Source organism: Bacillus spongiae (assembly GCF_037120725.1).
GTDB classification, from domain to species: domain Bacteria; phylum Bacillota; class Bacilli; order Bacillales; family Bacillaceae_K; genus Bacillus_CI; species Bacillus_CI spongiae.
This window is the reverse complement of sequence record NZ_JBBAXC010000012.1, coordinates 115,344-173,014: the sequence shown is the minus strand read 5'-3', so window position 1 is coordinate 173,014 and position 57,671 is coordinate 115,344. Positions and strand designations below refer to the sequence as shown.

Below are 57,671 nucleotides of genomic sequence, written 5' to 3'. Positions count from 1 at the left end.
TTCAAAGTTCAATCAATGTCGTTTTAGCGACTTTAATAATATACCACAATTCCTTTTATATAGTCAATGTTTTTTATTAACTTTTTTAAAAGAAAATTATGAGCTGTTTTTAAACAACAAAAAATATTATACATAAATTTTCTTCACTATGCAACACAAATCTACACTAATAATACAGCCAACTCTATTCAATAAAGGAGCTGGCTATATTTATTATGAAATAACACTTTCTATATATACATCTCTCATTTTCGTCAGGTCAATGATTTGGCCACTCTTCAAAGTTTGGATAAGGGGTCTAGTCATCTCCTCTTTCTTAGTAAATAACACTTCGCCTTCTTGTCCGTCAGATAAACGTACGTTCGTTCCCTTTGGTAAATTTGCTAATAGCTGTATTGCTGAATCGACTACCACACTATTAAGTTTGCCAAAGCTGTCTTCTCTTATCATTTCTAACACTTTAAAAGAGGATTGTTTGCTTCGATAGTTTTTTTCTGAAGTCATTGCATGATAAATATCTGCAATAGCTATAATTTGTGAATACGGATGAATTTTGTCCTTTCTCTCAGCCCGAGGATATCCACTGCCATCTAACCGTTCATGATGTTGATAAATAGCTAATTTTGCCTCTGTTTTTAAAAAGGGGGTGTTTTTAACCATTTGGTAACTATTTGTAGTATGTAATTTAATTTCATTAAATTCCATCGCAGTAAGGGGCGTCCTTTTAAATAATATAGCAGGGGAGACTCTCGCCATTCCACAATCCGATAGTACTCCTGCTAATGCTACTTGTATACAACTTCCTTGGTCATACTTGAGCTTCTTAGCTATCATTCCACTTAGAAGTCCAACAGCGATGCCGTGATGGTATACATACTCATTTTTTGATGAGTGATGAGTTAAAAAATATAAGGCATGTTGTTCTTTCTCTAAATCTTGAAAGAGGGGAAGGAAGAGATTTCTTATTTTAGCAATATTAATAGCGGAGCCAGATTGCCAAGATATAAATTCTTTTTTGTATTCTTGAACGACTTTAAAATAGTGTTGAATAAATGTTAACTTTTCCTTACCATTCATTTGCGTTACTTGCGTTTTAGTAACTGGACTTTGATAAAAAACCGTTCCGTCTATTTTAACACTTTCAACATGTACATCCTCAATGGAGAATGCCTGTAAAACCTCAATATGTTGTTCTGTTAAAATCGTGCTTTTAGGAAGTAAGGGATAGGAACTAAGGCCCATTACATCCTTTGCTAAAATGCAACCTGTCTCCAAATTCGCTACCGCCGCTTTCATGCATCATCCCTCGTTTATATTTTTCCTTTATTGTAACAAAAAAAGAAAGGAGCACCTATAATCTTTTAGGTACTCCTTCCTATTTTATTCTTCTTCTGATTCTATTTGCTCTGTTTCTACATTTATTTCATCTTCTTGTTTTTCTTCTTCTTTTTGCACCTTAGCAACGGTAGAAACATACTCACTTTCTTTTAAACTGATTAGCTTAACACCTTGAGTATTTCTACCAGTTGTAGAAATATCTTTGACGTCCATACGAATCAGAACACCATGAACGGTTATTAACATTAGATCCTCTTCACCAGTTACTGTTTTAACAGAGGCAAGTTCTCCATTCTTTTCGGTAATGTTACATGTAATTAATCCTTTTCCACCTCGAGTTTGAATACGATATTCAGATGCAGGGGTTCGTTTTCCATAACCATTTTTCGTGACAACTAATACATCATTATCTTCTTCAAGTATTTCCATTCCAACGACTTCGTCATCCTTATCCAACGATATTCCTTTTACTCCAGTTGCAGTTCGTCCCATGGAACGAACATCCCCTTCCATAAAGCGAATAAGCATCCCTTTTCTAGTTCCAATAATTATATGCTTTGATCCATCAGTAAGCTTAACAGAAATCAGTTCGTCTTCGTCTCGAAGATTTAAAGCAATTAGCCCATTCGTTCTAATGTTTGCGAAATCAGATAATGGAGTTCGTTTTGTAAGTCCTTGACGAGTAGTAAAGGTTAAATACCAGTTTGCATCAAATTCTTCTACCTTAATAATCGTTTTAATCCATTCATCCTTTTCAATTCCGAGCAAATTAATAATAGGTATTCCCTTTGCTGTACGGTTAAACTCAGGAATTTCATAGCCTTTTGCTCGATATACTTTTCCTTTATTCGTAAAGAAAAGGATTGTGTCATGAGTAGAGGTTGTCAGTAAATGTTCAACAAAATCATCTTCATTCGTTCCCATTCCTTGAACACCGCGTCCTCCACGTTTTTGACTTCGATAGGTTGAAACGGGTAATCGCTTAATATAGCCTTTATTCGTTAGCGTTACAACAATATTTTCTTGTGGGATTAAGTCTTCATCCTCAATTTGTTCAATTCCACCTGCAATAATCTCTGTACGGCGGACATCATTAAAACGCTCTTTAATTTCCACTAATTCCTCACGAATAATTTCTAGCACTTTTTCTTCATCTGCTAAAATAGCTTTCAATTCAGCAATTAATTGAAGAAGTTGTTGGTACTCATCTTCAATTTTTTCACGTTCTAAACCAGTTAAGCGTTGTAGTCGCATATCAAGAATTGCTTGTGCTTGTTTTTCAGAAAGGGAAAAGTTCTCCATTAACCCTTGGCGCGCAATATCGGTTGTTTGCGATCCACGAATAAGCGCAATAATTTCGTCGATATGATCTAATGCAATTCGTAGTCCCTCAAGTATATGAGCTCTAGCCTCCGCTTTTCTTAACTCAAATTGAGTTCTACGACGAATCACTACTTTTTGATGTTCTAAATAATACTTTAAAGCCTGCTTAAGATTAAGAACTTTAGGCTGTCCATCTACTAATGCTAATAAATTGATACCGAAGCTCGTTTGAAGAGCGGTTTGCTTGTATAAATTATTTAACAAAACGTTAGCGTTTGCATCTCTGCGAACTTCAATGACGATACGCATACCTTTTCGATCGGATTCATCACGTAGATCCGTGATACCATCGATTTTCTTATCACGTACCAAATCAGCAATTTTCTCTATTAATTTTGCTTTATTTACTTGATAAGGAATTTCTCGAACAATAATCGTTTCTTTTCCGTTCGATTTTTGTTCGATATCTACCTTAGCACGAAGAATAATTGAACCTCTTCCTGTCTCATAGGCACGGCGAATCCCACTTCTTCCAACAATTAAACCTGCAGTTGGGAAGTCTGGTCCAGGAATATAGTCCATAAGTTCTTGGATCGTAATCTCTTCATCCTTACTTAAAGCCAAGATTCCATCTATAACTTCACCTAATTGATGTGGAGGGATATTCGTGGCCATTCCAACAGCAATCCCTGATGCACCATTCACAAGTAAGTTTGGAAAACGGGAAGGGAGAACAGCGGGTTCCTTTTCCTGTCCGTCATAATTATCTTTATAATCAATTGTATCTTTATTAATGTCACGTATTAATTCCATAGAAATCTTAGACATTCTTGCTTCAGTGTATCGCATGGCAGCAGCAGCATCTCCATCGACAGAACCGAAATTCCCGTGTCCATCAACAAGCATATAGCGATAGTTAAAATCCTGAGCCATTCTGACCATGGTATCGTATACAGCTGAATCACCATGAGGGTGATACTTACCAATAACTTCTCCCACAATACGTGCTGATTTTTTATAGGCTTTATCTGCTGTCATTCCAAGATCATTCATTGCGTACAAAATTCGACGGTGAACAGGTTTCAAGCCATCTCGAACATCTGGTAACGCCCTTGAGACGATAACGCTCATTGCATAATCTAAAAATGATGTTTTCATTTCCTGACTTATATTAATCTCTTTCACTCTTGGGTTTGGCGTATCTGACATAAAGTGAACCTCCTTCTAGTAAAGCTTTAGATCATATGAATCCAATATTTAAAGACAGGATAGACCTGCCATCTACCCTGTTAGCCTTTAAATATCTAGGTTTTTCACATAAATAGCATTTTCCTCTATAAAATTACGACGCGGCTCTACTTTATCACCCATCAATATCTCAAACGTTTCATCCGCTTCAATTGCATCTTCTAAACTAACTTGAAGCAACGTTCTAGTTTCAGGATTCATCGTCGTTTCCCATAACTGCTCTGGATTCATTTCCCCTAAACCTTTGTATCGTTGAATTCCTGGCTTAGGCTGCTTTGGAAGAGAAGCGAGTGATTCTTCTAATTGCTTTTCATTATATGCATACTCTACTTTTTTTCCTTGCTGAACCTTATATAGTGGTGGTTGAGCAATATAAATATAGCCAGCTTCTATAATTTGTCTCATATAACGGTAGAAAAATGTCAATAATAAAGTACGAATATGAGATCCATCGACATCGGCATCTGTCATGATCACTATTTTGTGATACCTTGCCTTCGAAATATCGAATTCGTCTCCAATTCCCGTTCCTAAAGCTGTAATAATCGCTCTAACTTCGTTATTAGACAATATTTTGTCTAATCGAGCCTTTTCCACATTTATTATTTTCCCTCTTAAGGGAAGAATTGCCTGGAAATGGCGGTCCCGACCTTGTTTTGCTGACCCTCCGGCTGAATCACCCTCTACCACATATAGTTCACTTACTTTAGGATCACGAGATGAACAATCTGCAAGTTTTCCTGGTAAGCTAGAGATCTCTAATGCGCTCTTTCTTCTAGTAAGCTCTCTTGCCTTTTTCGCAGCCATTCGAGCTCGAGCAGCCATTAATCCTTTATCGACTATTTTTCTTGCAACAACAGGTGTCTCTAATAAAAACTTCTCAAAATGATCGGAGAACAATGAATCCGTAATGGTACGCGCTTCAGAATTTCCTAATTTTGTTTTTGTTTGACCTTCAAATTGGGGATCAGGATGTTTGATAGAAATAATCGCTGTTAACCCCTCACGAACATCTTCCCCTGATAAATTACTATCGTTTTCTTTAAAAATATTATTTTTACGCGCATAATCATTGATTACTCTTGTTAAGGCCGTTTTAAAGCCAGACTCGTGAGTTCCACCTTCATAAGTGTGAATATTATTTGCAAAGGAGTATAAATTACTAGCAAAGCCGTCGTTATATTGAAGTGAAATTTCAACAGCAATCCCTTCACGTTCAGCTTCTATGTAAATAGGCTCCTCGTGAATGACTTCCTTAGTACGATTTAAGTGTTCTACATATGATTTAATACCGCCTTCATAATAAAACTCTTTTTGCTTATTTTCTTCACGTTTATCTTCGATGGAAATTTTAATGCCTCTATTTAAAAAAGCAAGTTCGCGAATACGATTGGCTAGTATATCGTATTCGTAAGTAATCGTTTCAGTAAATATTTCCGGATCTGGTTGAAAGTGAATGATTGTGCCAGTAATATCTGTTTGATCGATTACCTTTAAATCAAAACTTGGTACACCTTTTTCAAACTTTTGATAGTGTACTTTTCCTTCACGGTGAACAAATACTTCAAGTTCTGTCGAGAGCGCGTTCACAACCGAAGCTCCTACACCGTGAAGACCACCTGAAACTTTATATCCACCACCGCCAAATTTTCCACCAGCATGAAGGACTGTCATGATTACTTCAACAGCTGGTCGGCCCATTTTTTCATGAATACCAACTGGAATTCCTCGACCATTATCTTGAACAGTGATGCTATTATCTTTTTCAATCGTAATCTTTATTTCATCACAGAACCCCGCTAATGCTTCATCAATACTATTATCAACAATTTCCCAAACTAGGTGATGAAGACCTTTTCCTGATGTTGAGCCTATATACATACCAGGTCGTTTTCGAACCGCTTCTAATCCTTCTAAAACTTGAATCTGATTTTCATCATACGCCTGCTTATTATCTTGTTTATTTTCCATAGTCAAATGGGTTCACCTACACTTTCTAAACATGACTATTCATTTTATCCTAAAAATTCTCTTTTCTTTATCAATAAAGAAATATGGAGTGTTCATGTATTTTTGAGGTAAAATCCTAAATATTACCTGGTACAGCTCGCTTTTTTAAAGTACCTGAGGCTAAAGGGGAGAGGTAGATCCCATTATAGGTGACGACTAATGATTTATAAGGTCCTTTCCCTAACTCCTGAAGTTGATTTTTTTGTTTCCTTAAAAATAATTGCATTTCTTCAGAAGATTGGACAGTTGCTTTATCAATAACCGCAATAATTTCGTTCGTTCGAACCATCACATCTTCCCCAACGTGTATGTACACGAAAGCACCTCATTTCAATTTAGACATTTTTCCTGTTTCAACAATATACGTAGCCGCTTCTCTTAACGTTTGGTGATCAATTCCTTCTACACTCGTTGTTGTGACAAAGGTTTGAACCTTCCCTTGAATCGTGTTAAGAAGGTGTGATTGTCGATAATCATCTAACTCAGATAGGACATCGTCCAATAAAAGAATCGGATATTCTCCAATTTCTGAATGAATTAGCTCAATTTCAGCTAACTTAACAGATAATGCTGTCGTTCGTTGTTGGCCTTGAGATCCATATGTTTGAACATCACGATCATTCACTAAAAACTGAAGATCATCTCGATGTGGTCCAACTAACGTTACACCACGATCAATTTCTCGTTCACGTAGTTGAGTGAATTTTTGTTCAAATATCTCTATCATTTTCGACCAATCTTGCTCTTCTGATACATCAATTGATGGTTTATATATAATTTTTAATGCCTCTAGCTCTCGAGAGATACCTGAATGTATAGGCTTGGCCCAACCTTCTAACATTCGAATAAATTCGAATCGTCTCCGAACAATTTTTACTGCCATTTGTATATATTGTTCCGTTAGAACATCAAGCATTGTTTGATCGCTTTGTTTTTTTAATTGTAGCTGTTTTAAATACGAGTTTCGCTGCTGTAATATTTTATTATATTGATTACTATCATGAAGATAAACAGGGGAGACTTGTCCAATTTCCATATCAATGAAACGACGTCTTACTTGTGGGCTCCCTTTAACTAAATGAAGATCTTCTGGTGCAAACATCACAACATTCATATTGCCAACATAGTGACTCAGCTTAGGTTGTTCAATATGATTAAACTTCGCTTTTTTCCCTTTTTTTCCTATTGATAATTCTAAAGGAACTGACCCGTTTCGTTTATTAATTCTCCCTTTTATTTTAGCATATTCATCATCCCAGCGGATTAATTCTTTATCTTTTGATGTCCGGTGAGACTTTGCCATCGCTAAAACATATATCGATTCCATAACATTCGTTTTCCCTTGAGCGTTCTCTCCTAAAATGACATTGACCTTATTTTCAAACGATACCTCTAAGGATTCATAGTTTCGATAGTTTTCTAACTGTAGCCCCTCAATATACATGAGTTAACATTCCTTTATTCAAAGTTCCGCTTTAATAACAAAAAGACCGACTTCTTCGATTTCTACTCTATCATTTGGGTAAAGCTTTCTGCCTCTGCGCTGGTCTTCTTCATTGTTTACATAGACCTTGTATTCGCTAAGAAACCATTTTGCCATACCACCAGATTGAATTAAATCTGCCATTTTTAATAATTGACCTAACGTTATATATTCCGTATTAATCTGGATTTCAGTTTCCACGATTGTTCACTACTTTCCGATTTAGTCTCTAATAATTCATTTTACTAAATTTTAGTCCTAGAAACAAAGAAAACTAAAATAAAAAAATCCCATCTAAAAAGATAGGATTTTAAACCGTCTTAATATGTTCTGACAGGAAGAATGAGTTGCAAGATAGAATCATCATGCATTGGTCGAATGACAAACGGTCTCATTGCTCCAGTAAATTGAATATGAATTTCGGAACCTTCAAGTGCTTTTAATGCATCCATCATGTACTTTGCACTAAAAGAAATCTTCAAATCTTCTCCCTCAATATTACCACTTTGAACTTGCTCAATAACATTACCAATTTCAGGAGAATTCGATGAAACTTCTACTATACCACTTTCTAGTGTAGAGAGCTTGACTACATTATTTCTTCCCTCTCTTGCTAATAAAGAAGCACGGTCAATCGATTGTAAAAAGTCTTTTGTTGTAAGCTGCAATTCCGTTTTTGTATCTGTCGGAATTAAGCGTGTCGTATCAGGATAGTTCCCCTCTAATAATCTTGAAAAGAACAACAAGTGTTTTGTTTTAAACAGTATTTGATTTTCAGTAATAACAATATCCACGGCCTCTGAAGAATCATCTAAAATTTTACTTAATTCACTTAAGCTTTTTCCTGGAATAACAACATTGTAGTGGGCAGTAGATTCACTTTCAATAGCTGCTGTTCTCATAGCTAAGCGGTGACTATCTGTTGCAGTACAGATTAACTTCCCATCCTCCACTCGCCAGTTTACACCTGTCAATATCGGGCGTGTTTCTGAGGTGGACACTGCAAAAAATGTTTGCCGTATCATCGTTTTTAATAAATCAGTTGGTATTTTAAAGACATTTTCTTCTTCAATTTGAGGAAGATGAGGATATTCTTCAGGATCTAAGCCATTTAGTTTAAATTCTGCTTTTCCTGAACGAATGACCGTTTGAAAAGAATTTACGACTTCAATTTCAATTGTTTCAGACGGCAATTTCTTTACAATTTCGCTAAAAAATTTAGCTTGAAGTACGACTCCACCTTGTTGGTGAATGTCTACAACACTCTTCCCATCTTCTTCTACTGGAATTAATGATTCAATTGAAATATCAGAATCACTTCCTGTTAAGGTAACGCCCTTTTCCGTTGTAATAATTTTTATTCCCGTTAATATCGGAATAGTTGTTCTTGATGTTACTGCTTTCATGACATCTTGAACGCTTCTGACTAAATAATCACGTTGAATAGCAAATTTCATCAATAATTCCTCCAATTTGTGTACATATTTTTTATTGGAAAGCATATATTAATATGTTTTAAAAAAATAGTAGTAATAATAGTAGGGCGTGTGAATATGTGGATAACTGCTTTTCCAAGCGTAAGCACAGCCTATCCACATGTGGACAGACTGTGCTTAAATAATAAAAAGTTATACACAACATTTCCTGTAAGTGGGGATAGATAATTACCCTTTTAATGTTGTTTGAATTTCTTTAAGTTGTTGCTGAAGTAAAGGATCAGTACTCAATAACTTAGAAATTTTTTCATGAGCGTGAATGACAGTTGTATGGTCACGACCACCGAATTCCTCTCCAATTTTAGGCAATGAAAAATCGGTTAATTCTCTTGATAAATACATAGCAATTTGACGAGGAAAAGCAATCGATTTGGTCCTTTTTTTCGCTTTGAAGTCTTCAAGCCTAACATTAAATTGTTCGCCAACGACTCTTTGGATTTCTGCAATCGTCACAACTTTTGGTTTTGAACTAGGAATAATATCTTTCAGTGCTTCAGCTGCTAGGTCAGCATTAATATCCTTATTAATTAAAGAAGAATAAGCAACCACACGAATAAGCGCGCCTTCTAGTTCACGAATGTTAGAATCAATTTGGTTGGCAATATATAACATGGCTTCATTAGGAATATCTAGTCGTTCAGCTTTCGCTTTTTTACGTAAAATAGCAATCCTAGTTTCTAAATCAGGTGGCGTAATGTCTGTAATCAGTCCCCATTCGAAGCGAGATCGTAAACGGTCTTCAAGGGTGGGGATTTCTTTTGGTGGACGATCACTCGAAATGACAATTTGTTTACTTTCTTCGTGAAGTGTATTAAAAGTATGGAAAAACTCTTCTTGAGTTTGTTCTTTTCCTGCTAAAAATTGAATATCATCGATTAAGAGAACATCCACATTTCGATATTTATTACGAAAATCGACAGCTTTATTATCTCGGATTGAGTTAATAAATTCATTGGTGAATTTTTCAGATGATAGGTACACAACTTTAGCAGAAGGATTTTGGTCAAGAACATAATGACCAATAGCGTGCATTAAATGCGTTTTTCCAAGTCCAACGCCCCCATATATAAATAAGGGATTATAAGCTTTAGCTGGTGCTTCAGCTACAGCTAAACTAGCAGCATGAGCAAAACGGTTTCCAGATCCAATGACAAAAGTATCAAAAGTATATTTTGAGTTAAGCATGTTTTGTAAAAGATCTTGCGATTCTCCATTTTTACCTAATTTTTTAGGTGGATTAGGAATGTCAAACTCTTCAGGCTCTTGATTTTGTGGGATAATAAATTTAATCCCTAGCTCTTCCCCAGTAATATCATAAATAACACTAGCGATTAGTTGTGAATACCGTCCTTCCAACCAATCTCTAGCAAATTCGTTAGGAGCGGTAATAATTAAAGTATCTCCTTGTAAAGTATGTGCTTTAGTTGACTTTAACCATGTATCATAGCTAGGTTTACTTATTTTTTTTTCAATTTCTAATAATGCTTTATCCCATAGGCCCGCAATATTCTCCAATACGCTCCCTCCTTCGCTTCAGTATTGTTATCTATATTCATAACGAGATGTGTCAAAATAAATTCGTTCATCAAATAGTATTTTCTCCTTAGAAATCTAAGACAATTGAAAGAGGAATGATCTTAAACATAACAAAACAGGATCTTTGACGAGCTTTGTCAAATATCCAAACATGTTGAGTTATTTCATCCGTCAGATTCTTTTTTGTATATTTCTTGTATGTTTTTTCATACTAAATAGTAATGGTTTTATAAAATCCAAAAGACTGAATGTGTAAAACCATATAATAAGGAAAGTAGTGGTTTTTCGACACTATCCACGAGCTGTGGACAAGGTTCTACACGGCTTGTGTTTTTATTATCCACACACTATCCACATTTTGTGGATAAAGTTAAATAGATAATAGGATATTCAGAGTGAAAACACAATAATCATATCAGAATAAGCCTTTTGTTGCAATGGCTTTTCTTTTTTATCCACATATAAGTGTTGTGTGAATAAATACTTTTCCACAGCGTGTTAGGTTGTGAAAAAGATGTCAATATGTGCTGTGGATAGTGAAGGGAGAGGTTTTTATTTATCCACAAGCACTTATCGTGTAGGGAGTGAACGAAAACAATGGAAGGTGGTATTGACATTTTAAGGCCATCGTCTATATAATTAGAAAGACTGTCTAACAATATTTTTATTTTTACATCCTCAGGGAGGTGTTATACATGAAAAGAACGTTTCAACCAAATAGACGTAAAAGAAGTAAGGTTCACGGTTTCCGTGCACGCATGAGCTCAAAAAACGGACGTAGAGTAATAGCTGCTCGTCGTCGTAAAGGAAGAAAAGTATTAACTGCGTAGGCCACTGATTTATCTCAGTGGTCTTTTTTCTAGTAGTAAGTAAGAACAAAGATTACTGAGATTCTTATTGTAAATAATTGTTTCATTCCTTATTGAAGTATGAGGAAGAAATGGCTTGTGCATTAAGATATAAAACGCAAACTACAGGTGGGTTTAATAAATGAAAAAAGAATATAGGTTAAAAAAGAATAGGGAGTTCCAAGAGGTTTTTAATAAAGGAACGTCATTTGCTAACCGCCAATACGTTGTGTATGTGTTACCAAAGAAGGAGCAAGATGTTTTTCGAGTGGGGCTTTCAGTTAGCAAGAAAATTGGAAAGGCAGTCACTAGGAATCAAATCAAACGTTATATCAGGCAAGTCTTTTTAGAATTGAAGGATGAGGTAGAAAAGGGAAATGATTATATTATTATCGCCAGAAAACCGGCGGCCGATATGAATTTTCATGAGACGAAAAAAAGTCTCATTCATGTATTATCCAGATCAAAAGTATTGAAAAGAAAAAAGAATGCCAATACTGAAAAGTAATATTGAGTAACAATCAGTTTTTTCTATTTAAAAGTGATACAATACAGTTGATACGCGTTTTTATAAAAATAAAACGCATTATACAATATGTAAATTGGAAGAGTAGGGAGGAAATTCAAGGTGTCTAAGAAATTATTAACCTTGATCGCACTAATTGGTGTTATGACGCTGTTAGCTGGTTGTACCGAATATAATCAGCCGATTACACCTGAGAGTAAAGGGATTTGGAATGAGTTTTTTGTATATCCACTTTCTTGGCTTATAACGACTTTTGCTGACATTTTTAGCGGAAGTTATGGTTGGGCAATTGTAGTGGTAACGATTATTATTCGTTTAGTGATTTTGCCACTTATGATTAAGCAAACGAAAAACGCGAAAGCGATGCAGGCTTTAAACCCTGAAATGCAAAAGCTTAGAGAGAAATTCAGTTCAAAAGATGCACAAACTCAGCAAAAATTGCAGCAGGAAACGATGGCTTTATTCCAAAAGCATGGTGTAAACCCACTTGCTGGTTGTTTACCGCTAATTGTGCAAATGCCAATTTTAATTGCTTTTTATCATGCCATTGTTCGTACAGAAATGATTTCTGAAGATACCTTTTTATGGTTTGACTTAGGACAACCGGATCCGATTTATGTCTTACCGCTAATTGCTGGTTTGACAACATTTATTCAACAAAAAATGATGAGTGCTGGAACGGCCAATCAGAATCCACAAATGGCTATGTTAATTTGGATTATGCCGATTATGATCATTATTTTCGCCATTAATTTCCCAGCAGCGTTATCTCTTTATTGGGTAGTTGGTAATATTTTCATGATTGTTTCTACTTATTTTATTAAAGGTCCTGAATTACGCAAGGGAGCTGAAGCAACTTCACCGGGAGGTTCGAAAAAGTGAAACAAGTAACGGCTACTGGACAGTCTGTTCGTGAGGCAGTCGAGTCAGCTTTAGCCCAGTTACACATCACAGAAGAACAAGCAGATATATCGATACTCGATAAAGGGAAAAAAGCGATACTCGGCTTATTTGGTGGAAAACCAGCTACAGTTTTAGTGAAGAAGAAGCAAAATGTAAAAGAAGAAGTAGTAAATTATTTACAAAATATTGCAAAAGAAATGGGCATTTTCCCTAAGATAAATGTAAAACAAGAAGGGAAAACATACTATTTTCAATTATTTGATGAAAAGATTGCGTTAATTATTGGGAAGAGAGGGCAAACATTAAATGCCCTTCAATATTTAGCCCAATTAGTAGCGAATCAAGCAAGTGAACAATATGTAACGGTTATTATTGACGCAGAAAATTATCGAGAAAAGCGAAAAGAAACACTTGTTCAACTTGCTCATCGATTAGCACAAAAAGTACATATGACCAAGAGATCTGTAAAACTAGAACCAATGCCGTCATATGAAAGAAAGATTATTCATTCTTCTTTGTTGGATAATCCTAATGTAAAAACAATTTCTGAAGGAAATGAACCTCATCGATACGTGGTTATTAAGCCGGAGAAATAATGAGAAGCCTTTAAGTTCTTAACTTAAAGGCTTTTTTTAATCCTATTTAATTAGCAATTGAAAAGTGGAGTGAAGGTGAATAGGCAATAAATTGTAAACGTCTTGCCTGCTTAATTAAGGGAAACTTTATAATGAATAAAATAGCCCACTCGGCAGTTTTATTGTTATTCACATGTGGATAAGTTAAAATATAGGGAGCGAAAAAGGTCTTGTGGATAAAGGTTACCTATACGCATCAATTATAGTGTGGTATTCTAATCTTTTGATCAAAATATCATACGAATTTTACTATAGATATATACAGATGAAAGAGGTGATTTGAATGGAATTTGATACAATCGCAGCAATATCTACTCCGATGGGAGAAGGAGCCATTGCGATAGTACGCTTAAGTGGTGAAGAAGCATTTGAGATTGCGGATAAAATTTTTAAAAAACCAAACGGTGATAAATTAACTTCACTTCCTTCCCACACCATTCATTATGGCCATATAGTAGATCCAACAGAAAATAAAATTATAGAAGAAGTTATGGTTTCCATTATGAGGGGTCCTAAGACTTTTACGCGAGAGGATGTAGTGGAAATTAATTGCCACGGGGGAATGGTTTCCGTCAATCGTGTATTACAAGTGATTCTGACAAATGGAGCTAGACTAGCTGAGCCAGGTGAGTTTACAAAAAGGGCCTTTCTGAATGGTCGAATTGATTTATCGCAAGCGGAAGCTGTTATGGATCTAATCCGAGCAAAAACTGACCGAGCAATGAATGTAGCCATTAATCAAATGGAAGGTAGACTTTCCCGATTAATTCAAAAGCTTCGTCAAGATATATTAGAGACTCTTGCTCATGTTGAAGTCAATATCGATTATCCTGAGTACGATGATGTTGAGGAAATGACTCACACCATTCTACTTCAAAAATCTCGATTGGTTAAAGAGGAAATCGAAAGACTCCTTCGCACATCTGAGCAAGGTAAAATATTAAGGGAAGGTCTTTCAACAGTCATTATTGGACGACCAAATGTAGGAAAATCTTCCTTGTTAAATAGTCTCGTACAAGAAAATAAAGCCATTGTTACAGATATTCCTGGGACAACACGAGATGTGATTGAGGAATATGTGAATGTTAGAGGAGTACCACTTCGGCTTGTCGATACAGCAGGTATTCGGGAAACAGAGGATATTGTTGAAAAAATTGGTGTTGAACGATCTCGCCAAGTGTTAAAGGAAGCTGATTTGATTCTTCTCGTATTGAATTATGCCGATGAGCTTACAGAAGAGGATGAAAATCTATTCAAAGCAGTGGAAGGCATGGATGTAATCGTTATAATCAATAAAACGGATTTACCGCAGAAAATTAATCTGGATAAAGTAGAAAAGCTTGCTAGTCAGCATAAGCTTGTCACCACTTCTTTATTACAGGATAAAGGCGTAGATGAGCTTGAAGAAAGTATCGCTTCTTTATTCTTTAAAGGTAAACTCGATGCAAGTGATATTACGTATGTATCAAACAGCCGTCATATTTCTTTGCTTCATCAAGCAAAGAAATCAATAGAAGACGCTATAAACAATGTTGAGATGGGAATCCCTATTGACATTGCTCAAATAGACTTAACAAGAACATGGGAATTATTAGGTGAAATTATTGGGGAAAGCGTTCATGAAAGTCTAATTGATCAACTGTTTTCCCAGTTTTGTCTAGGGAAATAATGATGAAATGTCATCAGCTAGAAATTCGCAGAATAATGTCGATTTAATAGGGTAGATGACATTACCCCTTTCCATGTATGAAATCAATATAAAATGTGAAGTAATAGGAGGATACAAAATGCAGCAGTATGAAGCGGGTAGCTTTGATGTCATTGTTGTAGGAGCTGGACATGCTGGAGTAGAAGCAGGACTGGCATCTGCAAGGGTCGGAGCCAAAACGCTTATGATTACGATTAATTTAGATATGGTTGCCTTTATGCCTTGTAATCCGTCTGTCGGAGGCCCAGCAAAGGGGATTGTCGTACGAGAAATAGATGCATTAGGTGGAGAAATGGGTCGTAATATCGATAAGACCTATATCCAAATGCGTATGTTAAACACCGGAAAGGGTCCTGCAGTTCGAGCTTTACGTGCTCAAGCAGATAAATTCGCTTATCAACATGAAATGAAAAAAACACTTGAGGAAGAAGAAAACCTTACACTCCTGCAGGGGATGGTTGAACATTTAATTGTAGAAGATGGAAAATGTACAGGAGTTGTTACTCAAACAGGTGCTATTTACCGAGCTTCATCTGTAGTTATTACAACTGGAACGTTTTTGAGAGGAGAAATTATTTTAGGGGAACTGAAATATTCAAGTGGCCCGAATAATCAACAACCGTCCATTCATCTATCAGAACATCTAGAGGAGTTAGGGTTTGATTTAGTTCGCTTTAAAACAGGCACGCCACCACGTGTGAATAGTGCATCAATTGATTACACTAAAACAGAAATTCAACCAGGTGATGTTGTTCCAAGAGCCTTTAGTTTTGAAACAACAAAATACATTACAGATCAGCTCCCGTGCTGGTTAACCTATACAAATGAACGGACACATCAGTTGATTGATGATAATTTACATCGTTCACCAATGTATTCTGGAATGATTAAAGGGACAGGACCTCGTTATTGTCCTTCCATTGAAGATAAAGTGGTTCGCTTTAACGATAAGCCTCGTCACCAAATTTTCTTAGAGCCAGAAGGGAAAAATACGCAGGAAGTGTATGTTCAAGGCCTTTCCACTAGCCTACCAGAAGATGTACAACAAAGAATATTAAAAACGATTCCAGGTTTGGAAAATGTGCAAATGATGCGAGCAGGGTACGCAATTGAATATGATGCTATCGTCCCAACTCAATTATGGCCAACACTCGAAACAAAAAAAGTCGCAGGTTTGTATACGGCAGGTCAAATTAATGGAACTTCCGGCTATGAAGAAGCGGCAGGACAAGGAATCATTGCTGGAATAAATGCAGGTAGAAGGTCTTTAGGAAAAGAAGAACTTATTTTAAGTCGTTCCGATGCCTATATAGGTGTGTTAATCGATGACTTAGTGACAAAAGGGACGAATGAACCATATCGTTTATTAACCTCTCGTGCAGAATACAGACTATTGCTTCGCCATGATAATGCTGATTTACGGTTAACAGAAATCGGATATAATATGGGGCTAATTACTGAAGAACGATATCGTGGTTTCCTTGAGAAGAAAGTACAAATTGAGGAAGAGAAGAAACGTTTACGCTCCATTATTATTAAACCAAATCAACAAACACAAAAGCTTATTCAGGAAGCAGGAGGTAGTGAACTAAAGGACGGGATTAGAGCGGCTGATCTATTAAAGCGTCCTGAGATGTCCTATGACCATATTCACCAGTTAGTCCCTTCGGAAATAGTGCTTCAAGAAGACGTAACAGAACAGGTTGAGATCCAAATTAAGTATGAAGGCTATATTGAAAAATCTTTACAACAAGTAGATCGAATGAAGAAGATGGAATCGAAGAAGATTCCTGAAAATATCGATTACCATGACATAAATGGGTTAGCTTCTGAAGCTAGGCAGAAGTTAATAGAGGTTCGACCATTGTCGATTGCCCAAGCTTCACGAATTTCAGGTGTCAATCCAGCCGATGTCTCGATTTTACTTGTTTATATAGAACAAGGGAAAATTGCTCGTATATAAATAAGCTGGAAGGACTGAAATGATGAACGTAAATCAATTTCAGGAAAGTCTTAGTGAGAAAGGGATCTCCCTTTCTGCTAAGCAGCTTTCCAAATTCGATAAGTATTTTGAACTACTAGTAGAATGGAATAATAAAATAAATTTAACGGCTATTACAGAAGAAAAGGAAGTCTACTTAAAACATTTCTTTGATTCCATCACCGCTTCTTTTTATGTGGATGTAAAAGATGAATTACATATTTGCGATGTCGGTGCAGGAGCAGGATTTCCAAGTATCCCATTGAAAATTTGTTTTCCACAATTACATATTTCTATTGTCGATTCCTTAAATAAACGAATAACGTTCTTAGAGCATTTAGCATCAGAGCTACAGTTAGAGAATGTTAGCTTTTATCATGATCGAGCAGAGTTATTTGGGAAAAAGCCTGAGCATAGAGAGAAATACGATCTTGTTACGGCGCGTGCCGTTGCCAGAATGTCTGTGTTAAGTGAGCTTTGCTTACCACTTGTTAAAGTTGGTGGAACCTTTGTTGCAATGAAGGGTGCTGCAGCCCAGGATGAGCTTCAAAATGGAAAGAAGGCCATTTTCTTGTTGGGGGGAAAAGTAAGGGGAATACATTCTTTTAATCTGCCTGAAGAAAATAGCGAAAGAAATATTGTTGTAGTGACGAAAGAGAGCTCAACCCCAAAGAAGTATCCACGAAAGCCTGGTACACCAAATAAGTCACCATTAGAATAATGTTTCATGTGGAACGTTTAGATTGGATAAGGTAAAATTCAATTATAAAAGAAGGAACTTTTTATTAGATAGAGAATATTTAACAAGGGAGTTTCCTAAAGGTGGTGTAGGAAGATGAAGCATCCTTTCTCTCGTTTATTTGGGTTAGGAGAAAAGGAACAAGAACTTTCAACAGAGCTGGAAAATGAAATTGATGTTGAGAAGGAAGAAGTCAAGAAAATACCTATCTCACAAATTGTCCCCAATCGATTTCAACCTAGAACTGTTTTTGATGACCATAAAATTGAAGAACTAGCTAGAACAATACATACTCATGGTATAATTCAACCCATTGTGGTTCGAGAATACGAAAAAGATCAATTTGAGCTCATTGCTGGTGAACGGCGATGGAGAGCAGTGCAATCATTAAATTGGGATAGTATTCCTGCTATCATAAAAAATTTAAATGATACAGAAACGGCTTCGGTAGCACTTATTGAAAATCTTCAACGGGAAGAGCTTTCACCTATTGAGGAAGCTATTGCGTATGGAAAATTATTAGAATTGCATAATTTAACACAAGAAGCTCTTGCCCAGCGTCTTGGAAAAGGACAATCTACTGTAGCGAACAAACTGAGATTATTAAAGCTACCAGGAGAAATTCAAGAAGCCTTATTGCAAAAGCAAATTACAGAACGACATGCAAGAGCGTTAATTCCTTTAAAAACTCCTGATAAACAATTGGTCCTTTTACAGGAAATTATCGAAAAAGGATTAAATGTAAAGCAAACGGAGGAGCGAGTAGGACGGATTTTAGAAGGGTCCGGTAAGAAACAAAAGCCACGTCGTAAGGCGTTTAGTAAAGACATGCGCATTGCAGTAAATACAATCAGACAGTCCTTGACGATGGTTTCTGATAGTGGAATTAATTTAAATTCTGAAGAAGAAGAATTTGACGAGTTCTATCAAATTACAATAAAAATTCCGAAGAAAAAAACGTGATGTCCGTATAGTTTGTGAGAAGCTTAATCCTTTAGGCTTCTCACTTTTTTCGATTAAGCATATGTACAAATCGTAGTGAAAAGACATCGTTCATATAAAAGTAAATTGGAAAATGTATTTTTTTTGGATTGTACGTTTATCAGGCGTTAAATTTTGATAAAATAGATTACATGATTCTTAATTAACTAGGAAACAAAAGGTAGGTGAACGCCTTGGGCAGAATAATGACCATTGCCAACCAAAAAGGTGGTGTAGGAAAAACAACGACCTCTGTAAATTTAGGGGCATGTTTAGCTTACATCGGAAAAAAAGTTTTACTTGTTGATATTGACCCACAAGGAAACGCCACGAGTGGAGTTGGTATTGAAAAAGGTGACGTCCAAAATTGTATTTACGATGTACTAGTTGATGATGCGAATGTTGTAGATATTATTATGCCAACATCAGTGGAAAACTTAGATACAATCCCGGCTACAATCTCGCTCGCTGGTGCAGAAATAGAGCTAGTTCCTACAATTTCCCGGGAAGTACGTTTAAAAAGGGCACTTGAGCCAGTAAAAGATCAATATGATTATATAATTATTGATTGTCCCCCATCTCTTGGACTTTTGACAATTAATGCTCTTACGGCTTCTGATGTTGTCCTTATTCCGGTTCAGTGTGAATACTATGCGCTTGAAGGATTAAGTCAATTATTAAGTACTGTACGCCTTGTTCAAAAACATTTAAATAAAGACTTAATGATTGATGGTGTGTTATTAACAATGCTTGACGCAAGAACTAACTTAGGTATTCAAGTAATTGAGGAAGTAAAGAAATATTTTCAAGATAAAGTGTTCCGAACAATTATTCCAAGAAATGTACGCTTAAGTGAAGCACCAAGCCATGGAGAGCCGATTATCATTTATGATGCAAAATCTAGAGGAGCCGAAGTATACTTAGAATTGGCAAAGGAAGTGGTTAATAGTGGCTAAAGGACTAGGAAAAGGGATTGATGCACTTTTTTCGCATGTTGTTAACGATACAGAGGAAACGATTCAGGAAGTCAAACTGAACGAACTCCGCCCTAATCCGTATCAACCAAGAAAAATCTTTCAACCAGAAGCCATTGAAGAGTTAAAGCAGTCGATTATTGAGCATGGTATCTTACAACCAATTATTGTACGAAAAAGCATTAAAGGCTATGAAATTGTTGTAGGTGAGCGACGTTATCGAGCAGCTCAAGCAGCCAATTTTGAAACAGTACCTGCAGTCATAAGGGAATTGTCTGACCAGCAAATGATGGAGTTAGCCATTCTAGAAAATCTTCAGCGTGAAGATTTAACCCCTATTGAAGAAGGGTTAGCGTACCAACAATTAATTGACAAACTCAACATTACTCAAGAAGAGTTAGCAAAACGGTTAGGGAAAAGTCGTCCCCATATTACCAATCATATTCGTCTACTCTCCCTCCCATCTCCTATTCAACAATATATATCAGATGGAATCATTACAATGGGACATGGACGAGCTCTACTAGGATTAAGAAAGAAAGAAAAGATTAAAAGTGTCGTTGAAAAAGTTGTTCAAGGAAATATGAATGTTCGTCAGCTTGAAAAATTAATTCAAGAGCTAAACAAGGATGTTTCACGTGAAACAAAGAAGAACGTCCCGAAAAAAGATATTTTTATCGCAGAGAAAGAGAGCTATTTACGTGAACGCTTTGGCACGACTGTCAGCATAAAACAATCTAAGAAAAAAGGTAAAATTGAAATAGAGTTTTTATCTAAAGATGATCTCGAACGTATCTTATCGCTTCTTCAATCAAATGAGGAAGAGTAATATACCATCTGATAGATGGTGTATTTTTTTTACTGTTATTTTTCAACAGAGATTTTAGGAGAAAGAGGATGTATGCATGGTTTTATTAGGTTCGATTGTTAATGCGGTTGCCATAATTTTAGCTGCTATGTTAGGGAAACGTCTACAGCGAATTCCTGAAAGAATAAAGACCACTGTAATGCAGGCAATAAGCTTAGCTATTATTGTGTTAGGTTTACAAATGGGGTTGGAAAGCGAGAAGTATTTAATTGTTATTAGTAGTATTGTGATAGGAGCTATTATAGGAGAATATTTCTCCCTAGAAGATAAGCTTAATTCAGTTGGTAAATATTTAGAAATGCGTGTTGGTAGTAATTCAGAAGCTTCTCTATCACAAGGATTTGTTACTGCAACACTTATATTTGTAATTGGAGCTATGGCAGTATTAGGGGCACTTGATAGTGGATTACGAGGAGATCATGAAATTCTATATACAAAATCTATTATCGATGGATTCACAGCGTTAATCTTAACCACAACTTTGGGCATTGGCGTTATGTATTCTGCCATACCCGTTTTATTGTATCAAGGCAGTATTGCTCTATTTGCTTCACAAATTCATGCGTTTGTGCCAAGTGAAATACTTAATCTATTTATTTCAGAAATGACATCCACTGGCGGAGTGATGATTTTGGCTATTGGGTTGAATATGTTAGGAATAACAAAAATTCGTGTTGCCAATTTACTTCCTAGTATACTTGTTGTTGCGGTAATGGTGGCAAGTTCATTTTTTATCCCTATGTAAAAAAGCACGGGGATATCTCGTGCTTTTTAAGGTGTTTTCTCTTCATGCTCATTTTCTATATATAGCTTAGTCCAAGTTTGTTTAATCGGAAAGGAAAGGCTTGCTTTCGCAATGCCATCTGCAATAATTTTAGCCATATTTAAGACTAAATGTAAGCGGGTGTTTTGTAGGACAAAATATTCCATGAAGCCACTCACATTGACAATACCCGTAATATGCATATCTCCTACTTCAGGTAATTCTTTATTGACACCGGCACCAGGCTTAATGGGTCCTTTTCCTATTTGAATGGAACCAACACTTTTGATTCTTCCTAAACATGCATCAATTCCGATAATATAAGGATTTACATGTTTATCAGTAATTTCCTTTAATTTTGTAGTTAAATTTACAGCATGAATAGGGTCTTCTAACGTTCCATAAATATGAAAGTTTGATATATGCTTTTCCTCTAACAACGATCCGACAAGCGGGCCCAGAGCATCACCTGTTGAACGATCTGTTCCAATACAAACGAATACAATCGGACGATGATAAAAGGTAGGAAAAATAGAGAGTAAATGCGTAGATATGTGAAGAGCCGCATTGTCAGCATCATGTAATATTTTTACTGGCTCTTTTGGTTTTTTAACGATCTTTTTTTTGAAATTCATTCTTTTCACTCCTTCTAATAAAAAGATGAAAATTTCATTCTTAGTAATTGGAGCTTTATAAAATGTTAGACGGTCATTTTCATAGTATCAGTATACGGAAAAATTGATCATTCTATACATGAAGTTTAGTAAATACAGGAAGGAATCTATCTAATAGGTTATCCGATTGCAGATAGCCCTCCCTCTTGCTATTCGTAAGATAAAATTCATATATATTTAGATGAATGTAAAATATGTAAAAGCTTAAAAGAAATTTCCATAAATAAATGGTTAATAAAGATTTATGTGAGAACATGTTGTATGATATTTAGGAAATGATTGTAATCCTTCAAAGAATAGATTTGAAGGAGAGCATCAATTAATAAGCAAAAAAATGAAGGAGGTTTCCCTATGGAACAAAAAGAATTCCAACTTCATGATGTCGTCGAAATGAAAAAATCACATCCTTGTGGAGCAAATGCCTGGAAAATCATTCGAATGGGAATGGATATTCGAATTAAATGTGAAGGCTGTGGCCATAGTGTCTTAATCCCAAGAAGAGACTTTTCGAAAAAAATGAAAAAAGTATTAAAAAAACATGAAGAATAAGCAAGTAAGAAGAGACATCGGTAGAACGATGTCTTCTCTATTGTTCTTTATAGGTTAACTAATAGTTCTATATATATAACAGATGTTCCTTCTTTAATACTTGTCTTTTCTATTTATTCTCTCTATAATTGTGAAAGGTAAAAAGCGAAAATGAACGAGATATTATTAGAGGAGTGACCAAGATGGCTTTAACAGCAGGTATCGTCGGTTTGCCGAATGTTGGTAAATCTACACTTTTTAATGCAATCACAAAAGCTGGTGCAGAATCTGCCAATTATCCATTCTGTACAATTGACCCAAATGTTGGAATTGTAGAAGTTCCAGACCATCGTTTAGATACATTAACAGAATTAATAGACCCTAAAAAGACGGTCCCGACCACATTTGAATTTACAGATATAGCTGGAATTGTAAAGGGAGCAAGTAAAGGAGAAGGATTAGGAAATAAATTCTTATCTCATATTCGTCAAGTGGATGCAATCTGTCAGGTCGTACGGTGTTTTGCTGATGACAATATTACTCATGTTTCAGGAAAAGTAGACCCGATTGACGATATAGATACAATTAATCTTGAATTAATTTTGGCGGACTTAGAATCTGTTGATAAACGAATAACACGTGTTCAAAAGCTTGCTAAACAGAAAGATAAAGAGGCTGCATTTGAATACGAGATTCTTGAAAAGTTAAAATATGCGTTTGAGAATGAAAAGCCTGCGCGTACTGTGGAATTTACAGAAGAGCAAATGAAGGTTGTTAAAGGATTGCATCTATTGACAACCAAGCCAGTATTATACGTAGCAAACGTGGGGGAAGACGACATCGCCTCACCTTCTACTAATGAATACGTACAACGAGTACGAGAGTTTGCCAAAGAAGATAACGCTGAAGTGATCGTTGTTTGTGCTAAAATAGAATCCGAAATTGCAGAGCTCGATGATGATGAAAAAGCCATGTTTCTTTCCGAATTAGGGATTGAAGAATCTGGACTTGATCAACTGATTCGTGCGGCATATTCATTATTAGGTCTGGCAACCTATTTTACAGCAGGAGTACAAGAAGTTCGTGCATGGACATTTCGTAAAGGGATGAAGGCACCTCAATGTGCTGGAGTTATTCACACTGATTTTGAGCGAGGTTTTATTCGAGCTGAAACAGTATCCTATGATGATCTTGTTGGCAATGGTTCTATGTCGGCAGCTAAAGAAGCCGGAAAAGTCCGTTTAGAGGGAAAAGAATATGTTGTAAGTGATGGAGATGTGATTCACTTCCGTTTTAATGTATAAAGTTGAAGGTGGTGTATACCACCTTTTTTATGTTGTGGCTACTTAATAAAATTCACTATTGTCGAACAAGTTCTATAAAGGTTTATTGAATAAGAAAAGGGAAGTTTTTTGATTGATCTAGGGCTTGATAATATTGCAATACAGTATCTGGTATGATATAATCTTTTTCTGTGAGTAATAATTATATTGCTCCTTGCCCTATTTAGGGCCGCATAGTCCATAAGGAGGTGACTTAAAGATGAGAAAGTATGAATTAATGTACATTATCCGACCAACAGTTGATGAAGAAGCAAAGAAAGCAGTTGTTGAACGTTTTGCTAACGTATTAACTTCTAATGGTGCGGAAATCATCGAGTCTAAAGATTGGGGTAAACGTCGTTTAGCTTATGAGATTAATGACTTCCGTGATGGTTTTTACCAATTGCTGAACATTAACTCTAACGTAGAAGCGGTTTCTGAATTTGACCGTCTTGCGAAAATTAGCGATGACATTATCCGTCACATCGTTGTTAAAGAAGAAGAATAATTTGACTGATATTTATAATTTATAGATTTAATGTTTCACGTGAAACATTAACGAAAGGGGTTGATTCTGATGATGAACCGAGTCGTTTTAGTAGGACGATTAACGAAAGATCCAGAATTGCGTTATACTCCAAGTGGAGTAGCAGTTGCTACATTTACTCTAGCGGTGAATCGTACGTTTACAAATCAATCAGGTGAGCGTGAAGCTGACTTTATTAACTGTGTTGTATGGCGTAAGCCAGCAGAAAACGTTGCGAACTTCTTGAAAAAAGGTAGCTTAGCTGGAGTGGATGGTCGAGTTCAAACTCGTAATTATGAGGGACAAGATGGGAAACGTGTTTATGTAACGGAGATTGTTGCAGAAAGTGTTCAATTCCTTGAACCGAGAAATTCGGGTGGAAATACTGACCAACGTGGAGGTTACAATAATAATAACCCTTACGGTGGAAGTAGACAGGACAATCCATTTAATCAAAATCAAAATCAGAATCAACAACGCAATCAAAATCAAACTCGTGTAGATGAAGATCCATTTGCAAATGATGGACAACCAATCGATATTTCGGATGACGATCTTCCATTCTAACGATTAATTGATTCTAAAATTTTTTTAAGAGGAGGTTATTCACATGGCAGGAGCTCGCAGAGGCGGACGTAAGCGTCGTAAAGTGTGTTATTTCACAGCGAATGGGATTACACATATCGACTTTAAAGACGTAGATCTTCTAAAAAAATTCATCTCTGAGCGTGGAAAGATTCTTCCACGTCGTGTAACTGGTACTAATGCTAAGTATCAACGCAGACTTACTCGTGCAATTAAGCGCGCACGTACAATGGCATTACTTCCATATGTTACTGGTGAATAAAAAGCTATAGAGACACTCTATATTTATATTGAGTGTCTCTTTTTTATTTTGAATGTTAACGAAACAAGTGTATCCTTTGTATAAATTAAATCAGAAGACAAATTTATTGTTCGTACTTAGTAGTGAATGAGTTGCTCTAAAGGATGGCTCAAACTTCATGGAATAGGAATAAAAAATAATGACACTTTTAAGAGTGTCAATTTTTATGCTATAAATCCAATTGTTTATACATATTAAAGAGAGGTAGGGAGAAAGTTATAGTAACTTTGTAGGATCTCTCTTTTCCTCCGTTTGTACAGATGGTAAGGGTAAGAGTAAAAAATAAATTAGATAGAATAATGGCTGGCGCTAGGGAGCGTACAAAAGTATATACCTGGCATTATATTTCGTGTAATAGTGTCACGAAAAAAATTGAAATGATAAAAATTAATGTGAATATAATAGGTGTTTCGTAAAATGCACTCCCCTCTAGTCTTGAAGAGAAACGTATTCAAGTCTAAAATAATACATAATAAATATGAAAGGGTGTGATGATGTTGTTGAAAACGAAAGGGATTACAGAAGGAGCTATATTATTATCAGTGTTTGCGGTCCTTTTGTTTATCACCTTATTTGTACCGTTACTTGGATTTATTTCAAGTTTATTTTTAATTTTACCTTTTTTATTATATAGTAGTAAGTATCCATTAAATTACAGCTTTGTACTTGTTATTGCCTCTATTGGACTATCCTTATTCATAGGTAGTGTACTATCTTTACCAATCGTTGTTACAACAAGTATTGTAGGAGTACTAATTGGCTACTTTGTTCAGCAAGGTCGACAGAAAGGGACAATCTTACTAGTTGCCAGTGTTGTGACGCTTATCATTACTGTCATAGAGTATATGATTGCAGTTGTTTTTTTAGAGGTGAATATTGTTTCTGAGCTTTTCAAAACGTTAGATGAAGCGGTTGAAATGTCCTACGGTATTGTAGAAAGAATGGGCCAAACACCTGATCCGAAAGCCATTGAAAGTATGGAGTCGATGGTAGACTTGATGAAAGCATTGGTTCCTAGTATTTTTGTAATCATGTCGGTTATGTCGGTTTTAATATGGATGCTCCTCAATTTCCCAATTATGAAACGATTTGGGGTAAATGTACCAAAATTTCAACCATTTCATAAAATGATGCTTCCTAAAAGTATCTTATGGTATTATTTAATCACCTTAGTGATTAGTTTGTTTATTTCAGTTGAACCGGGAAGCTATGGTTATTTTGCATTGGTGAATTTGTCGTTTATCTTTCAATTATTATTAATTTTACAAGGGTTTTCTTTTCTGTTTTACTGGAGTTACTCGCGTGGATGGTCAAAAGCAATACCAGTTTCGCTTACGATTTTCTTCTTAATTTTTTACCCTTTACTTTTTATCATTCGATTATTAGGTATAATTGATTTAGGTTTTAACTTAAGACAGCGCCTTCAACATAAATGATAAACCTTGTTACAAAAGTACAAGTTTTAGGAGCTGAATAAATGGTGTTACACTTAAAGAAGCGAATGATTCGCTATCCAATTTTCGGATTACTCATAATTACTGCCTTTTTATTGATTGTTGTCGCTTTTTATAATTGGTGGTTAGCAGCTGTTGGACTTATCATATATGGTGGGATATTTTTTCTTATTTTATATGTGGAAAAAAGTGATTATGAGGCAACCGAAGACTACATCTCCACCCTCTCCTATCGTGTAAAACGTGTAGGAGAAGAAGCATTAATGGAAATGCCTATTGGGATTATGTTAATCAATGATGAGTATTTTGTTGAGTGGACCAATCCGTTCGTAGCTGCATCCTTTAATGAGGATTCTGTCGTAGGACGCTCTCTCTATGATATAGCAGAGGAACTTGTGCCCTTAATAAAGCAGGAAGTAGATGCGGAAACCATTTCATTAAATGATCGAACGTATAAGGTTATTTTTAAGTTAAGAGAAAAACTACTTTATTTCTTCGATATAACAGAGCAAGCTGAAATTTCAGAGAGATATGAAAATGACCGTACCGTCATATCTATCATCTTTCTGGATAATTATGACGAATTAACGCAAGGAATGGACGACCAAACTCGGAGTAGCATGAACAGTTTAGTCACCTCAATCCTTAATAAATGGGCGAAGGAAACGGGAGTTTTTCTAAAAAGGATTTCTCAAGAAAGATTTATTGGTGTGTTTAATGAGCTCATCTTAAAAGAACTTGAAGAAGAGAAATTTTCTATTTTAGATGAGGTGCGTGAAGAAACGGCGAGGCAACAAGTTCCGTTAACATTAAGTATTGGTATAGGCACATTTGTGTCAACCTTACCTGAGCTTGGAACACTGGCCCAATCTAGCTTAGATCTTGCTCTTGGACGAGGGGGAGATCAAGTAGCCATCAAGCAGCCAAATGGAAAAGTAAAGTTTTATGGTGGGAAAACCAATCCAATGGAAAAAAGAACAAGGGTAAGAGCACGGGTCATCTCTCATGCTTTAAAAGAATTGATTCTTGAAAGTGATAAAGTCATCGTCATGGGACATAAAAACCCTGACATGGACGCGATTGGAGCTTCTATTGGAATTCGTAAGGTAGCCCAGCTTAACGAACGAGAAGGGTATGTAGTCCTTAATTCTGATGATATTGACAATGGAGTAGGAAGACTGATGGATGAAGTAAAAAAGGATCCCGAACTACTTTCGCGCTTTATCACATCAGAAGAAGCGATGGAGATGGCGACAGAAAATACGCTATTAGTTGTTGTTGATACGCATAAGCCTTCTCTTGTCATTGATGAAAAGCTTTTAAACAAAATCGATAAGAAAATGATTATTGATCATCATCGTCGTGGGGAAGATTTTATCCAGAATCCATTGCTTGTATATATGGAACCTTATGCTTCTTCAACGGCGGAACTAGTTACAGAATTACTAGAATATCAACCAAAGCATGAAAAAGTGAATATGTTAGAGGCTACTTCTTTATTAGCGGGCATTATTGTTGATACAAAAAGCTTTACGCTACGTACAGGTTCTAGAACGTTTGACGCTGCTTCTTACTTAAGAGCCCAAGGAGCAGATACAATATTAGTGCAAAAATTTTTAAAAGAAGATGTCGGTACATATATTGCCCGATCAAAGATTATCGAAACGGTTTCCTTTCCTTATGAAGGGATAGCTATTGCAAAAGGGAAGGAAGATGAGGCATATGATCCTGTCCTTATTGCTCAGGCTGCAGACACCTTACTCACAATGGATGAGGTGATAGCATCCTTTGTTATCGGGAATCGAGAGGAAGGAAGACTCGGCATTAGCGCTCGATCTTTAGGGGATATAAATGTTCAAATTATTATGGAAAGCTTGAACGGCGGCGGTCACTTAACGAATGCAGCTACTCAACTTTCCGATACAACCGTTGAGCAGGCTGAGACGCTCCTTCTTCAAGCAATAGATGAGTATTATGAAGGGAGAAATGAAAAATGAGAGTAATTTTCTTAAAAGATGTTAAAGGAAAAGGAAAAAAAGGTGAAATAAAAAATGTTGCAGACGGCTACGCGCATAATTTTTTATTAAAGAAAGGCTTAGCGAAGGAAGCGACAAATTCAGCGGTTAGTCAACTTGAAGGTCAACAGAAGTTAAAGCAGAAGCAAGAAAAAGCAGAACTAGAAGAAGCGAAAAAGCTGAAAGAGACATTGGAAAAAATAACGCTTGAATTAAAGGCGAAATCTGGTGAAGGTGGACGCTTATTCGGCTCCATCACAACGAAGCAAATTGCAGAGAAGTTACATAAAGGCCATAAAATAAAAATTGATAAGCGTAAAATGGAGCTTGATGACGCCATTCGTTCATTAGGCTATACAAATGTTCCTGTTAAACTTCACCATGAGGTCATTGCTACATTGAAAGTACATGTTACGGAAGAAAGTTAAATTTGCCAAAACTATTCATGATCAAATCATGATACAATGAAATAGCTGATAAAAAATGTGGTCTATTGCGATCACATTTTTTTCTATGAATAGTGAATAGATGTCTTCTTCATTTAGAGGGGGTTAGTATGATTGAATGAATTATTTACAGATCGTGTGCCACCGCAAAGTATAGAAGCTGAGCAAGCGGTATTAGGAGCCATTTTTTTAGAGCCTAGTGCCTTAACATTTGCTTCAGAAATGCTGATTCCAGAAGATTTTTATCGTGCTTCTCACCAGAAAATCTTTTCGGTGATGCTACAGCTTAATGATGAAGGAAAAGCGGTAGATTTAATCACCGTAACAGAAGTTTTATCATCCGTAAAAGAGCTTGAAGATGTCGGAGGGGTTAGCTATTTAAGTGAATTAGCTGGCTCAGTCCCAACTGCTGCAAACATTGAGTATTATGCTCATATTGTAGAAGAGAAATCACTTCTTCGCCGTTTAATTCGAACAGCAACTACTATTGCCCAAGACGGATTTGCTCGTGAAGATGAAGTTGAAAGTTTACTAAGTGAAGCAGAAAAAAGCATAATGGAAGTGGCGCAGCGAAAAAATGCAGGTGCCTTTCATGACATAAAAGATGTTCTCGTAAGAACATATGATAATATTGAGACTTTGCATAACCGTGTTGGGGACGTTACGGGAATTCCAACGGGGTTTGTTGAACTTGACCAGATGACAGCTGGTTTCCAACGCAATGATTTGATTATTGTAGCGGCTCGTCCATCCGTAGGTAAAACGGCCTTTGCTTTAAATATCGCCCAAAATGTAGCGACAAAGGCAGACGAAAATGTCGCGATTTTCAGTTTAGAGATGGGAGCGGAACAGCTTGCCATGCGTATGCTATGTGCTGAAGGGAATATTGATGCACAAAGATTACGAACAGGCTCTCTAAATGATGAAGATTGGAGAAAACTAACGATGGCGATGGGGAGTTTATCTAACTCCGGTATTTATATTGATGATACTCCAGGGATCCGTATAAATGAAATCCGTTCCAAATGTCGAAGGTTAGCGCAGGAATCTGGTTTAGGAATGATCCTTATTGACTATTTACAACTTATTCAAGGGTCAGGACGTTCAGGTGAAAACCGTCAACAAGAGGTTTCTGAAATTTCACGTGAGTTAAAATCACTTGCCAGAGAATTAAAAGTACCTGTCATTGCTTTATCTCAATTATCTCGTGGAGTCGAACAGCGTCAAGATAAGCGGCCAATGATGTCGGATATTCGTGAATCGGGTAGTATTGAGCAAGATGCTGATATTGTTGCTTTCTTATATCGTGATGATTACTACGATAAAGAGTCTGAAGCTAAGAATATAATTGAAATTATTATTGCGAAGCAACGTAACGGTCCTGTAGGGACGGTTTCACTTGCCTTTGTAAAAGAATATAATAAGTTTGTCAACTTGGAAAGAAGATTTGATGATATGCAATCACCACCTGGTGCATAAGAAGGAGACTGAATTCAGTCTCTTTTTTTATGCTTCCTTCTTCCATCCGTCGTGCTTCTTGATTGAACTATGTCAAAATAATCTAGGGCCTTTTTTGTTTTTCGATAAGACTTTCGTATTGGGGAGCACTCCAATTGGACAACTTTCCATTCATTCGGAAAAAACAATTTTATTTCCCGAACGAATAATAATTAGATATATATAAATGTTCGTGTTTTTATTGACTTTCGCTCGAATCTCTTGATAAAATAAAAATTGTTTGAAATAAATGGTGAACAGGACCATTCGGAGGTGCTTACAGATGTCATCAGTTGTAGTTGTTGGAACACAATGGGGAGATGAAGGAAAAGGTAAGATCACGGATTTTCTCTCTGAAAACGCGGAAGTTATTGCAAGATATCAAGGCGGAAACAATGCTGGTCATACCATTAAGTTTGACGGAGAAACATATAAACTACATTTAATTCCTTCTGGTATTTTTTATAAAGACAAAATTTCGGTAATAGGAAATGGAATGGTAGTGGATCCTAAAGCACTCGTAAAAGAATTAGCATACTTACATGACCGCGGGGTCTCTACGAATAATTTACGAATTAGTAACCGCGCTCACGTTATTCTTCCTTACCATATTAAATTGGATGAAGTGGAAGAAGAACGAAAGGGCGCTAATAAAATTGGAACAACGAAAAAAGGGATTGGACCTGCTTACATGGATAAAGCCGCACGAGTAGGTATTAGGATTGCAGATCTATTAGACCGTGAAGCATTTCAGGAAAAGCTTGCGCGAAATCTAGAAGAAAAAAACCGTCTATTAGAGCGCTTTTATGAAACGACAGGCTTTACTATTGAAGAAATTTTAGACGAATATTTTGAATATGGACAACAATTTGCTCACCTTGTAACGGACACGTCGGTTGTGTTAAATGATGCATTAGATGATGGACGTCGTGTATTATTTGAAGGTGCCCAAGGCGTCATGTTAGATATTGACCAAGGAACATACCCTTTTGTAACGTCTTCTAACCCTGTAGCGGGAGGAGTAACAATCGGTTCTGGAGTGGGTCCATCTAAAATTAATCATGTAGTAGGTGTTTCAAAGGCCTATACGACTCGCGTTGGAGATGGTCCATTTCCAACGGAATTAAATAATGAGATCGGTGAGAAAATACGTGAGGTGGGTCGTGAATACGGGACAACGACTGGCCGTCCTCGTCGAGTAGGTTGGTTTGATTCAGTGGTCGTTCGTCATGCGCGACGTGTTAGTGGTTTAACAGACCTTTCGTTAAACTCGATTGATGTGTTAACGGGGATTGAGACATTAAAAATTTGTGTAGCTTATCGCTATAATGGTCAAATAATTGAAGAATTCCCTGCGAATTTAAATATTCTTGCTCAATGTGAACCTGTTTACGAAGAGTTACCAGGTTGGACAGAGGATATTACGAATTGTAAAAGTTTAAGTGAACTGCCAGAAAATGCTCGTCATTACCTTGAGCGTGTTTCACAATTAACAAAGATTCCATTGTCCATTTTTTCTGTTGGGCCAGATCGTTCACAAACGAATGTTGTCCGCAGCGTTTGGAGTCAAAATTAAGGAAAAAAGCTAGCGAATATTCGCTAGCTTTTTTCGATAAAACATCTAATAAAGTGACGGTTGACGAATGTCTCTATGCCTTCCGGTGAATTCGTTCAAACGTTTCATCGTTGCAAACAATATAGAGAATATCGTTCGTTGATAGCAACTTATCCTCAGCTCCTGTGAAATCCATTTCATCGTTTACAGCGATAAGGGCGGCTCCCGTATTCATTAGAGAAGTAGCGGCGTCTTTATATGTTTTCCATGAGGATGAAGGCTCTAACTCATGAATATTATTGCCAAATTTCTTGCTTAGCAGTTGTCTGAAAATGAGCGTTGTTCCTGGGTGTAGTGTCGCTTTAGCCATCAATAAGGATATTCCATCATTAGACATAATAAAGTCATCCACTTTAATATGGTTGAATGCATTAATATGCTTCTCTTCATTTATCTCAACGATTGTATGAATATTTACATCGTGTTTAGAAGCAAGCGATTCAACAGCAGAGGCAATGAGAAGCGTCTTTCCATCTGCCAGCAATGGCTGCGTAATAGAATCATCAGCAAATATGGCAACTCGTTTTGAATGGGTAATATTTGCTTTTAATAATGTTTGTTCCTCTGATGGTTCCCCATTAATATAATGAACTTGTTCATGAGTGACAGGTGACTCTCTTAATGTATCAATTAAAACAATTTCTGCCTTTGGTTCATGAGCAAAAATCTCAAAAATAGTTTGTTCCGTTTTCTTTGACCAACCGATATATACATAATGGTTTTTTTCAGTATACAAGACTTTCCCCTCCCTTTTTAAACGGCGAAATGTATAAAGAACATCCACGATTTTTCCAATTAATAAACCCAATATGCCGATACCAAAAATAAATAAGAACATTCCTAATAAACGACCAGCTGTGCTCGTTGGGAAATAATCTCCATAACCAACGGTTGTCAAAGTGGTCATGGTCCACCACAGGCTTTCAAATATTGTAGGAAAGGTATTTGGTTCGAGCCAATGAATAGCTAGCGTTCCGATAATAACTACGATAATAGATAACAATAGTGCAAGAGTTAATTCCACTTTGGCTAATCTTTTCCAAAAACGTAATAAAAAACTCAAAAGATGTTCCTCCTCTCTGTCAGATGATTCTATTTTACCTAATTTTTGAAACCACTTTCCATAAAAATCGTATATAATGCTAAGTGAATGACATTTTACTTAGTATCCATTGGGATTGGAAAGGAGTGTATATGCAGCCTATTTTAGAATACCGGTTGTTAAAAGCGCATGAATCGTTCGAATCGCTATATTACTATAATAGTATTGAATTTGAAGAAATACTAGCACGGAGAGAGTGTGAATTCTTTGTTAAAGATGGGATCACGTATCAACAAACTTCTTCTGCTATAGAAGCGAATGAAACCATTATTTATGTGAAAAAATATGAGCAATCGGAACCTGACAGAATAGAGAATGAGAAAGCTATTTCACTTGAATATCGTGAGTTTAATGCCCGAAAAGATCATCCAATCATAAAAAAAGAACGTCATTCTTTTCATCTAGATGTTCTTCATAAAATTGGGGCTGTGTATCATTATATAGAGGCGGTTGAATGGGAGAGAGATTCAGCAGAGATTGATGAGGATAGGATGACCTATGTGCTTTATTTAACACCAACAGGATTTGAATTAAAGGAGGGTGAAGATGAATAAGACAAAACGAATGATGACAGGAGTAGTAGCTGCGATGACGGTATCATTGTCCGCATGTGGCTCTGACTTACCACCTGAACCTGAAGATACAGATTGTGACGATTGGGACTGGGATGAAGAAACTGGGACCTATTATTGCGATGACTATGATTCTTCTTATTATCGCGGCTATTATTATGCAGGGAAGTTCTTTAAAAGTAAGTCTAGCCTGAAAAGCTCCTCTTCCTATCAATCTTACAGTAAAAGTTACCAATCAGGCATAGGGAGTGGTACAAAGGGTGGAACGGGTGGATAACTTTCAAAAAGAGCGGGACGCTTTTTATAAGACTATTCCACAGTATTGGCCCAATTTATATGATGAAGAATACTCATTATTTGATGTAAAGCTTGATTCGAATGAGAGAATTCAACAAATTCGAACAGCGACGAAAAGAGTCGGCCATATCTTTCGCAAAGTTACCCCTTTACTGCAACAAATGAGCAGTGAATCATTAAGCCAGCTTGGTTTTCCATCAGAAGCGATAGCGTATGTTCGGTTATCAACGAGTCACCTTATTACTCTCATTGGTCGAATGGACTTTGTCGTATCAGGAAAGACCATTAAGCTATTAGAGCTAAACAGTGACACCCCTACCTTTATTAAAGAGACGTTCAATGTAAACAATAAAATTTGCGACTATTTTCACCAACAAACAGCGAATGAAGGATTGGAGGAGCTCCTTAGTAAAGCTTTACGAAAAGGCATACATGAAGCTTGGAATAACAAAGAGAATCGTCCTCCTGTCATTGTATTTACTTCCCATGATGATCATGTTGAAGATTATTACACGACAAAGTATTTACAAGAATTATGTGGCTTGCCATCCTCCTATTTTCCTCTTGCGAAACTAAAGGTTTTGTCTGAAGATATTGTGGAGAACGGTGAAGTGTTGGCGGAAAAAGGACTCTATACTCCAGATGGAGAGAGAATTGATGTCTTATATCGTCCAACGTACCCCATTGAGCATTTAGTAGAGGATCTTTCGACGGAAAGTAATGAAAAAATTGGTGAGACTTTGCTTTGTTTCGTTGAAGAAGGTCATGTGACGATCATGAACCCACCATCCTCCTTTTTACTTCAGTCAAAAGCCGTTCAAGCTGTTATATGGGGACTATTTGAGGAGGACCATCCTTATTTTAATGAAGAAGAAAAAGGATGGATTTCACAATACTTTTTACCCACCTATTTAGAAAGCGATCCTTTTATCGTCAAAAAAGAAAAATTCGTACGAAAGCCTGCCTTTGGCAGGGAAGGGGATACGGTCGTCATCTATAATGAATTTGGTGAAAAAGTATTAGAGGATCAACAGAAAACATATGAAAACTCATTATTTGTGTATCAGCAATTTATGCCGTTGCCGCAGCATAACATTCGTACGGAAAAAGGAATGGTCAATGCTCATATTATGTATGGTAGTTTTTATGTTCATCACACACCAATGGCAATAGGAATTCGTGCTGGTGGACCCATTACAGACAATCGCTCATACTTTTTACCAGTAGCTATTACAAAACGAAAGGGGATGTCATGATGACATATATATCAATCGAGTCATTTTTAAGTTTTTTAGCTCATCTTGGAACAGGATTTGGTCTCATTATCCTAGGTCTTATTGTGTTTTCATTAACGACGAAGTTTTCTGAAAGACAGTTAATTAAAGAAGGAAATATTGCAGTAGCTTTAAAGCTTTGGGGGAAAACAATTGGGCTAGCCATTGTCATTTATACAGTTTGGTCAGGAAGTGTGAGTCTTTTAGATGCTTTTATTTGGGGGCTAATAGGAATTGCTGCTCAAGTGATTGCCTATTTCGTTATTGAATATTTGTTAACACCGAAAACCCACTTAGCTAAAAAAGTGGAAGAAGGAAATATAGCGGTAGGATTTAGTTTATTTGCAGCGGGGATTGTTGTAGGAATAATAGTTGCTGCAAGCTTAACTTATTAAAAATACGACAACAGACCTAGAGAGGTCCGTTGTCGTATTTTTTATTAATTCATTTGTCTAGATAATAGAATAGTTGGTGACCATCCGCTCATTCACAAATGGTGTTTGCGACATGAATTGAAAAGGAAAGAGAAAATACTTTCTCTTTTCGACAATTTTTTTTGAAAAACTATTGCTTCATATAAAAGAACTGTGGTAATATAAAAAACGTCGCTGAGATCATTACTTGATTCGCCGACATCTGTTAGTATGATGAGCCATTAGCTCAGTTGGTAGAGCATCTGACTTTTAATCAGAGGGTCGAAGGTTCGAGTCCTTCATGGCTCACTTTTACGTGGCCCGTTGGTCAAGCGGTTAAGACACCGCCCTTTCACGGCGGTAACACGGGTTCGAATCCCGTACGGGTCATTATAAAAGAAATTTATACTTATGTCCAGTTTTGAACTGGACAACCTTTTGGTCCGGTAGTTCAGTTGGTTAGAATGCCTGCCTGTCACGCAGGAGGTCGCGGGTTCGAGTCCCGTCCGGACCGCCACTTAAGATTAAACCTAAATTTTTCATTACATATTGATTATTATGGCTCGGTAGCTCAGTTGGTAGAGCAATGGACTGAAAATCCATGTGTCGGCGGTTCGATTCCGTCCCGAGCCACTTGTAAAAAGCACTGCGATGATATAACTCTCGTAGTGCTTTTTTATTATCGTTAAGTAACATATTTTGTATTATTCCGTTACAATATGTAAGTTATTATACATTTGTGTTACATATTGATGAGGAAGCTCCTACTTTGGTCATTATTATGTTAAATTAATAAAGCGAAAAATCATAAAGTACTAGAACTTTAGATAGAGAGAATTGTTCTTGTCAGTTTAGGAGGAGCCGTTATGTGGAAGAAAAAGTATTCCACGATGACAACTAAGTTATCCAAACTAAATACAAGTCTTATAAAGAAATCGATTATCACGACCCTAATTGTTTCAACGTTAACTGTTCAGCCTGTTGGAGCCACTGATGAACATGCTTCGTCTATTGACACTATGTATCATATATACTTAAGTGATCAATATTTAGGAGCTGTATCGGATCGAGCTGCTGTCGAGGAAATCATTGAAACTAAGGTTAATCTCGCATCTGAGGAGTATGGGATGGATACAGTGGATGTAGCTGAACCGTTTACATATGTTCCTGAGCAAGTCTTTTCAGAAGAAGTAGATGATGCGTCTGTTTTAGAAAAAGTAGCAAATTCTATTGAAATTCAAGCAGAAGCCGTTGCTCTTGAAGTAAATGGGAAGGCCATTGCCTATGTGAAAAATTCAGAGGCAGCTGAAGAAGTAATGAAATCGATTCAGCTTTTATATGTGTCGGAAGAAGAATTCACGAAGTGGAAGAAGGAAAGTCAAGCTTCCACGCCGTTACCTAGTTTAAAGGATGACGAAGCGAGAATTATTGATATATCCTTTAATAAGGAAGTAGATGTAAAGGAAACTAAAATAGACCCTGTGGAGATCCTTTCTGTCGAAGACGCGATTGCATTCTTAACAAAAGGGACGAGGGAAGAAAAGATATACGAGGTTCAAAAAGGGGATGTGTTGGGTTCTATTGCTGATGAACATGACTTGTCAACCTCTGAACTTTTATCTTTAAACAATGGAATGACTGAAGACGCTGTGCTCCAAATTGGACAAAGTATGAATGTAACAGCGTATGAACCAGTTGTTCATGTAGAGATTACGAAAGAAATGAAGACGAAAGAAATCATTCCGTATACAGAAGAAGTGATTAATGATGACGGTATGTATAAAGGTGATTCTACGTTACAGCAAGAAGGAAAAGATGGCGAACGGTCTGTTACGTATTCGATGACAAGTGTTAATGGTGTAGAGCAGGACAAAACCGTTAAAAAAGAACGTATTTTAACGGAAGCAGTCAATCGGGTCGTTGTAATGGGTACGAAAGAAATTCCATCAAGAGGAACAGGGTCCTTTATTTGGCCGACAAACGGTGGCTATATTTCCAGCCATATGGGGCCTCGTTGGGGCACTGTACACAAAGGGATGGATATTGCTCGACCAAATAATTTAACGATAAAAGCGGTGGATAATGGAATTGTTACTTCCGCAGGATGGGACAATGGTGGTTATGGGAATAAAGTCGTTGTTGACCATCAAAATGGATTTGTGACCGTTTATGCTCACTTAAAGTCCATTCATGTTAAGAAAGGCCAAACGGTTCCTCAAGGAACGTCGCTCGGCTTAATGGGTACGACAGGACAATCAACGGGAGTACACCTTCATATTGAAATATATAAAAATGGTCGTTTAGTTGACCCACATGATTATTTATAATAGATAGGGAAAAATGCCTCTAGCTTTATGCTCGAGGCATTTTCGCACATTTACCGTGAAGAAAGTATCCTATGGGTGTTCAGTTGCGTTCTTTTTTGGAAAAAGATGAAAATGAGCAAGTAACATGATAAATTAATAGAAAGCACATTAATATAAAGAAGCAAATAATGACAAAGGAGTTGGATGGAATGGACAAAAAAATCTTAGTAGTAGACGATGAAAAACCAATCGCTGATATACTCCAATTTAATTTAAAAAAAGAGGGCTTTGAGGTTCATTGTGCTTATGATGGAGACGAAGCTGTTAAAATGGTGGATGAAGTAAAGCCAGATTTAATGTTATTAGATATAATGCTTCCTAACCGAGATGGGATGGAAGTATGCCGTGAAGTAAGAAAAAAATATGAAATGCCCATTATTATGTTAACGGCCAAAGATTCCGAAATAGATAAAGTGTTAGGGTTGGAGCTAGGAGCTGACGATTATGTGACCAAGCCGTTTAGCACAAGGGAGCTAATTGCGCGAGTAAAAGCCAATTTACGTCGCCATCAACGTATTTCAGAGCAACAGAACGAGGAAGAACAAGGGAATGAAATTTCAGTTGGTTCCCTAGTGATCCACCCAGATGCCTACGTTGTCTCAAAACGAGGGGACACGATTGAATTAACTCATCGTGAGTTTGAACTACTTCATTATTTAGCGAAGCATATTGGTCAAGTGATGACTAGGGAGCATTTACTTCAAACTGTATGGGGTTACGACTATTACGGAGATGTTCGGACAGTCGATGTGACCGTTCGTCGCTTGAGGGAAAAGATTGAAGATAATCCTAGTCACCCAATGTGGATTGTGACACGAAGAGGAGTAGGCTATTATTTACGCAACCCAGAACAGGAGTAAAGGGAAATGAAAAGAGTTGGCTTTTTTCGTTCGATTCAGTTTAAATTTGTTTTAATTTATGTATTGTTAATTTTTTTAGCAATGCAAATGATTAGCGCGTACTTTTCGAAAGAGCTTGAAGAGAAATTACTGACCAATTTTACAACATCCATTAAAGATCGTGTCAGTTTTGTAGCGTTCACGATTCAAGAGGCGATGGAAAAAGAAGATGATGAAACGAGTTCGGTCGAGGATGAACTTCAATTTGTATTAGATGATTTTGCTGAAGCGGATGATATAGAAGATATCCGTGTTGTAGATGAAGAAAAAAGAATTCTTGCTTCAAATGAAGATTTTGAAGGAAGAGTAACAGATGCTCAAACAACGAGAACGATGCTCATAAAAAAAGAATTAGATACGATTAAGGTGGATAAAAAGGGAAATCGCCTTCTCGTTTATACGTATCCCATCATTTCTCACCAAGAAGTACTCGGTGTAGTGCATATCAGTGCAAATGTTGAAACGGTTTACAAGCAAATTAATGAAATCAATGAAATCTTAGCAAAAGGAACTGGACTAACCATCGTTGTTACGGCTATTTTATGGGTTTTTCTTTCTCAAACAATAACAAAGCCGATTTCTGATATGAAAAAGCATGCCCAAGCGATGACAAAAGGAAATTTCTCTCGAAAAGTAAAGGTATACGGAAATGATGAAATTGGTGAATTAGCCAAAACCTTTAATAATTTGACTAAGCGCCTGCAAGAAGCGCAGGCGACAACCGAAGGTGAACGTCGGAAGCTTTCATCTGTCCTTTCCTTTATGACAGATGGTGTTATTGCTACAGACCGGAAAGGTAGAGTCATTTTAATTAATGACCCTGCAGCGGAAATGTTAGATGTTTCACGTGAAACGGTCCTGTCTCAGCCTATTGTGACACTATTAGGGTTACAAGAACGGTATACGTTTGAGGAATTATTAAACGAACAAGATTCCGTTAATTTGGACTATAGTACGAAAGAGACTCCTTATACTCTTCGGGCAAATTTTTCCGTTATTCAAAAGGAAACGGGCTTTGTAAACGGACTTATTACAGTTCTTCATGATATTACAGAGCAAGAGAAAATTGATATGGAACGTAGAGAATTTGTTGCAAATGTTTCCCATGAACTACGAACGCCTCTCACGACTATGAGAAGCTACCTAGAAGCGCTAGCAGAGGGTGCCTGGGAGGATAAAGAAATAGCTCCACACTTCCTTGATGTGACTCAAAATGAGACAGAGCGGATGATTCGTCTCGTAAATGATTTATTACAGCTTTCTAAAATGGATAGTAAAGATTATCTTGTAAATCAAGAATGGATAAATTTTATAGACTTTTTTGATCAAATTATTGATCGGTTTGAAATGTCAAAGGTCGAAACGATTACTTTTATTCGAGATTTACCTGAGGATAAGTTATTTGTAGAAATTGACCCAGATAAATTAACACAAGTCATTGATAATATTATTTCAAACGCGTTGAAGTATTCCCCTGAAGGAGGAAAAGTGACGTTTAAAGTAAAAGAAAGTGAAAGCCAACTGATGGTAAGCATATCCGACGAAGGGTTAGGAATACCGAAGGATAAAGTAGAGCAGATTTTTGATCGCTTTTACCGTGTTGATAAAGCACGATCTCGCCAAATGGGGGGAACTGGCTTAGGATTAGCTATCTCAAAAGAGATGATTATAGCGCATGGAGGAAATATTTGGGCGGAAAGTAAAGAAGGAGAAGGAACGACTATTTTCTTTACGCTTCCTTATGTGAATATGCAAGAGGATGAATGGATATGAAATATGAATCGATAAAATCAATTGTACTAACTATCCTTGTTATAAATAGTATGGTGTTAACCTACGGCATTTGGACGTATCAGCCTGACTATAGTCGTACTATAAGTAGTGAAGAGACATTTGAGAGTTCAATTGGAGTTACGAAGGATGTAAATACCCTTATTCAGCCTTTAAAGATTTTATATCATCAGCCCGAATGGACGAAAGGGACTGTAGAAGCTAAGGAAATAAATAGAATAATGAGGGAAATTACTGCTTGGCCATTAAGTTATCTTTACCAAGAGAACAAAGAGGACAAAGAGGACGGCTCTCAGCATGAAAGGATAGAGATTATATTTCCTGATATTGTTCCATCAACGACTTATGGAAATGTGTTAGGATTTCGTGAAGGGATTTCTCCTCCAATATTCAATTTTGACCGCATTGAGGTTGAGCTTGACACCTCTATCCTCTATTTTATTACACCATCAGGAACAAATTATAAAACAGAGGTTGATGGTGATGCAGTGGAAGAATTGAAAGAAATTCTGGATTCTCAAAACGAACAGTATGTACTGTATGAAAAACATACAATAAAAGAATCTGTTATTTATATGCCAACGGACACTACAGATTTAGTGATTGATTATTATACACGTGAAGAAATGGGTCCAGAGGAATTTAAAAATGCGTTATTTACTGACCCGGATATAGTAGACTTAGAAAGAAGCAATAATTTAGACGATTATCATGACTCTACAAGCTTTATGCGATGGCATACTTCCTTTAAATGGATGCGTTTTGTGAATGTACTTGAAAAAAGACGTTGGTTGTCTGATTCTCATCTTAGTAAATTGCTCGAAGGTTCGATATCCTATGTGAATAGACATGAAGGGTGGACAGATGACTATCGCTATTTTCAATGGAATTTTACTAAATCTAAGATTAGTTTTCGTCTTTTCCATAAAGATTATCCAGTATTTACCCAAAAAGAATCGGATGATATAGATTTAGCAGCAATTGAGTTAGCATGGGGAAGTATTGAAAATCTTCGTGAGTATAGCCGTCCATACTTTAAATTAGGAGATCCGCTCGAAGAAAAAGGTGACGTGATAGAGGATGCAATCACTGCATTAGATTCAATAGAAGCTATGCTTGGCGATGATGAACTCTTACAAGATGTGATAATAGGGTATGCCCTTAAAGAATATAATGGTAGGAATTTAATCTTTAATCCTGAATGGTATTATCGGGTCAATAACCGATGGAAGCAGCTAAACGAAGATGAGTTAGGGGGGAAACCAAATCGACTGGAATAAAACGAAGACCATATTTATTGTCGTTTTTGCGATTTTAAATATATTTCTTATAATGATCTTTGTTCAAAAGCCAACAGAATATGAACCTCTTAACAACCCGACTATTACGATAAAAGATATAAAAGATCTTCTTAAAGAGGATAATATTGACCACCCTGATTTTACTAAAGAGGTGCTCAAAGAACCTCACTTGAAGGCAAAAGCAAGGACCTTTACAGATGCTGAAATCAAAAACCTTCCTAAGCAATCAGCTGACTTAACAGATGATAAAAAGATGATCAGTTCTGATTTTGACAAGCCTATCCCTATTCCCTTAACGGCTGATGTAAGTAAAGAAGAGATAGTAAATTTTGTGAATGAAAACGAGTTTAAGATGGATAGCACTTTAGAGAAATACTTCATTGATAGTGATAAATACCAATTTGGTTCCTTTAATGAAAAAAAAGATAATGAGGGTTATGAGGCTTCGTTTTATCAGTTAGTTGACGGGAAGCCAATTTATGATAATAATGCTGGTAAAATTGTTTTTTCGTTAAATAATCAGCTTGAGGTTACTTCCTATGAGCAAACGATGTTAACCTTTGAAACTTTCAAGGAAGAAAAAGAACTTTTATCGGATATTGAGATTATTAAGATATTATATAGTGAGTTAAGTAAGAATAGCTCGCTCGAATGGGAACTAGGCTATTTTTCGAACACGAACGATAGCGATAATCTTGAAGTAGAGCTTGAATCACATGTCCTTACGCCGACTTGGTATGTTAAGGTTAAACAAGAAAATTCAACAGTAAATTATTACTACGTAAATGCTATAGAAGGTCAAATGTTTTCTATGCAGGAATGAATGTGGAGTGATTAGATGAACATGCAATTTAGTGTTCTTGCGAGTGGCAGTACGGGGAATGCCACCTACATTGAGGCGGATGGACAATCCTTTTTAGTGGATGCAGGCTTTAGTGGGAAACAAATGGAGCGTTTATTTCAGCAAGTAGACCGCAAGATAGAAGATTTAACAGGAATTTTTGTTACCCATGAACATAGCGATCATATTAAAGGGATTGGGATTCTCGCCCGTAAATATAAGCTTCCAATCTATGCTAATGAAAAAACATGGAAAGCGATGGACGGACTTATTGGTGAGATTCCCACAGACCAAAAAATGACCTTCTCGATGGAAAGCACCAAGTCGTTTGGGCCTGTTGATATTGAATCCTTTGGTGTCTCTCATGATGCAGCGGAACCGATGTTCTATATCTTTCATCATCACGGAAAGAAGCTTGTATTACTTACAGATACAGGCTATGTCAGTGATCGAATGAAGGGGATTATCGCAAATGCTGACATGTACTTATTCGAAAGCAATCATGATGTCGATATGCTTCGGATGGGAAGATACCCTTGGAGTGTGAAACGCCGTATTCTATCGGATGTCGGTCATGTTTCAAATGAAGATGCAGCCGTTGCCATGAGTGAGGTTGTCGGAGATAAAACGAAAAGAATCTATTTGGCCCACTTAAGCGCTGATAATAATATGAAAGATTTAGCCCGTATGAGCGTGGAACAAACCCTTTTATCAAGAGGTCATGTCGTAGGAGAACAGTTTGAACTTTATGATACAGACCCGAAAACAGCAACAGCCTTAACCGTTGTGTAAAATAGTTTAGTAAGGAAGAGTAAAGAGCGAGCCTCTCTTTACTCTTTTATTATGTGAACAAGATTATCGAAATGCGCTACGAATGGGAGATTGTTTAATTTAGTGAATTTTTTAATGACTTTCTCATGAAATTTTAATGTTGGCTGATTATAATGTGACATAGATACTCAAACTATTAAATAGAAGAACGAAAGGATGAGTGACGTGGGATATTATGATGGAGACGAGTTCAGCCGTGAAAATACAAAGAAAAGCCATAAGGGTGGGTATTTTATTGCAAGCTTAGTCGGATTGATTTTAGGTGCATTTATCGTGGTCGTAGCACTACCGAGGCTAGTCGATACGAACGTATTCTCGTATGGTGATAAAACGGAAGAAAAAGAAACGGTTTCTGAAACGAAAAATTACACAACAGGCGTGTCCGTGGATGTCACATCAGGTGTAACGGAAGCAGTGGAAAAAGCAGGGGATTCAGTCGTAGGAATCTCTAATATTCAAGCGGGCGGCGGCTTTTGGTCAACTGATTCGCAGGAGGCCGGTACAGGCTCTGGTGTCATTTACAAAAAAGACGGAGATGTAGCTTACATTGCCACAAACTATCATGTTATTGAAGGAGCAGATCAGCTTGAAGTCACCCTCGCAGATGGAACAAAGGTTCCAGCAACGGTTCGTGGCGGTGATCAGTGGACGGATTTAGCAGTCCTTGAAATTGAGGCGAAAAGCATTAAAGACGAAGCGGTAGCAGAATTTGGAGACTCCTCTGCATTAAAAGCAGGAGAGCCCGTCATTGCGATCGGAAACCCATTAGGCCTTCAATTTTCAGGCTCTGTCACACAAGGAATTGTATCTGGGGTAGAACGTACCATCCCAGTAGATATTGATCAAAATGGCACCATTGATTGGCATGCGGAAGTATTACAGACAGATGCCGCGATTAACCCAGGTAATAGCGGAGGAGCATTAATTAATATATCCGGTCAATTAGTCGGTATCAACTCCATGAAAATAGCGCAATCAGCCGTTGAAGGAATTGGATTAGCAATCCCAATTAATTATGCCCAACCGATTATTGAAGACTTAGAAAAACACGGAGAGATTCGTAGACCATCAATGGGAGTAAGGCTACAAAATGTCAATGAAGTATCCGCCTATCACCAATCAGAAACGTTGAAATTACCTGAAGACGTGAAGGATGGCGTATTAATTGAAAACGTAGTACCTAACTCACCAGCAGCTCTAGCAGGTTTAAAAGAATTGGATGTCATTGTTGAACTAGACGGTGAGAAAATAACCGATATTATTGAATTAAGACAGTATTTGTACAATGAAAAAAATGTCGGTGACTCAATGGAAGTTAAATTTTACCGAGACGGAAAATTACAAACAATTACCATGAACTTAGCCGATGCATCGACAATCTAATTCCATCATGAAGCAGAAAAGCCAAACCGCTTTTCTGCTTTTCGATTGTTTTCATGATAAGATGACGTTATCAACAAAGGGATTGAAAGGAGAACAAGGATGATTTATTGTTGTAAAGAGCATGTAGAACTGGCCTTAGATGTGGCAGTCGATGAGAACGAAACAGCCCCTAGTTTAGAAGAAATCAATCGCTCCACAAAGATATCCACAAGCTGTGAATATTGTGATCGTCAAGCAGAATATATAGTGGGGAACTAATATTCCCCTACAAGATGTGGATAGAAATTGTGGATATGTGGATAACTATTGTGGATATATTGTTTGTAAAGTGAGGATGACCTGTGAATATATCAATTATAACCGTCGGAAAACTAAAAGAAAAATACTTAAAACAAGGAATAAATGAGTACATAAAAAGACTTTCTGCCTACGCAAAAGTCGAAATCATCGAACTTCCTGATGAAAAAGCACCAGAACAACTAAGCAAAATCGAAATGGACCTCGTCAAAAAGAAAGAAGGTGAACGAATCCTAGCCAAAATAGGTACAGATACCCATGTAATCGCCTTAGCCATCAAAGGAAACATGCAATCCTCCGAATAACTAGCCAAAAACCTAGACAAGCTCGCCACCTACGGAAAAAGCAAAGTCGCATTTGTCATCGGCGGGTCACTTGGTTTAAGTGATGATGTCTTAAAGAGAGCCAACGAACACCTCTCCTTCTCGAAGATGACCTTCCCCCATCAGTTGATGAGATTGGTTTTAGTGGAACAGATCTATCGGGCGTTTCGGATTAATCGGGGGGAACCGTACATCTTTTAAGGGTAGAATATTAAGCGAATCCATAAATTCGCTTAATCCTTTACCATCTTTATTTTCAAGCATCCATGCTTCAACTGGCTAATATACTCTGGTCGAATCGCATCCAACAAATCCAACGATTGTGCCTCTAATGCTTCTAGTGTAAAGTCAAAGTGTAAATTAACTTTTTCAACTTGTCTACTCACTCTCCGAGGAGCTTCTTTGTTTATTTGGATATCCATAATAATTAATCGAAGCAGTGCTTTTTGTTTTTCTGAATCAGCATCTCGTATTACTTTTTCTAAGTCGCTTAGAAGATGAATCAATGCTTGATCGTCAATGGGTGTTATATCATATTCTTCTAATTCTGAATTTAATGATTCAATCTTATTATGAAGTGTGGATTGCTCTTCCATTAGTTCTTTTAATTTCGGCTTAAAGATAGATACAAGGGAAGGGTCATCCATTAGTTGATTAGTAATGTTGCTAATTCTTGTCTCTACCTTATTTAGCTTAGAACACAATATATTTATTTCTTCATTAATAGGTGTCTTTGCTTGGATTCGTTGTTGGTTAATATTTTCAATTATTTGACTTAAAACATATGGTTCAGAAACAATTCGTTTTAATTCATTAAATACATATTCTTCTGCTCTTTCAGCTCGAATGGAGTGTGCACTGCATGCATTACTACCTTTATTATGAAATAGGCCACAAACATAATAGCGATACTTTTTGCCATTAGATCCCTTAGATAAACCTGGAACCATATCATATCCACATTTAGGACATTTTATAAGTCCGCTTAAGATAAATGGAGCATGTGATTGAGCAGGTCTATGAGAACGCTTCTTACGGCTTTTTTGGACACGATCCCATTGCTCTATTGTAATGATTGCCTTATGTTTCCCGTCAGCGAGAATGTAGTCTTCATTTTTACCTTTACGATGTTTTTCTGACCAGTTTTCATACATGTTGAAGAGGATCTTCCCAATGTAAATAGGGTTGTCTAATATCGTTTTTATCGTATTAATTGAAAAGTCACATCCACGCTTTGTTTTATATCCCATAGCATTAATTCGACTGACAATTGCTTTATAGCCTAGTTCTTGTTCTGCATAATCAAAAATTAAGCGTATCACATGAGCTTCTTCTTTATTAACAACCAATTCCTTATTGACACTTTCAAATCCAAATACTCGGCCACCATTAAAGTAACCTTGTTTGGCACGTTGTGTCATCCCCATTTTGCCACGATCTATGATTGAATTCCGCTCAAACTCAGAGAAATTACTCATCATTTGAAAGACTATATTACCTATTGGAGTCGCAAAGTCAAAATTCTCTTTCAAACTAATTAAGCTAACATTTGCCTCTTTACATCTTTCAGCAATTTCCAACGCATCCTTTGATTTTCGAGCGATACGATCAATTTTATAAACAATTATTGTACCAAATTCGTTACTCTGCATGTCTTTTAATAATCTTTTCATTTCTGGACGCCCAGATATGTTTTTTCCACTTGCCCCTTCATCAATATATCTTTTTACAATTTCCATGTTATTTCTTTTTGCATAATCCTCTATCCCTTCAATTTGAGCCTGTATGCTAAATCCCTCACGTGCTTGGTCTTCGGTACTAACACGGGCATAGAAAACAGCTTTTGTCCTATTACTCATTTCTTTTCGCTCCTTCTTCTGAATTTCGTTTAAGGTTTTCTAAAAGCTGTTCAGTATATTTGACAGCTTTTTTGTGCAATTGATTATCCATGACTAATTTGTCTTTAGTGGAGTGCCATGGAAAAGCGTGTAATGAAGTCTTTCCATATTGGACATAGTCCTGAGCTAACTTTATCGAATCTAATTTACTATCTGTGAGTTCAGGATCTATTGAAACATCTAACGTATTGATATGATTAATGATTTGTGAAAGTAAGTAAAATATATGCTGATCGGAATATTTTACTCGACTTTTAAAAGTAAAAGTAATTTGTTCATCCTGATTTGAAGACACTTTACTAACCATTGTTTTGATGGTGTATACATTTTCAAGAAGCGGGTTAATCTCTGAATCATATTGCTCTTCAGTTTGTTCAGTTTCAGATTTCTTATATGTATCTTCATAATAAAGAGGAGGCGTTAATTCAACAGATTCATAAGTACTGTGTTGATAATAGTCATCAAAGAACATATACAAGTCAGCCCCAAAGTCTTTCGAAATTGCATATAAGACTTTTGAAGGAATATCCTTTGTTTTGTCTCTTTCAATAGTTGTTAATGTTGATTGGGAGAATAATTTAATTCGATTGGCCACGCTTTTACCACTAAAAACATTTCCACATTCTTTTTGAAGATGTTCACGGATATATCTAACTCTTTTCCCCATTGATAACTCTGCTAAATCAGATAAATTGGTCTTGTTTAATGTGATTTTCTTCATCGATACACTTCCTTTTAATAGTGATGTATTAACATAACTATACTATTAAATTAAAAATATTAATAGGGGTATTGTAATTTTAAATTATCTCGTGTTATGATTTGAATCAAGAAAGCGATGTGGTTAAACATGGATGAAAAAATTAACGTAAGTGCATATAGAGTTTTAGAACTCGCTAGTGAAGAAAGAGAAGGTATTGCTGATTGGGTAAGTGAAAAAGAAATTAAAGGTAATCAATTCATTCATAGGATAGCTGAGATTATGGGTGAGTATTATGCTAATCAAAATAAATCATAGTATTCCTCTGTAATACTTGCACAACTACCCGGTTAAGGAGACGATTAATAGTGTTTTGAGCGATACTATATTGATTTTCCAGTTAATGAAGGGGGACCAGCACTGGTTGTGTTATGTGATAAAACATTGAGAGAAAAGGTACATGATGCAATGGTGTATAAATACGAACAATACATTCTGTCGATTAACTCCGATAGTAGTTCGAATTCAATACCATACATCTATATGCTAGAAAGAGAGCGAATTGAACGTACGAAAAGAAAATCTACTCCTATAGGCATTTGATTTTGCTGTTTAGTACATTGCACTACATTATGGTGTGATGTACTATTTTTATATGTGTTAACCATTTAAATGCTATTTCCAATGTTACAATTTGGTCATTTTGACTGTATATATAAGAGAAAGTTGTACGTGGATAGTTTTACTTTTTTACTGTTTTAACTAAAATTGACTAATACCAAGGGTTAGCATGAATCATTATGAATTAACTGGTGGTGTAAAGCGAAAAAATATAGAAAAGATCAAAGTTATGCCCATTTACGTAATCATGTTATATTTATATATTTAAGAGGTGATATCATGCAGATACAAATTATAAGTGTCGGTAAAGTAAAAGAAAAATATATCAAACTAGGTATTGCTGAATTTGAAAAACGACTTCGTCCATACTGTAAGCTGACAATGGATGAAGTAAATGATGAACAGGCTCCAGAGCAATTGAGTGACAAAGAGTTATATCAGGTGAAGCAAAAAGAAGGAGATCGAATCTTAAGTAAAATTAAACCTACTCAATATGTTATTGCTCTTGATATACAGGGGGATAATTGGTCGTCGGAGCAGTTATCAAATGAGGTGGAGAAGCTTAGCATCCACGGGAAAAGTCAATTATCCTTTGTAATAGGTGGTTCGAATGGTTTAAGTGACGATGTGTTACAGCGGGCCGATCAAAAGCTATCTTTCTCTAAAATGACTTTCCCGCATCAACTAATGAAGCTAATATTGTTAGAACAAATATATCGAGCATTCAAAATACAGAAAAATGAGCCATATCATAAGTGAGTCTAGATGATATCTATCGCCGGAGGCTGAATTTTTTAAATTCTAATGTTACAATTTTGATGTTTAACGGATTAATACAAAATGTTAGAATTTTGTGTACTATTGTAGATGTTACATATATTAAGAAAATTTAATAAAATCCCTTTATATCAACGTTTGTTTATGATTTTACGATGGAACCGAACCAAAATGTAAAGATTTTATCGAGCTTAAGCCCATTTCCTGCTATAAAGGTAAGAAAGCCAGTGATGATGCTGTTTTCAGCACTTTCACTGGCTCTTTGGTAAAAAAATTTATAGATATCCTTTTTCTTTTAAGCTAGTATATTGTTCTTGCCCAACAATGACATGATCAAGAATTTCAATACCTACAACTTTCCCAACTTCGTTAAGTCGTTTTGTCACTTCAATATCTTCTCTACTTGGTTGTGGATTCCCCGATGGGTGATTATGTGCAACGATTGCACTTGCACAACTACGACGGATTAAATGCTTAAATGTCTCACGTGGATGAACAATAGATGCATTCAACGATCCTATAAAAACTGTTTCTCGAAACAGAACTTCATTTTTAATGTTTATCCCGAGTACAACAAAATGTTCTTGTGTCAGGTACTGCATATCCTTTAAGAATGTATATGCATCTTCAGACGAACGAATACCAATACCTTTAATCGTCAATAATTCTTCTTCCGTTACATCTAATAATTCTTGTATTGATGGGTAGCGGTTGAAGATTTCACTGACTACATAGCCATCTTCCTTTTCACGCATTGTTGTTGCTAATAATACCTTAAAAGTCATTTTATCGAAAGTATTGTTCATTATATATTCCTCCATTTATGTTTGATTGAATTAAAAAAGGAGAGACGATGTTCGTCCCTCCAATTGAGTGAATGTATTTAATGCGATATACTGATATTGATCTAATTTGGTTAGATGAGTTCATTGGTGGATGAGCTCGTCTTTTTTTGTGCATAAAAAACTCATTGAATATAACAATATCCCATGAGTTATTCATTCTTTATTAATTTGCATTTTCAAGTTTTCCTCCTCATTAAACACATCTTTAAAGTGCAAAAGGTCTTGGATGAAATCAGATGCCTGCTTCTTGCTTAGTTTCGTGCTGTGGTCAACGTGGTACTTCATCTGCATCATTTCTTTTGCAACTTCATGGCGCATGTTAACTTCAGCAACAATTTGATAGATTTTGTGCAACTGACGTTTGGTTACAGGTTCATCACCTCCTTAAGGCTCGAGTTTGTTGGAAAATCTTCTATATCTTGCGTGAAGATTCCGCTAGAACGTGTTGCTGATAATATTGCGTCAATCAACGCACGTTTTTTGCCATCTTCAATACAGTGTTAACAATTGTATAAGGATCTTGTTGTTGAAATGCTGCTTCCTTACTGTTGCATGAACCAAGTCCTTCAACTTCAATGTTTCCATTGTCCTTACGTGCTAGTGTCATCTTTACTTCATATGCAAAGATACCAACCTCCCATCGTTCAATACGATTAACGACTTCTACTGTCTTCGAAAACCCAAATACATCACAAAGCCTACCATACCGTAGTCAACGCCTTTTACCATCACCTCGTCAACGAATGCTTGAAGTTCCTCAATACGACGTTTTGATTCAGAAGAAGATATAACTACATTAGGTAATGAAGATACATTAGATTTATTACCATTAGCGAATGGCACGATGTTATTTATTGTTGAATGTTTACCTGTCCTCATATGATTTTCACCTCCTTTCAAAGGATTAAGATCTTTTTTGAATGATATCTGCCAATTTTACTAAACCTTCTGATGTTTTATGAATAAGTAATTGACCTGCGTGATGACTAAGCTTATTTCCTCTGCTAACAGTTTTGCTAGTGATTGATGTAGCCTTCGATATCATACTGTGTGCTGATTGATTTAATTTATCGAGATTGTGGATCACATTTAATAATATGTCTTCACCTTTTGCTTCCATTGAAGCTGCAGCATCCTTTAGTGCTCTACCTAAACGATCATTCAATGAAACGTGAGTATTAAGTTCATCCTCATGCAGAGCTTCGATTTCTTCTATTGCTGTTTGGATGTTGCTTCTACTAACAAGTAAATGAGAGAGCTTTACATAGTCATTACGCTCAATTGCATCTGCTACATCTTTTAAAATAGAGGCACGTTGATTTAATAGAATCTCGTGAATTTCTATAAGCTTAAGATAGGATTCACTTTTCTCCGTAAATAATCCTAATTTGAGTTGTTGCTCTGGCGATACATTTCCCTTCATAACTGATTTCCTCCTAATTAAAGTTTTTGTAAAAGATAACTCCTGTTATTTGTTGAAGTAGTGATAACCCTTTAAGGTCAGTTTTAGTAGTAAGCCTTCTGATTTGCTTCTCTTAAGGTGCATTAAGTCAGCATCTTCAAGCTTTAGTAGATTTACTTTTTGAATGTCATACTTTGCTAGAAACTTAGCGGGAACCCATTGGTTTAGTTCCTTTGCCTTTACTAGAATTTTTACTAATGACTGATTCATCTCATTATTCTCCTTTCGTATGCGCTCCTCTCACCACGCATGTCGTCTCTGTAAAATAAAAAAAACCGCCGTCTATCCCAATGGATAAACAACGGTTCATATAAAAGGGGTTGGGCATGAAACGGGAGGGCGCCCCTTTGTTTTTATAACTGTGGTGCTGAGGGAAGAAATATATGAAAATTCCTTCATAAGATAAAAATGGTTTGAAGTGTTTGGTCACTTAGTAGTATATAGTGATAACAGTTTTACTAGCCCAAAAGAAAGGGCTATATTTGTTTTTTTAAAGACATATTACTTACAATTATTTCAAATAAATTTAAATACTTTATGATAGAATATAAGCAGAAAGATGCTATATGGAAAACGACACAATATTTTTGTTCTTTATCTATAAAGAATAGTTATTAAAAAAAATTAGATTTTTAAACCCTTCCTGATAATGACCTATGTAAATATGTGATTAATACGGTAAAAGTCAATAATAATTATTAAATTATATTAAAATAAATTAAATGAATATATTAACTAAAAGTAGTGGCAAAGAAAGGAGTGCTCCAAGTTTGGAAGAAGAAATAATTAAATCTAAGCTTCGTGTTCAAAAGCATGGAGAAGTATTTACACCTAAAAAAATAGTAAAAAAGATGCTAAATATACCAGAAATAAAAGACGCTTGTGAAAATTTAACAACTAAGTTTTTAGAGCCGTCTGCTGGAGAAGGTGCCTTTCTTGTAGAAATTCTTGATCGAAAACTAAAGATGGTATCTGAAAAATATAATAATGATTTAACTAGCTATGAAAGTTATTCCTTGCTCGCCCTAACGACACTTTATGGAATTGAATTATTAGAAGATAATGCTCAAACATGTGTGATGAATATGTTTCAACTGTATTATGATAACTATAAAGAACAAGTTCAAAATCATAATGGAATTGTAAAGAAAAAGGTATTGGATAGTGCTAAAGAAATCATTTCATCAAATATCAGGCAGGGGAATTTTTTAACGAGGAAAGCGGTAGATGGTAAACCTTTAGTTTTCAGTGAATGGTATCCAGTTAATATGAGGAAAACAACTAAGAACATTAAAATACAACGAACAGAATATACCTTAGACGAGATATACGAAAGCGTAGAAAAAGAACCTGGAATGACTATTAGTAGAGACGAACGGCGAGATTTGCAATTAGATATATTCGATATACTAGAGGTAGAAGAGATTGACGATGAAGTTAAAAAAGAAATGCGCTATATACCAGTTAATATAATCGATGTATATAAAGAGGAAATGGAGGAAGTATGATGGATAAAACTATTATTAAACCTTTTTATGAAATTCAATATAAAGTGTATGCATACACTTTACCTGAAGTTCCCAACCATGACGGCTATGTAAAAATAGGCGATACCACACGTGAAGCGGTAACAAGAATCTTCGAACAAGTAGGTACAGCAGGTTTAAACCCTGAAATATTATTTAATAAAATGGCTCGGAAATCTGATGGTGAATGGTTTCGCGATAAAGATTTACATAGATTCCTGACTTTAAATGGAATTAAGAAGAAAGATTTTAATGGTCGTGCTGATGAGTGGTTCTATTTTAATGGAACACCAGAAAAGGCTGAAGAGCTAACAGATAAGTTTATTAATCTTGATTACGATGAGAGCCAAATTGACGATAGGCATTCAAGCTATTTTTTACGAAATGAACAACAACAAGCTGTTGAGAAAACGTATGAGTATTTTCAAAGTGGTCAAGAACCAAGAGAATTCTTGTGGAATGCAAAACCTCGTTTTGGAAAAACTTTAACAACTTATGATTTTATTAGAAACTTAAAAGCAACCAATGTTTTAATCGTTACTAATAGACCTGCGATTGCAAATTCATGGTTTGATGATTTCCGAAAATTCATTGCATGGCAAGAGCAACATATGAAGTTCGTCTCAGAAACGGAAGCATTGAATGGAAAAGCCATGACTAGAACACAGTATTTAGACTATCTAGATAATACCTCTTATCCTAATCCTTCACAAATTGCTTTTATATCCTTACAAGACTTAAAAGGAGCAAAGTTTGCAGGGGGTAGTTATGAAAAGTTAGAGTGGGTTGCAGGATTAAATTGGGATTTGTTAGTTATTGATGAAGCCCATGAAGGAATTGATACGAAAAAGACAGATATTGCATTTAGCCAAATAAAAAGAGACTTTACATTGCATTTATCTGGTACTCCCTTTAAGGCATTGGCTAATAATAAATTTTCTGAAGTGCAAATATTTAATTGGTCGTATGTGGATGAACAAGAAGCAAAGGAAAATTGGGATTCAACAATAAGTAGTAATCCTTATGAAAGTTTGCCAATTTTAAATCTATTTACTTATCAAATGAGTAAAATGATAGAAGCAGAAGTGTCTGAAGGGATAAGATTAGAAGAGGAAAAAAACGTTGATTATGCTTTTGATTTAAATGAATTTTTTAGAGTGAAAGAAAATGGAAGCTTTGAATATGAAGAAAGCGTTATCCGATTTTTAGATAATCTTTCAAAAGGGAAATTTCCTTTCTCTAAAAACCAATACCGTAACGAACTAAATCATACTTTTTGGTTACTGCCACGTGTCAATGTTGCAAAGGCACTTGAAAAATTATTAAATGCTCATCCTACTTTTAAAGATTATAAGGTAATACTCGCAGCTGGGGATGGAGTTAGCATACATGATGGTGTAGAAGCGGAAGCTCTTGATTTTAAAGAGAACACAAAAAGTTTTGACAAAGTTAGAAGTTCGATTGAAAATTATGATAAAACGATAACGTTATCCGTGGGGCAATTGACAACAGGTGTAACTATCCCTGAATGGACAGCTGTATTAATGTTAAACAATATTGAGTCTCCTAGTTTATACTTTCAGGCTGCCTTCAGGTCACAAAATCCTTATGAGTTTGAAAAGGATGGAAAATTATATAGAAAAGAGAATGCATATATATTTGATTTTTCACCCGATAGAACTTTAAGGCTTTATGATGATTTTGCTAATAATTTATCGGGTAGTGGATCCAAGACAACGGAAGAAAGAAAAAATAAAATTAAAAAGTTATTAAACTTTTTTCCGGTTATTGCTGAAGATGAAGACGGTGAAATGCATGAAATAAACGCTACTGAAGTTTTGGCAATTCCTACTCGAATCACATCGAAAGAAGTAGTGAAAAGAGGATTTATGAGCAATTTATTATTTACTAATATTTCAGGTATCTTTTCAGGGGATTCACCATTTAAAGAGATTTTAGATAAAATACCACCAGAAAAAAATAAAAGGTTAGAAAAACGACGAGAAATACCTGTTACAAATCCACATTTAAATGAAGACGGGGAAGTAGAAGTACCAAAGGAAGTAGTGATAGGTAAATCAAAGGAACTTTTTGGCGAAAAGATATATGCAACATTAGAAGTTATTGATGAAGCTGTATCCTCATTTGAAGAAGCAGAAGAAAAGCAAAAAGAGTCCATTAAAAATTTAGCTAAAGATATAACACAGTCGTTTTCCGATGGCTTTACTAACTTGAAGGATTCATTTAATTTAAACAAAGGACAAACCGATAAAATAAAAGGTTCAGTAAATACTGTCATTGAAGATATTATAAGTGAGAAGAGTTTGACTTTAAGTAACCAAGTAAAAGAAATAGAAATGGAATATGAAGGCAAAAAACAAGAGGCAGAAACAACTAAAGATGAGAATATGTTGAGATCTGCAACCGAACAGTTTGAAAAAGAGAAACAGCAAATCGAAAAGTCTTTTACAGAAGAAATTTACAAAGAAGTAGAAAAAACGATCAATACTGTTGTGGAAGAACAATTAGAAAAAAAAGAAGAAAAGAAAAAGAAAACAACAGAAGATGATGTTCGTGATCATTTACGAGGATTTGCACGTACAATCCCTGCGTTCTTAATGGCATATGGTGGTGACAATACGAATTTAGCAAATTTTGAAGAGAATATTGATGCAAACACGTTTGAAGATTTAACGAGTATAACTATAAGTGAATTTAAGCAGCTTCGTGATGGCTTTGAGTATGTTGATGATAAAGGTGAAAAAAAAGCAATTCCTGGTTTATTCAATGAAGTTGTTTTTAATGGCAGTATCCAAGAATTTTTAGATACCAAAAAGCGTTTAGCAAATTATTTTGACGATAGCTTACAAGAAGATATATTCGATTACATTCCTCCACAAAAAACAAATCAAATTTTTACTCCAAAAAGAGTAGTTAAGAAGATGATCGATATTTTAGAAGAAGAAAACCCGGGGATTTTTTCTGACAAAACAATAAAATTTGCTGACTTATATGTAAAAAGTGGTTTGTTTATCACGGAGATAGTCAAGAAATTAATCGATGGTTTGAAGGAACAAATCCCGAATGAACAGGAACGTATTAAATGGATACTTGAAAATCAAGTATATGCATGTGCACCAAGTAACATCATTTATAATATTGTTAAGAATTTTGTCTATAGTGATGTAGTGGATGTTTCGACTAAAAACCTAATAGAAATCGATACAATGATTTTAACTAGTCAGGATAAACTAAGTACAAATATCTATAAAGCTTTTGGAGATGATAATTTGAAATTCGATGTAATAATAGGCAATCCACCTTACCAAGATGAAACAATAGGGGATAATAAAACTTATGCTCCACCAATTTACCATAGGTTTTTGGAAGAGTCTTATAAACTGGCTGATAAAGTTGAAATGATTCACCCTGCTAGATTTTTATTTAATGCAGGAAGCACTCCGAAAGCATGGAATAAGAAAATGTTATCTGATGAACATCTCAAAGTTGTTAATTATTTCGATGATAGCTCAAAGGTGTTTCCAAATACTGATATTAAAGGTGGAATTGTTATAACGTATAGGGATAAGGAAAAAATCTTTGGAGAGATTGGGACTTTTACAGTTTATGATGAATTAAACTCAATTCTGAGTAAAGTAGTTTCCAATACTTCGGAAACATTGGATTGTCTCATTTCTGGTCGAGGAGTCTATAAATTAGCAAATGCTGCTCACGAGGATTATCCAGAAATTGAGGAAATACAGTCAAAGGGACATAAGAATGATATTGGTTCGGGAGCATTTAAACTGTTAAAAGATATTATTTTTTA

General features: G+C 36.0%; 54 protein-coding genes, 4 tRNA genes and 1 pseudogene (1 of these 59 only partly in view). 42 read left to right on the top strand and 17 right to left on the bottom strand.

Annotated features, from left to right (window positions below; translation table 11 throughout):
* Nucleotides 1-213: 213 nt before the first annotated feature.
* The 8 genes from WAK64_RS15270 to dnaA form a co-directional block, all read right to left on the bottom strand.
* Nucleotides 214-1,296: an HD-GYP domain-containing protein gene (locus WAK64_RS15270; RefSeq protein ID WP_336587851.1), complete on the bottom strand. Its 1,083-nt coding sequence runs from the start codon at nt 1,294-1,296 to the stop codon at nt 214-216.
* Between the two features lie 84 nt (nt 1,297-1,380).
* Nucleotides 1,381-3,870: a DNA gyrase subunit A gene (gene gyrA, locus WAK64_RS15265; protein ID WP_336587850.1), complete on the bottom strand. Its 2,490-nt coding sequence runs from the start codon at nt 3,868-3,870 to the stop codon at nt 1,381-1,383.
* Nucleotides 3,871-3,957: 87 nt separating this feature from the next.
* Nucleotides 3,958-5,880: a DNA topoisomerase (ATP-hydrolyzing) subunit B gene (gene gyrB, locus WAK64_RS15260; protein ID WP_336587859.1), complete on the bottom strand. Its 1,923-nt coding sequence runs from the start codon at nt 5,878-5,880 to the stop codon at nt 3,958-3,960.
* Between the two features lie 115 nt (nt 5,881-5,995).
* On the bottom strand, nt 5,996-6,235 hold the full coding sequence (gene remB, locus WAK64_RS15255) for an extracellular matrix regulator RemB (protein WP_336587849.1): 240 nt from the start codon (nt 6,233-6,235) through the stop codon (nt 5,996-5,998).
* Nucleotides 6,236-6,244: 9 nt separating this feature from the next.
* A complete protein-coding gene (recF, locus tag WAK64_RS15250; protein ID WP_336587848.1) occupies nt 6,245-7,363 on the bottom strand; it encodes a DNA replication/repair protein RecF in 1,119 nt (372 codons plus the stop codon).
* Nucleotides 7,364-7,381: 18 nt separating this feature from the next.
* On the bottom strand, nt 7,382-7,603 hold the full coding sequence (gene yaaA / locus WAK64_RS15245) for a S4 domain-containing protein YaaA (RefSeq protein WP_336587846.1): 222 nt from the start codon (nt 7,601-7,603) through the stop codon (nt 7,382-7,384).
* Nucleotides 7,604-7,722: 119 nt separating this feature from the next.
* On the bottom strand, nt 7,723-8,859 hold the full coding sequence (dnaN, locus tag WAK64_RS15240) for a DNA polymerase III subunit beta (protein ID WP_336587845.1): 1,137 nt from the start codon (nt 8,857-8,859) through the stop codon (nt 7,723-7,725).
* Between the two features lie 207 nt (nt 8,860-9,066).
* Nucleotides 9,067-10,413: a chromosomal replication initiator protein DnaA gene (gene dnaA / locus WAK64_RS15235; RefSeq protein ID WP_336587844.1), complete on the bottom strand. Its 1,347-nt coding sequence runs from the start codon at nt 10,411-10,413 to the stop codon at nt 9,067-9,069.
* 716 nt (nt 10,414-11,129) lie between these two features.
* Between dnaA and rpmH the strand changes: the two genes are divergently transcribed.
* The 11 genes from rpmH to WAK64_RS15180 all read left to right on the top strand — a co-directional run bounded on the left by rpmH (nt 11,130) and on the right by WAK64_RS15180 (nt 21,342).
* Nucleotides 11,130-11,264, top strand: coding sequence for a 50S ribosomal protein L34 (gene rpmH, locus WAK64_RS15230; protein ID WP_336587843.1), 135 nt, complete (start codon nt 11,130-11,132; stop codon nt 11,262-11,264).
* 160 nt (nt 11,265-11,424) lie between these two features.
* Entirely contained in the window at nt 11,425-11,790 is a 366-nt protein-coding gene (gene rnpA / locus WAK64_RS15225) for a ribonuclease P protein component (protein ID WP_336587842.1), read from the top strand.
* 120 nt (nt 11,791-11,910) lie between these two features.
* Entirely contained in the window at nt 11,911-12,690 is a 780-nt protein-coding gene (gene spoIIIJ, locus WAK64_RS15220; RefSeq protein WP_336587841.1) for a YidC family membrane integrase SpoIIIJ, read from the top strand.
* On the top strand, nt 12,687-13,307 hold the full coding sequence (gene jag, locus WAK64_RS15215) for an RNA-binding cell elongation regulator Jag/EloR (RefSeq protein WP_336587840.1): 621 nt from the start codon (nt 12,687-12,689) through the stop codon (nt 13,305-13,307). Before spoIIIJ ends, jag begins: the two co-directional genes overlap by 4 nt.
* A 322-nt stretch (nt 13,308-13,629) precedes the next feature.
* Complete coding sequence (gene mnmE, locus WAK64_RS15210; RefSeq protein WP_336587839.1) at nt 13,630-15,015, top strand: tRNA uridine-5-carboxymethylaminomethyl(34) synthesis GTPase MnmE; 1,386 nt, start codon at nt 13,630-13,632, stop codon at nt 15,013-15,015.
* 118 nt (nt 15,016-15,133) lie between these two features.
* Entirely contained in the window at nt 15,134-17,017 is a 1,884-nt protein-coding gene (gene mnmG / locus WAK64_RS15205; protein ID WP_336587838.1) for a tRNA uridine-5-carboxymethylaminomethyl(34) synthesis enzyme MnmG, read from the top strand.
* 22 nt (nt 17,018-17,039) lie between these two features.
* Nucleotides 17,040-17,756, top strand: a complete 717-nt coding sequence (gene rsmG, locus WAK64_RS15200) for a 16S rRNA (guanine(527)-N(7))-methyltransferase RsmG (protein WP_336587858.1) — start codon at nt 17,040-17,042, stop codon at nt 17,754-17,756.
* Between the two features lie 114 nt (nt 17,757-17,870).
* On the top strand, nt 17,871-18,737 hold the full coding sequence (gene noc / locus WAK64_RS15195) for a nucleoid occlusion protein (protein ID WP_336587837.1): 867 nt from the start codon (nt 17,871-17,873) through the stop codon (nt 18,735-18,737).
* A 212-nt stretch (nt 18,738-18,949) separates the two neighbouring features.
* Nucleotides 18,950-19,711 carry a ParA family protein gene (locus tag WAK64_RS15190; RefSeq protein WP_336587836.1) on the top strand — a complete coding sequence of 254 codons (762 nt, stop codon included), beginning with the start codon at nt 18,950-18,952 and terminating at the stop codon, nt 19,709-19,711.
* Nucleotides 19,704-20,558, top strand: coding sequence for a ParB/RepB/Spo0J family partition protein (locus tag WAK64_RS15185; RefSeq protein WP_336587835.1), 855 nt, complete (start codon nt 19,704-19,706; stop codon nt 20,556-20,558). The genes WAK64_RS15190 and WAK64_RS15185 overlap by 8 nt, the downstream gene beginning before the upstream one ends.
* A 76-nt stretch (nt 20,559-20,634) precedes the next feature.
* Nucleotides 20,635-21,342 carry a DUF554 domain-containing protein gene (locus WAK64_RS15180; RefSeq protein ID WP_336587834.1) on the top strand — a complete coding sequence of 236 codons (708 nt, stop codon included), beginning with the start codon at nt 20,635-20,637 and terminating at the stop codon, nt 21,340-21,342.
* 26 nt (nt 21,343-21,368) lie between these two features.
* On the opposite strand, the gene yyaC is transcribed toward WAK64_RS15180, so the two are convergent.
* Complete coding sequence (yyaC, locus tag WAK64_RS15175) at nt 21,369-21,995, bottom strand: spore protease YyaC (protein ID WP_336587833.1); 627 nt, start codon at nt 21,993-21,995, stop codon at nt 21,369-21,371.
* Nucleotides 21,996-22,385: 390 nt separating this feature from the next.
* Here yyaC and WAK64_RS15170 point away from each other — a divergent pair, with 390 nt between their 5' ends.
* The 10 genes from WAK64_RS15170 to WAK64_RS15125 all read left to right on the top strand — a co-directional run bounded on the left by WAK64_RS15170 (nt 22,386) and on the right by WAK64_RS15125 (nt 32,284).
* On the top strand, nt 22,386-22,583 hold the full coding sequence (locus tag WAK64_RS15170; RefSeq protein WP_336587832.1) for a DUF951 domain-containing protein: 198 nt from the start codon (nt 22,386-22,388) through the stop codon (nt 22,581-22,583).
* A 182-nt stretch (nt 22,584-22,765) separates the two neighbouring features.
* Nucleotides 22,766-23,866, top strand: coding sequence for a redox-regulated ATPase YchF (ychF, locus tag WAK64_RS15165; protein WP_336587831.1), 1,101 nt, complete (start codon nt 22,766-22,768; stop codon nt 23,864-23,866).
* 238 nt (nt 23,867-24,104) lie between these two features.
* Nucleotides 24,105-24,392 carry a 30S ribosomal protein S6 gene (gene rpsF, locus WAK64_RS15160; protein ID WP_336587830.1) on the top strand — a complete coding sequence of 96 codons (288 nt, stop codon included), beginning with the start codon at nt 24,105-24,107 and terminating at the stop codon, nt 24,390-24,392.
* A gap of 69 nt (nt 24,393-24,461) precedes the next feature.
* Nucleotides 24,462-24,977, top strand: coding sequence for a single-stranded DNA-binding protein (gene ssb / locus WAK64_RS15155; RefSeq protein WP_336587829.1), 516 nt, complete (start codon nt 24,462-24,464; stop codon nt 24,975-24,977).
* A 43-nt stretch (nt 24,978-25,020) separates the two neighbouring features.
* Nucleotides 25,021-25,257: a 30S ribosomal protein S18 gene (gene rpsR, locus WAK64_RS15150; protein ID WP_336587828.1), complete on the top strand. Its 237-nt coding sequence runs from the start codon at nt 25,021-25,023 to the stop codon at nt 25,255-25,257.
* A gap of 536 nt (nt 25,258-25,793) precedes the next feature.
* The gene (locus WAK64_RS15145) at nt 25,794-26,732 is read left to right on the top strand and encodes a YybS family protein (protein ID WP_336587827.1); all 939 of its coding nucleotides are present in this window, start codon (nt 25,794-25,796) and stop codon (nt 26,730-26,732) included.
* A 41-nt stretch (nt 26,733-26,773) separates the two neighbouring features.
* Nucleotides 26,774-28,747, top strand: a complete 1,974-nt coding sequence (locus WAK64_RS15140; protein WP_336587826.1) for a DHH family phosphoesterase — start codon at nt 26,774-26,776, stop codon at nt 28,745-28,747.
* Complete coding sequence (gene rplI, locus WAK64_RS15135; RefSeq protein WP_336587825.1) at nt 28,744-29,193, top strand: 50S ribosomal protein L9; 450 nt, start codon at nt 28,744-28,746, stop codon at nt 29,191-29,193. Before WAK64_RS15140 ends, rplI begins: the two co-directional genes overlap by 4 nt.
* Before the next feature lie 132 nt (nt 29,194-29,325).
* Entirely contained in the window at nt 29,326-30,690 is a 1,365-nt protein-coding gene (gene dnaB, locus WAK64_RS15130) for a replicative DNA helicase (protein WP_336587824.1), read from the top strand.
* Between the two features lie 301 nt (nt 30,691-30,991).
* Nucleotides 30,992-32,284 (top strand): adenylosuccinate synthase, encoded by a 1,293-nt coding sequence (locus WAK64_RS15125; protein ID WP_336587823.1) that lies wholly within the window; start codon nt 30,992-30,994, stop codon nt 32,282-32,284.
* A 73-nt stretch (nt 32,285-32,357) separates the two neighbouring features.
* Here WAK64_RS15125 and WAK64_RS15120 read toward each other — a convergent pair whose 3' ends face one another.
* Nucleotides 32,358-33,386 carry an ion channel gene (locus WAK64_RS15120; protein WP_336587822.1) on the bottom strand — a complete coding sequence of 343 codons (1,029 nt, stop codon included), beginning with the start codon at nt 33,384-33,386 and terminating at the stop codon, nt 32,358-32,360.
* A 131-nt stretch (nt 33,387-33,517) separates the two neighbouring features.
* Between WAK64_RS15120 and WAK64_RS15115 the strand changes: the two genes are divergently transcribed.
* The 17 genes and pseudogenes from WAK64_RS15115 (at nt 33,518) to rlmH (WAK64_RS15035) (ending at nt 46,214) form a co-directional block, all read left to right on the top strand.
* On the top strand, nt 33,518-33,979 hold the full coding sequence (locus tag WAK64_RS15115) for a hypothetical protein (protein ID WP_336587821.1): 462 nt from the start codon (nt 33,518-33,520) through the stop codon (nt 33,977-33,979).
* Nucleotides 33,972-34,274 (top strand): hypothetical protein, encoded by a 303-nt coding sequence (locus WAK64_RS15110; RefSeq protein ID WP_336587820.1) that lies wholly within the window; start codon nt 33,972-33,974, stop codon nt 34,272-34,274. Before WAK64_RS15115 ends, WAK64_RS15110 begins: the two co-directional genes overlap by 8 nt.
* The gene (locus tag WAK64_RS15105; RefSeq protein ID WP_336587819.1) at nt 34,267-35,550 is read left to right on the top strand and encodes a glutathionylspermidine synthase family protein; all 1,284 of its coding nucleotides are present in this window, start codon (nt 34,267-34,269) and stop codon (nt 35,548-35,550) included. The genes WAK64_RS15110 and WAK64_RS15105 overlap by 8 nt, the downstream gene beginning before the upstream one ends.
* Nucleotides 35,550-35,963 carry a DUF350 domain-containing protein gene (locus WAK64_RS15100; RefSeq protein ID WP_336587857.1) on the top strand — a complete coding sequence of 138 codons (414 nt, stop codon included), beginning with the start codon at nt 35,550-35,552 and terminating at the stop codon, nt 35,961-35,963. The genes WAK64_RS15105 and WAK64_RS15100 overlap by 1 nt, the downstream gene beginning before the upstream one ends.
* 254 nt (nt 35,964-36,217) lie before the next feature.
* Nucleotides 36,218-36,290, top strand: a tRNA-Lys gene (locus WAK64_RS15095).
* Between the two features lie 9 nt (nt 36,291-36,299).
* Nucleotides 36,300-36,371 (top strand) — tRNA-Glu (locus WAK64_RS15090).
* 50 nt (nt 36,372-36,421) lie between these two features.
* A tRNA-Asp gene (locus WAK64_RS15085) sits at nt 36,422-36,498 on the top strand.
* 43 nt (nt 36,499-36,541) lie between these two features.
* Nucleotides 36,542-36,614 (top strand) — tRNA-Phe (locus WAK64_RS15080).
* Nucleotides 36,615-36,847: 233 nt separating this feature from the next.
* Complete coding sequence (locus WAK64_RS15075) at nt 36,848-38,308, top strand: M23 family metallopeptidase (protein WP_336587818.1); 1,461 nt, start codon at nt 36,848-36,850, stop codon at nt 38,306-38,308.
* A gap of 188 nt (nt 38,309-38,496) precedes the next feature.
* On the top strand, nt 38,497-39,207 hold the full coding sequence (yycF, locus tag WAK64_RS15070; RefSeq protein ID WP_336587817.1) for a response regulator YycF: 711 nt from the start codon (nt 38,497-38,499) through the stop codon (nt 39,205-39,207).
* 6 nt (nt 39,208-39,213) lie between these two features.
* Nucleotides 39,214-41,019, top strand: coding sequence for a cell wall metabolism sensor histidine kinase WalK (gene walK, locus WAK64_RS15065; RefSeq protein ID WP_336587816.1), 1,806 nt, complete (start codon nt 39,214-39,216; stop codon nt 41,017-41,019).
* A complete protein-coding gene (locus WAK64_RS15060; protein WP_336587815.1) occupies nt 41,010-42,317 on the top strand; it encodes a YycH family regulatory protein in 1,308 nt (435 codons plus the stop codon). Before walK ends, WAK64_RS15060 begins: the two co-directional genes overlap by 10 nt.
* Nucleotides 42,318-42,369: 52 nt before the next feature.
* Nucleotides 42,370-43,161 (top strand): two-component system regulatory protein YycI, encoded by a 792-nt coding sequence (gene yycI / locus WAK64_RS15055; RefSeq protein ID WP_336587814.1) that lies wholly within the window; start codon nt 42,370-42,372, stop codon nt 43,159-43,161.
* A gap of 15 nt (nt 43,162-43,176) precedes the next feature.
* Nucleotides 43,177-43,971 (top strand): MBL fold metallo-hydrolase, encoded by a 795-nt coding sequence (locus tag WAK64_RS15050; RefSeq protein ID WP_336587813.1) that lies wholly within the window; start codon nt 43,177-43,179, stop codon nt 43,969-43,971.
* Nucleotides 43,972-44,175: 204 nt separating this feature from the next.
* A complete protein-coding gene (locus WAK64_RS15045; RefSeq protein ID WP_419465957.1) occupies nt 44,176-45,393 on the top strand; it encodes a S1C family serine protease in 1,218 nt (405 codons plus the stop codon).
* A gap of 99 nt (nt 45,394-45,492) precedes the next feature.
* A complete protein-coding gene (locus WAK64_RS15040) occupies nt 45,493-45,651 on the top strand; it encodes a CxxH/CxxC protein (RefSeq protein WP_336587811.1) in 159 nt (52 codons plus the stop codon).
* A gap of 83 nt (nt 45,652-45,734) precedes the next feature.
* Nucleotides 45,735-46,214, top strand: a pseudogene (gene rlmH / locus WAK64_RS15035) (23S rRNA (pseudouridine(1915)-N(3))-methyltransferase RlmH).
* 32 nt (nt 46,215-46,246) lie between these two features.
* Here the strand turns inward: rlmH (WAK64_RS15035) and WAK64_RS15030 are convergent.
* Both WAK64_RS15030 and WAK64_RS15025 read right to left on the bottom strand, forming a co-directional pair.
* Nucleotides 46,247-47,872: a recombinase family protein gene (locus WAK64_RS15030; RefSeq protein WP_336587810.1), complete on the bottom strand. Its 1,626-nt coding sequence runs from the start codon at nt 47,870-47,872 to the stop codon at nt 46,247-46,249.
* Nucleotides 47,865-48,632, bottom strand: a complete 768-nt coding sequence (locus WAK64_RS15025; RefSeq protein ID WP_336587809.1) for a hypothetical protein — start codon at nt 48,630-48,632, stop codon at nt 47,865-47,867. The genes WAK64_RS15030 and WAK64_RS15025 overlap by 8 nt, the downstream gene beginning before the upstream one ends.
* Before the next feature lie 129 nt (nt 48,633-48,761).
* Between WAK64_RS15025 and WAK64_RS15020 the strand changes: the two genes are divergently transcribed.
* Nucleotides 48,762-48,929, top strand: coding sequence for a hypothetical protein (locus tag WAK64_RS15020; RefSeq protein WP_336587808.1), 168 nt, complete (start codon nt 48,762-48,764; stop codon nt 48,927-48,929).
* Between the two features lie 582 nt (nt 48,930-49,511).
* On the top strand, nt 49,512-49,991 hold the full coding sequence (gene rlmH, locus WAK64_RS15015) for a 23S rRNA (pseudouridine(1915)-N(3))-methyltransferase RlmH (protein WP_336587807.1): 480 nt from the start codon (nt 49,512-49,514) through the stop codon (nt 49,989-49,991).
* Nucleotides 49,992-50,284: 293 nt separating this feature from the next.
* Here the strand turns inward: rlmH (WAK64_RS15015) and WAK64_RS15010 are convergent, their stop codons facing one another.
* The 5 genes from WAK64_RS15010 to WAK64_RS14990 all read right to left on the bottom strand — a co-directional run bounded on the left by WAK64_RS15010 (nt 50,285) and on the right by WAK64_RS14990 (nt 52,526).
* A complete protein-coding gene (locus WAK64_RS15010; protein ID WP_419465956.1) occupies nt 50,285-50,815 on the bottom strand; it encodes a JAB domain-containing protein in 531 nt (176 codons plus the stop codon).
* 505 nt (nt 50,816-51,320) lie between these two features.
* Nucleotides 51,321-51,461 (bottom strand): hypothetical protein, encoded by a 141-nt coding sequence (locus tag WAK64_RS15005; protein WP_336587806.1) that lies wholly within the window; start codon nt 51,459-51,461, stop codon nt 51,321-51,323.
* 56 nt (nt 51,462-51,517) lie between these two features.
* Nucleotides 51,518-51,733 carry a hypothetical protein gene (locus WAK64_RS15000; RefSeq protein WP_336587805.1) on the bottom strand — a complete coding sequence of 72 codons (216 nt, stop codon included), beginning with the start codon at nt 51,731-51,733 and terminating at the stop codon, nt 51,518-51,520.
* Nucleotides 51,734-51,758: 25 nt separating this feature from the next.
* Nucleotides 51,759-52,277, bottom strand: coding sequence for a hypothetical protein (locus WAK64_RS14995; RefSeq protein ID WP_336587804.1), 519 nt, complete (start codon nt 52,275-52,277; stop codon nt 51,759-51,761).
* Nucleotides 52,278-52,322: 45 nt separating this feature from the next.
* On the bottom strand, nt 52,323-52,526 hold the full coding sequence (locus WAK64_RS14990; protein WP_336587803.1) for a hypothetical protein: 204 nt from the start codon (nt 52,524-52,526) through the stop codon (nt 52,323-52,325).
* A 560-nt stretch (nt 52,527-53,086) separates the two neighbouring features.
* On the opposite strand from WAK64_RS14990, the gene WAK64_RS14985 reads away from it, so the two are divergent.
* Together WAK64_RS14985 and WAK64_RS14980 are read left to right on the top strand one after the other, a co-directional pair.
* Nucleotides 53,087-53,824, top strand: coding sequence for an N-6 DNA methylase (locus WAK64_RS14985; RefSeq protein WP_336587802.1), 738 nt, complete (start codon nt 53,087-53,089; stop codon nt 53,822-53,824).
* A protein-coding gene (locus WAK64_RS14980; protein ID WP_336587801.1) for an Eco57I restriction-modification methylase domain-containing protein crosses the window boundary here: on the top strand, nt 53,821-57,671 show its 5' portion. Its footprint extends 496 nt past the window's final position; the window shows 3,851 of its 4,347 coding nt (coding positions 1-3,851); the start codon lies at nt 53,821-53,823; its stop codon lies off the right edge, out of view. Before WAK64_RS14985 ends, WAK64_RS14980 begins: the two co-directional genes overlap by 4 nt.

What these genes read in the sequence shown, in the direction of transcription:
- rsmG (WP_336587858.1), top strand. Translation starts at nt 17,040, where the DNA reads ATGAACGTAAATCAATTTCAGGAAAGTCTTAGTGAGAAAGGGATCTCC.
- yycF (WP_336587817.1), top strand. Translation starts at nt 38,497, where the DNA reads ATGGACAAAAAAATCTTAGTAGTAGACGATGAAAAACCAATCGCTGAT.
- ssb (WP_336587829.1), top strand. Translation starts at nt 24,462, where the DNA reads ATGATGAACCGAGTCGTTTTAGTAGGACGATTAACGAAAGATCCAGAA.
- yyaC (WP_336587833.1), bottom strand. Translation starts at nt 21,995, where the DNA reads ATGAATTTCAAAAAAAAGATCGTTAAAAAACCAAAAGAGCCAGTAAAA.
- WAK64_RS15060 (WP_336587815.1), top strand. Translation starts at nt 41,010, where the DNA reads ATGGATATGAAATATGAATCGATAAAATCAATTGTACTAACTATCCTT.
- WAK64_RS15050 (WP_336587813.1), top strand. Translation starts at nt 43,177, where the DNA reads ATGAACATGCAATTTAGTGTTCTTGCGAGTGGCAGTACGGGGAATGCC.
- rpsR (WP_336587828.1), top strand. Translation starts at nt 25,021, where the DNA reads ATGGCAGGAGCTCGCAGAGGCGGACGTAAGCGTCGTAAAGTGTGTTAT.
- yycI (WP_336587814.1), top strand. Translation starts at nt 42,370, where the DNA reads ATGATCTTTGTTCAAAAGCCAACAGAATATGAACCTCTTAACAACCCG.
- WAK64_RS14990 (WP_336587803.1), bottom strand. Translation starts at nt 52,526, where the DNA reads ATGAATCAGTCATTAGTAAAAATTCTAGTAAAGGCAAAGGAACTAAAC.
- WAK64_RS15125 (WP_336587823.1), top strand. Translation starts at nt 30,992, where the DNA reads ATGTCATCAGTTGTAGTTGTTGGAACACAATGGGGAGATGAAGGAAAA.
- WAK64_RS15020 (WP_336587808.1), top strand. Translation starts at nt 48,762, where the DNA reads ATGGATGAAAAAATTAACGTAAGTGCATATAGAGTTTTAGAACTCGCT.
- WAK64_RS15180 (WP_336587834.1), top strand. Translation starts at nt 20,635, where the DNA reads ATGGTTTTATTAGGTTCGATTGTTAATGCGGTTGCCATAATTTTAGCT.
- gyrB (WP_336587859.1), bottom strand. Translation starts at nt 5,880, where the DNA reads ATGGAAAATAAACAAGATAATAAGCAGGCGTATGATGAAAATCAGATT.
- recF (WP_336587848.1), bottom strand. Translation starts at nt 7,363, where the DNA reads ATGTATATTGAGGGGCTACAGTTAGAAAACTATCGAAACTATGAATCC.
- mnmG (WP_336587838.1), top strand. Translation starts at nt 15,134, where the DNA reads ATGCAGCAGTATGAAGCGGGTAGCTTTGATGTCATTGTTGTAGGAGCT.
- WAK64_RS15010 (WP_419465956.1), bottom strand. Translation starts at nt 50,815, where the DNA reads ATGAACAATACTTTCGATAAAATGACTTTTAAGGTATTATTAGCAACA.
- rlmH (WP_336587807.1), top strand. Translation starts at nt 49,512, where the DNA reads ATGCAGATACAAATTATAAGTGTCGGTAAAGTAAAAGAAAAATATATC.
- WAK64_RS15000 (WP_336587805.1), bottom strand. Translation starts at nt 51,733, where the DNA reads ATGAGGACAGGTAAACATTCAACAATAAATAACATCGTGCCATTCGCT.
- WAK64_RS15075 (WP_336587818.1), top strand. Translation starts at nt 36,848, where the DNA reads ATGTGGAAGAAAAAGTATTCCACGATGACAACTAAGTTATCCAAACTA.
- rnpA (WP_336587842.1), top strand. Translation starts at nt 11,425, where the DNA reads ATGAAAAAAGAATATAGGTTAAAAAAGAATAGGGAGTTCCAAGAGGTT.
- noc (WP_336587837.1), top strand. Translation starts at nt 17,871, where the DNA reads ATGAAGCATCCTTTCTCTCGTTTATTTGGGTTAGGAGAAAAGGAACAA.
- WAK64_RS15040 (WP_336587811.1), top strand. Translation starts at nt 45,493, where the DNA reads ATGATTTATTGTTGTAAAGAGCATGTAGAACTGGCCTTAGATGTGGCA.
- WAK64_RS14995 (WP_336587804.1), bottom strand. Translation starts at nt 52,277, where the DNA reads ATGAAGGGAAATGTATCGCCAGAGCAACAACTCAAATTAGGATTATTT.
- dnaN (WP_336587845.1), bottom strand. Translation starts at nt 8,859, where the DNA reads ATGAAATTTGCTATTCAACGTGATTATTTAGTCAGAAGCGTTCAAGAT.
- WAK64_RS15115 (WP_336587821.1), top strand. Translation starts at nt 33,518, where the DNA reads ATGCAGCCTATTTTAGAATACCGGTTGTTAAAAGCGCATGAATCGTTC.
- WAK64_RS15110 (WP_336587820.1), top strand. Translation starts at nt 33,972, where the DNA reads ATGAATAAGACAAAACGAATGATGACAGGAGTAGTAGCTGCGATGACG.
- WAK64_RS15025 (WP_336587809.1), bottom strand. Translation starts at nt 48,632, where the DNA reads ATGAAGAAAATCACATTAAACAAGACCAATTTATCTGATTTAGCAGAG.
- rplI (WP_336587825.1), top strand. Translation starts at nt 28,744, where the DNA reads ATGAGAGTAATTTTCTTAAAAGATGTTAAAGGAAAAGGAAAAAAAGGT.
- mnmE (WP_336587839.1), top strand. Translation starts at nt 13,630, where the DNA reads ATGGAATTTGATACAATCGCAGCAATATCTACTCCGATGGGAGAAGGA.
- ychF (WP_336587831.1), top strand. Translation starts at nt 22,766, where the DNA reads ATGGCTTTAACAGCAGGTATCGTCGGTTTGCCGAATGTTGGTAAATCT.
- WAK64_RS15140 (WP_336587826.1), top strand. Translation starts at nt 26,774, where the DNA reads ATGGTGTTACACTTAAAGAAGCGAATGATTCGCTATCCAATTTTCGGA.
- rpsF (WP_336587830.1), top strand. Translation starts at nt 24,105, where the DNA reads ATGAGAAAGTATGAATTAATGTACATTATCCGACCAACAGTTGATGAA.
- WAK64_RS15170 (WP_336587832.1), top strand. Translation starts at nt 22,386, where the DNA reads ATGGAACAAAAAGAATTCCAACTTCATGATGTCGTCGAAATGAAAAAA.
- gyrA (WP_336587850.1), bottom strand. Translation starts at nt 3,870, where the DNA reads ATGTCAGATACGCCAAACCCAAGAGTGAAAGAGATTAATATAAGTCAG.
- WAK64_RS15270 (WP_336587851.1), bottom strand. Translation starts at nt 1,296, where the DNA reads ATGAAAGCGGCGGTAGCGAATTTGGAGACAGGTTGCATTTTAGCAAAG.
- WAK64_RS15030 (WP_336587810.1), bottom strand. Translation starts at nt 47,872, where the DNA reads ATGAGTAATAGGACAAAAGCTGTTTTCTATGCCCGTGTTAGTACCGAA.
- walK (WP_336587816.1), top strand. Translation starts at nt 39,214, where the DNA reads ATGAAAAGAGTTGGCTTTTTTCGTTCGATTCAGTTTAAATTTGTTTTA.
- WAK64_RS15005 (WP_336587806.1), bottom strand. Translation starts at nt 51,461, where the DNA reads ATGACACTAGCACGTAAGGACAATGGAAACATTGAAGTTGAAGGACTT.
- WAK64_RS15100 (WP_336587857.1), top strand. Translation starts at nt 35,550, where the DNA reads ATGACATATATATCAATCGAGTCATTTTTAAGTTTTTTAGCTCATCTT.
- rpmH (WP_336587843.1), top strand. Translation starts at nt 11,130, where the DNA reads ATGAAAAGAACGTTTCAACCAAATAGACGTAAAAGAAGTAAGGTTCAC.